The sequence below is a fragment of the Candidatus Allofournierella merdipullorum genome (genome assembly GCF_048426865.1).
Lineage (GTDB): Bacteria > Bacillota > Clostridia > Oscillospirales > Ruminococcaceae > Allofournierella_A > Allofournierella_A merdipullorum.
The window spans coordinates 1-47,706 of record NZ_DBFNWJ010000003.1 but is presented as its reverse complement, the minus strand read 5'-3'; the positions used below and the strand labels follow the sequence as shown (position 1 = coordinate 47,706).

Annotated in this window: 51 protein-coding genes; 21 read left to right on the top strand and 30 right to left on the bottom strand. The window is 60.8% G+C overall.

Annotated features, from left to right (window positions below; translation table 11 throughout):
- Positions 1-101: 101 nt before the first annotated feature.
- Entirely contained in the window at positions 102-827 is a 726-nt protein-coding gene (locus ACMNAY_RS00720; RefSeq protein WP_418718010.1) for a 6-phosphogluconolactonase, read from the bottom strand.
- Between the two features lie 7 nt (positions 828-834).
- Complete coding sequence (locus ACMNAY_RS00715; RefSeq protein WP_418718009.1) at positions 835-1,920, bottom strand: Gfo/Idh/MocA family protein; 1,086 nt, start codon at positions 1,918-1,920, stop codon at positions 835-837.
- A 261-nt stretch (positions 1,921-2,181) separates the two neighbouring features.
- On the opposite strand from ACMNAY_RS00715, the gene ACMNAY_RS00710 reads away from it, so the two are divergent.
- Complete coding sequence (locus ACMNAY_RS00710; RefSeq protein WP_418718008.1) at positions 2,182-3,018, top strand: glycosyltransferase family 8 protein; 837 nt, start codon at positions 2,182-2,184, stop codon at positions 3,016-3,018.
- A 68-nt stretch (positions 3,019-3,086) separates the two neighbouring features.
- Here ACMNAY_RS00710 and ACMNAY_RS00705 read toward each other — a convergent pair whose 3' ends face one another.
- A complete protein-coding gene (locus tag ACMNAY_RS00705) occupies positions 3,087-5,834 on the bottom strand; it encodes an InlB B-repeat-containing protein (RefSeq protein ID WP_418718007.1) in 2,748 nt (915 codons plus the stop codon).
- Between the two features lie 271 nt (positions 5,835-6,105).
- Here ACMNAY_RS00705 and ACMNAY_RS00700 point away from each other — a divergent pair, with 271 nt between their 5' ends.
- Entirely contained in the window at positions 6,106-7,926 is a 1,821-nt protein-coding gene (locus ACMNAY_RS00700; RefSeq protein ID WP_418718006.1) for a DUF975 family protein, read from the top strand.
- A 78-nt stretch (positions 7,927-8,004) separates the two neighbouring features.
- Here the strand turns inward: ACMNAY_RS00700 and ACMNAY_RS00695 are convergent, their stop codons facing one another.
- Positions 8,005-9,162, bottom strand: a complete 1,158-nt coding sequence (locus tag ACMNAY_RS00695; RefSeq protein ID WP_418718005.1) for an iron-containing alcohol dehydrogenase — start codon at positions 9,160-9,162, stop codon at positions 8,005-8,007.
- Between the two features lie 185 nt (positions 9,163-9,347).
- Between ACMNAY_RS00695 and ACMNAY_RS00690 the strand changes: the two genes are divergently transcribed.
- On the top strand, positions 9,348-10,106 hold the full coding sequence (locus ACMNAY_RS00690; RefSeq protein ID WP_418718004.1) for a DeoR/GlpR family DNA-binding transcription regulator: 759 nt from the start codon (positions 9,348-9,350) through the stop codon (positions 10,104-10,106).
- Between the two features lie 41 nt (positions 10,107-10,147).
- Here ACMNAY_RS00690 and ACMNAY_RS00685 read toward each other — a convergent pair whose 3' ends face one another.
- The 3 genes from ACMNAY_RS00685 to ACMNAY_RS00675 all read right to left on the bottom strand — a co-directional run bounded on the left by ACMNAY_RS00685 (position 10,148) and on the right by ACMNAY_RS00675 (position 13,679).
- The gene (locus tag ACMNAY_RS00685) at positions 10,148-11,500 is read right to left on the bottom strand and encodes an MATE family efflux transporter (protein WP_418718003.1); all 1,353 of its coding nucleotides are present in this window, start codon (positions 11,498-11,500) and stop codon (positions 10,148-10,150) included.
- A 190-nt stretch (positions 11,501-11,690) separates the two neighbouring features.
- Positions 11,691-12,395: a DUF6320 domain-containing protein gene (locus ACMNAY_RS00680; protein ID WP_418718002.1), complete on the bottom strand. Its 705-nt coding sequence runs from the start codon at positions 12,393-12,395 to the stop codon at positions 11,691-11,693.
- A gap of 6 nt (positions 12,396-12,401) precedes the next feature.
- Positions 12,402-13,679, bottom strand: coding sequence for a hypothetical protein (locus ACMNAY_RS00675; protein WP_418718001.1), 1,278 nt, complete (start codon positions 13,677-13,679; stop codon positions 12,402-12,404).
- Between the two features lie 145 nt (positions 13,680-13,824).
- On the opposite strand from ACMNAY_RS00675, the gene ACMNAY_RS00670 reads away from it, so the two are divergent.
- Complete coding sequence (locus ACMNAY_RS00670) at positions 13,825-14,796, top strand: alpha/beta hydrolase (protein WP_394977335.1); 972 nt, start codon at positions 13,825-13,827, stop codon at positions 14,794-14,796.
- Positions 14,797-14,860: 64 nt separating this feature from the next.
- Here ACMNAY_RS00670 and ACMNAY_RS00665 read toward each other — a convergent pair whose 3' ends face one another.
- Positions 14,861-15,232, bottom strand: coding sequence for a PH domain-containing protein (locus ACMNAY_RS00665; RefSeq protein WP_418718000.1), 372 nt, complete (start codon positions 15,230-15,232; stop codon positions 14,861-14,863).
- A 281-nt stretch (positions 15,233-15,513) separates the two neighbouring features.
- Between ACMNAY_RS00665 and ACMNAY_RS00660 the strand changes: the two genes are divergently transcribed.
- Both ACMNAY_RS00660 and ACMNAY_RS00655 read left to right on the top strand, forming a co-directional pair.
- Positions 15,514-17,286: an oleate hydratase gene (locus ACMNAY_RS00660; RefSeq protein WP_418717999.1), complete on the top strand. Its 1,773-nt coding sequence runs from the start codon at positions 15,514-15,516 to the stop codon at positions 17,284-17,286.
- A 25-nt stretch (positions 17,287-17,311) separates the two neighbouring features.
- On the top strand, positions 17,312-17,911 hold the full coding sequence (locus ACMNAY_RS00655; protein ID WP_394977329.1) for an HdeD family acid-resistance protein: 600 nt from the start codon (positions 17,312-17,314) through the stop codon (positions 17,909-17,911).
- 40 nt (positions 17,912-17,951) lie between these two features.
- On the opposite strand, the gene ACMNAY_RS00650 is transcribed toward ACMNAY_RS00655, so the two are convergent.
- Positions 17,952-18,662, bottom strand: coding sequence for a Crp/Fnr family transcriptional regulator (locus tag ACMNAY_RS00650; RefSeq protein WP_394977327.1), 711 nt, complete (start codon positions 18,660-18,662; stop codon positions 17,952-17,954).
- 326 nt (positions 18,663-18,988) lie between these two features.
- On the opposite strand from ACMNAY_RS00650, the gene ACMNAY_RS00645 reads away from it, so the two are divergent.
- From ACMNAY_RS00645 to ACMNAY_RS00615, 7 genes are all read left to right on the top strand, one after another.
- The gene (locus ACMNAY_RS00645) at positions 18,989-19,408 is read left to right on the top strand and encodes a DUF308 domain-containing protein (RefSeq protein ID WP_418717998.1); all 420 of its coding nucleotides are present in this window, start codon (positions 18,989-18,991) and stop codon (positions 19,406-19,408) included.
- A gap of 43 nt (positions 19,409-19,451) precedes the next feature.
- Positions 19,452-19,985, top strand: coding sequence for a putative ABC transporter permease (locus tag ACMNAY_RS00640; protein WP_418717997.1), 534 nt, complete (start codon positions 19,452-19,454; stop codon positions 19,983-19,985).
- Positions 19,986-20,516: 531 nt separating this feature from the next.
- Positions 20,517-21,227 carry a GGDEF domain-containing protein gene (locus tag ACMNAY_RS00635; protein WP_418717996.1) on the top strand — a complete coding sequence of 237 codons (711 nt, stop codon included), beginning with the start codon at positions 20,517-20,519 and terminating at the stop codon, positions 21,225-21,227.
- A gap of 22 nt (positions 21,228-21,249) precedes the next feature.
- Positions 21,250-22,053 (top strand): hypothetical protein, encoded by an 804-nt coding sequence (locus ACMNAY_RS00630; protein WP_418717995.1) that lies wholly within the window; start codon positions 21,250-21,252, stop codon positions 22,051-22,053.
- Positions 22,050-23,825 carry an ATP-binding protein gene (locus tag ACMNAY_RS00625; protein ID WP_418717994.1) on the top strand — a complete coding sequence of 592 codons (1,776 nt, stop codon included), beginning with the start codon at positions 22,050-22,052 and terminating at the stop codon, positions 23,823-23,825. Before ACMNAY_RS00630 ends, ACMNAY_RS00625 begins: the two co-directional genes overlap by 4 nt.
- Positions 23,822-24,904, top strand: a complete 1,083-nt coding sequence (locus tag ACMNAY_RS00620) for an HD-GYP domain-containing protein (RefSeq protein WP_418717993.1) — start codon at positions 23,822-23,824, stop codon at positions 24,902-24,904. Before ACMNAY_RS00625 ends, ACMNAY_RS00620 begins: the two co-directional genes overlap by 4 nt.
- A complete protein-coding gene (locus tag ACMNAY_RS00615) occupies positions 24,904-25,260 on the top strand; it encodes an Hpt domain-containing protein (RefSeq protein WP_394977316.1) in 357 nt (118 codons plus the stop codon). The genes ACMNAY_RS00620 and ACMNAY_RS00615 overlap by 1 nt, the downstream gene beginning before the upstream one ends.
- A 74-nt stretch (positions 25,261-25,334) precedes the next feature.
- On the opposite strand, the gene ACMNAY_RS00610 is transcribed toward ACMNAY_RS00615, so the two are convergent.
- The 12 genes from ACMNAY_RS00610 to ACMNAY_RS00555 form a co-directional block, all read right to left on the bottom strand.
- Positions 25,335-28,463 carry an EAL domain-containing protein gene (locus ACMNAY_RS00610; protein ID WP_418717992.1) on the bottom strand — a complete coding sequence of 1,043 codons (3,129 nt, stop codon included), beginning with the start codon at positions 28,461-28,463 and terminating at the stop codon, positions 25,335-25,337.
- A gap of 211 nt (positions 28,464-28,674) precedes the next feature.
- Positions 28,675-29,520, bottom strand: coding sequence for a hypothetical protein (locus tag ACMNAY_RS00605; protein WP_418717991.1), 846 nt, complete (start codon positions 29,518-29,520; stop codon positions 28,675-28,677).
- Positions 29,521-29,581: 61 nt separating this feature from the next.
- Positions 29,582-31,108 (bottom strand): hypothetical protein, encoded by a 1,527-nt coding sequence (locus ACMNAY_RS00600; protein WP_418717990.1) that lies wholly within the window; start codon positions 31,106-31,108, stop codon positions 29,582-29,584.
- Between the two features lie 62 nt (positions 31,109-31,170).
- Positions 31,171-31,404, bottom strand: a complete 234-nt coding sequence (locus tag ACMNAY_RS00595) for a hypothetical protein (RefSeq protein ID WP_418717989.1) — start codon at positions 31,402-31,404, stop codon at positions 31,171-31,173.
- Positions 31,405-31,440: 36 nt separating this feature from the next.
- The gene (locus ACMNAY_RS00590; RefSeq protein WP_418717988.1) at positions 31,441-32,079 is read right to left on the bottom strand and encodes a Vat family streptogramin A O-acetyltransferase; all 639 of its coding nucleotides are present in this window, start codon (positions 32,077-32,079) and stop codon (positions 31,441-31,443) included.
- An 11-nt stretch (positions 32,080-32,090) separates the two neighbouring features.
- Entirely contained in the window at positions 32,091-32,537 is a 447-nt protein-coding gene (locus tag ACMNAY_RS00585) for a flavodoxin family protein (protein ID WP_418717987.1), read from the bottom strand.
- The gene (locus ACMNAY_RS00580; RefSeq protein ID WP_418717986.1) at positions 32,534-33,250 is read right to left on the bottom strand and encodes an SDR family oxidoreductase; all 717 of its coding nucleotides are present in this window, start codon (positions 33,248-33,250) and stop codon (positions 32,534-32,536) included. Before ACMNAY_RS00580 ends, ACMNAY_RS00585 begins: the two co-directional genes overlap by 4 nt.
- A 13-nt stretch (positions 33,251-33,263) precedes the next feature.
- On the bottom strand, positions 33,264-33,578 hold the full coding sequence (locus ACMNAY_RS00575) for a TIGR04076 family protein (RefSeq protein ID WP_418717985.1): 315 nt from the start codon (positions 33,576-33,578) through the stop codon (positions 33,264-33,266).
- Positions 33,575-33,985, bottom strand: a complete 411-nt coding sequence (locus tag ACMNAY_RS00570; protein ID WP_418717984.1) for a peptide deformylase — start codon at positions 33,983-33,985, stop codon at positions 33,575-33,577. The genes ACMNAY_RS00575 and ACMNAY_RS00570 overlap by 4 nt, the downstream gene beginning before the upstream one ends.
- A 49-nt stretch (positions 33,986-34,034) precedes the next feature.
- The gene (locus ACMNAY_RS00565) at positions 34,035-34,640 is read right to left on the bottom strand and encodes a DUF1349 domain-containing protein (RefSeq protein WP_418717983.1); all 606 of its coding nucleotides are present in this window, start codon (positions 34,638-34,640) and stop codon (positions 34,035-34,037) included.
- Between the two features lie 53 nt (positions 34,641-34,693).
- Positions 34,694-35,368: an alpha/beta hydrolase gene (locus tag ACMNAY_RS00560; RefSeq protein ID WP_418717982.1), complete on the bottom strand. Its 675-nt coding sequence runs from the start codon at positions 35,366-35,368 to the stop codon at positions 34,694-34,696.
- A 3-nt stretch (positions 35,369-35,371) separates the two neighbouring features.
- On the bottom strand, positions 35,372-35,824 hold the full coding sequence (locus ACMNAY_RS00555) for a YaiI/YqxD family protein (protein WP_418717981.1): 453 nt from the start codon (positions 35,822-35,824) through the stop codon (positions 35,372-35,374).
- Positions 35,825-35,993: 169 nt separating this feature from the next.
- Between ACMNAY_RS00555 and ACMNAY_RS00550 the strand changes: the two genes are divergently transcribed.
- A complete protein-coding gene (locus ACMNAY_RS00550) occupies positions 35,994-36,770 on the top strand; it encodes a helix-turn-helix domain-containing protein (RefSeq protein ID WP_418717980.1) in 777 nt (258 codons plus the stop codon).
- Between the two features lie 83 nt (positions 36,771-36,853).
- Positions 36,854-37,612, top strand: coding sequence for a MerR family transcriptional regulator (locus tag ACMNAY_RS00545; RefSeq protein ID WP_418717979.1), 759 nt, complete (start codon positions 36,854-36,856; stop codon positions 37,610-37,612).
- A 32-nt stretch (positions 37,613-37,644) separates the two neighbouring features.
- Here ACMNAY_RS00545 and ACMNAY_RS00540 read toward each other — a convergent pair whose 3' ends face one another.
- The 6 genes from ACMNAY_RS00540 to ACMNAY_RS00515 are packed head-to-tail and all read right to left on the bottom strand — an operon-like array spanning position 37,645 to position 40,979.
- Positions 37,645-38,043 carry an SRPBCC family protein gene (locus ACMNAY_RS00540; RefSeq protein ID WP_418717978.1) on the bottom strand — a complete coding sequence of 133 codons (399 nt, stop codon included), beginning with the start codon at positions 38,041-38,043 and terminating at the stop codon, positions 37,645-37,647.
- A gap of 4 nt (positions 38,044-38,047) precedes the next feature.
- A complete protein-coding gene (locus tag ACMNAY_RS00535; RefSeq protein ID WP_418717977.1) occupies positions 38,048-38,599 on the bottom strand; it encodes a DUF3795 domain-containing protein in 552 nt (183 codons plus the stop codon).
- Positions 38,596-39,114 (bottom strand): GNAT family N-acetyltransferase, encoded by a 519-nt coding sequence (locus tag ACMNAY_RS00530; RefSeq protein WP_394977285.1) that lies wholly within the window; start codon positions 39,112-39,114, stop codon positions 38,596-38,598. The genes ACMNAY_RS00535 and ACMNAY_RS00530 overlap by 4 nt, the downstream gene beginning before the upstream one ends.
- Positions 39,114-39,740, bottom strand: coding sequence for a GyrI-like domain-containing protein (locus ACMNAY_RS00525; RefSeq protein WP_418717976.1), 627 nt, complete (start codon positions 39,738-39,740; stop codon positions 39,114-39,116). Before ACMNAY_RS00525 ends, ACMNAY_RS00530 begins: the two co-directional genes overlap by 1 nt.
- 2 nt (positions 39,741-39,742) lie before the next feature.
- Positions 39,743-40,066: a TfoX/Sxy family protein gene (locus ACMNAY_RS00520; protein ID WP_394977281.1), complete on the bottom strand. Its 324-nt coding sequence runs from the start codon at positions 40,064-40,066 to the stop codon at positions 39,743-39,745.
- A 1-nt stretch (position 40,067) separates the two neighbouring features.
- On the bottom strand, positions 40,068-40,979 hold the full coding sequence (locus ACMNAY_RS00515) for a helix-turn-helix transcriptional regulator (RefSeq protein WP_418717975.1): 912 nt from the start codon (positions 40,977-40,979) through the stop codon (positions 40,068-40,070).
- A 250-nt stretch (positions 40,980-41,229) separates the two neighbouring features.
- On the opposite strand from ACMNAY_RS00515, the gene ACMNAY_RS00510 reads away from it, so the two are divergent.
- The gene (locus ACMNAY_RS00510; protein WP_418717974.1) at positions 41,230-41,994 is read left to right on the top strand and encodes a class I SAM-dependent methyltransferase; all 765 of its coding nucleotides are present in this window, start codon (positions 41,230-41,232) and stop codon (positions 41,992-41,994) included.
- 64 nt (positions 41,995-42,058) lie between these two features.
- Here the strand turns inward: ACMNAY_RS00510 and ACMNAY_RS00505 are convergent, their stop codons facing one another.
- Together ACMNAY_RS00505 and ACMNAY_RS00500 are read right to left on the bottom strand one after the other, a co-directional pair.
- Positions 42,059-42,568 (bottom strand): DUF6933 domain-containing protein, encoded by a 510-nt coding sequence (locus ACMNAY_RS00505; protein WP_418717973.1) that lies wholly within the window; start codon positions 42,566-42,568, stop codon positions 42,059-42,061.
- A complete protein-coding gene (locus tag ACMNAY_RS00500) occupies positions 42,565-43,023 on the bottom strand; it encodes a metallophosphoesterase family protein (RefSeq protein WP_418717972.1) in 459 nt (152 codons plus the stop codon). Before ACMNAY_RS00500 ends, ACMNAY_RS00505 begins: the two co-directional genes overlap by 4 nt.
- Positions 43,024-43,200: 177 nt before the next feature.
- Here ACMNAY_RS00500 and ACMNAY_RS00495 point away from each other — a divergent pair, with 177 nt between their 5' ends.
- The 5 genes from ACMNAY_RS00495 (at position 43,201) to ACMNAY_RS00475 (ending at position 46,163) form a co-directional block, all read left to right on the top strand.
- Positions 43,201-43,593: a (deoxy)nucleoside triphosphate pyrophosphohydrolase gene (locus ACMNAY_RS00495; RefSeq protein ID WP_394969586.1), complete on the top strand. Its 393-nt coding sequence runs from the start codon at positions 43,201-43,203 to the stop codon at positions 43,591-43,593.
- Positions 43,594-43,734: 141 nt separating this feature from the next.
- Positions 43,735-44,505, top strand: a complete 771-nt coding sequence (locus ACMNAY_RS00490) for a TraX family protein (RefSeq protein ID WP_418718011.1) — start codon at positions 43,735-43,737, stop codon at positions 44,503-44,505.
- A 17-nt stretch (positions 44,506-44,522) separates the two neighbouring features.
- Positions 44,523-44,819 carry a hypothetical protein gene (locus ACMNAY_RS00485; protein ID WP_418717971.1) on the top strand — a complete coding sequence of 99 codons (297 nt, stop codon included), beginning with the start codon at positions 44,523-44,525 and terminating at the stop codon, positions 44,817-44,819.
- A 13-nt stretch (positions 44,820-44,832) separates the two neighbouring features.
- Positions 44,833-45,135: a hypothetical protein gene (locus tag ACMNAY_RS00480; protein WP_418717970.1), complete on the top strand. Its 303-nt coding sequence runs from the start codon at positions 44,833-44,835 to the stop codon at positions 45,133-45,135.
- Positions 45,132-46,163 (top strand): hypothetical protein, encoded by a 1,032-nt coding sequence (locus ACMNAY_RS00475; RefSeq protein ID WP_418717969.1) that lies wholly within the window; start codon positions 45,132-45,134, stop codon positions 46,161-46,163. Before ACMNAY_RS00480 ends, ACMNAY_RS00475 begins: the two co-directional genes overlap by 4 nt.
- 171 nt (positions 46,164-46,334) lie before the next feature.
- Here the strand turns inward: ACMNAY_RS00475 and ACMNAY_RS00470 are convergent, their stop codons facing one another.
- Entirely contained in the window at positions 46,335-46,790 is a 456-nt protein-coding gene (locus ACMNAY_RS00470) for a hypothetical protein (RefSeq protein ID WP_418717968.1), read from the bottom strand.
- Positions 46,791-47,706 lie beyond the last annotated feature (916 nt).

Sequence of the window (47,706 nt, the reverse complement as noted above, 5' to 3'; positions counted from 1 at the left end):
GCCTCCGACCACCGCGCACCAACAAGCAGAACGGCGCCGCCCGACGGCGGCGCCGTTCTGCCGGAGAACAGCCGGGAAGGGAGATGCCCGGCGTGAGGATATCAGTGCTCAGCGCCCTGCGCCCCGGCAGCCGCTGCGTCCAGCAGCAGCTCGGCCTCGGGCAGGGTATGCAAAGCGGTGGCGGGCAGGTCGGTGGTGGGGCCCAGTTCCAGCAGACGGGCCACCACCGGCGCCTTGGCCGCGCCGAACACGGTGAGCTGTACCCGGCGCGCCCGCAGGAAATCCGCCACGCCCAGGGTGATGCCCTGGCGCAGAGGCGGCATGTCGGCGGAAAAATACTTCGGGGCCACCGTTTTTGTGGTCTCGGACAGCTCCGCCACATGAGCGGTGCGCTCGAAGGAGTCGCCCGGCTCGTTCAGCGCCAGGTGCCCGTTCATGCCCATGCCCAGCAGCAGGTAGTCGATGCCGCCCCAGTCCTCGATCTGCCGCTCCACGGCGGCGCACTCGGCGTCCAGATCTGTGGCGAGGGCGTTGAACAGGCGGATGTTCTCCCGCCGCACGCCCGCTTTGGAAAAGAAGTTCCGTTCCAGAAAGGACGCGCAGCTGCCCTCCACCTCGGGGCCGACGCCCACCCATTCGTCCAGGCCGACGAACCGGGCGCGGGAGAAGTCCAGCCCCCGGCGCAAGAAGGCCTCGAACACCGGAAGGGAGGTGTGCCCCGCCGCAAGGCAGAGCACCGCGTTGGGCTTTTCGGCCAGCAGCGCGGCCACCGTGTCGGCGGCGTGGCCGGCGGCAAGTTCCGCCGTGTCAAAAACCAGTTTCTTCATTTCGGACTTATTCCCCCAGCAGCAGTTCGATGGGGTACTTCAGGCCCTTGGGCTCAAAGGGCAGGTTCACCTTCGCGCCGCTCTTGGCGGAAGCGTAGGCGGCGTAGATGATCTCCAGCACGGCGCGGCCGTCCTCACCGGTGACGCAGGGGGTCTCGTCCTCCCGCACGCAGCGGATGAAGTGGCTCAACTCCTGGGGATAGCCCTGGTTGAAGGCCTCCTCAAAGATGGTGAAGGTCCAGCCCAGGGAGCTGCCGGCCTTCTCGCTGGCGTAGTCGTAGCCGTCGGTGCTGTAGGTCAGCGCGGAGTTGCCCCGGAACAGGTCGGCGTAGGAAACGCCCTTGGTGCCGTAGACCTCGATGCGGTCGTCCATACCGCCGTGCTTGGCCCAGCTGTCCTCGGCGATGCAGGTCACGCCGTTCTCAAACTCCACCAGGGTGACGGTGTTGTCGTCGCAGTCGGTGGTGGCCTTGTGCAGCACAGTCTTCATGTCGGCGTAAACGCTCTTGACGGGATTGTTCTTGTTCATCCAGCGGAACCAGGCCAGAGCGTGGCAGCCCATGTCCATCATCACGCCGCCGCCGGCGGTCTCTTTTTGGTAGAACCAGCGGCTGTGGGGGCCGCTGTGCTTTTCGGCCTGCTTGAGCATGTACACATCGCCCACGGCGCCCGCCTCCACCAGCGCGCGCACCCGCTCGTACTTGGGCGCGAAGCACAGCTCCTCGGCGTACATCAGCTTCAGATTGCGGCTGCGGCAGGCCTCGATCATCTCGTCCGCCTGCTCCAGCGTCAGGGCAAGGGGCTTTTCGATGATGACGTGCTTGTTCGCGCCGGCGGCCTTCATGCAGGCCTCATGGTGCAGGTAGTTGGGCAGGCAGATGTCCACCACGTCCACCTGCTCGGCGGCCAGCAGCTCGTCGATGTCGCCGTAGGCGGCAGGAATGCCGTGGGCGGCGGCAAAGGCTTCGGCGTGGGCCTTGTCGCGGCCATAGACCGCCACGACTTCTGCGTCGTGGACAAAGCGGGCGTAGCTCTCAGCGTGGATATTGGCGATGAAGCCGGTGCCCAGCAGGGCGACTTTTGTCTTGCTCATGGAAAAGACCCTCCTTTTTTATCTCAGCGGGAAAGTAAACATTCCCAATCCAGATTGTAACATAAATTGCAAAAACGAGCAATAATAAACTTATATAAACAAAATTGTGCAAAATGACGGCAAATGCGTGCGAGACAAGGCGGGAAGCGGCATTGCGGATTCGGGGCCGGCATAGAGTGATGAATGGATGGTGGAAACGGCGGTCAAAATGGAGTACTATAAGAAAAAAGCGAAAAGCCGCCCACAGGAGGACCGAGCTGAATGAACGAGATGAACATTCTTGTGACTCTGAACGAGAAGTACCTGCCGCCGCTGCAGGTGCTTTTGACCTCGCTTCGCACCGCCCACCCGGACGAGCCGCTGACGGTGTGGCTGCTGCACAGCGGCATCGCCCCCGGCACGCTGGAAACGGTGGAGCGCCAGTGCGGGCGGCTGGGGGTGACCCTGCGCTGCCTGACGGTGGACCGGGCGGTGTTCGACTCGGCCCCCGTGACCCGGCAGTATCCCCAGGAGATGTATTACCGGCTGCTGGCGGGGTGCTTTTTGCCGGCGGAACTGGACCGTGTGCTTTACATCGACCCGGACATCCTGGTGCTCAACTCCCTGCGCCCCCTGTGGGAAACGCCGATGGAAGGCAGGCTGTTCGCCGCCGCTTCCCACACCGGCAAGACCGGCCTGATGAACAACATCAACCAGGTGCGGCTGGGCACCGACTGCAAGTACTTCAACTCCGGCGTGCTGCTCATCGACCTGAACGCCGCCCGGGCGCAGGTGCGTCCGCAGGACATCTTCCGCTACGCCGAGGAGAAGGGCAAGGCGCTGCTGCTGCCGGATCAGGACATCCTCAACGCCCTCTACGGTGACAGGACTCTGGAGCTGGACGACACCCTCTGGAACTACGACGCCCGCAACTACAACACCTATCTTCTGCGCAGCGGCGGCGTGTGCGACATGGACTGGGTGATGCGCAACACCGGCATCCTGCACTTTTGCGGCAAATCCAAACCCTGGCAGCCCGGCTACCTGCGGCGGTTCGGCATTTTGTATAAGCATTACATGCAGATGACCAGGCGCACAGGATTTTATCTGGGCAACTGAACGGTGAAAAAAGGCAGACCCTCTTCCGCGAAGCCCGGAAGAGGGTCTGTTTGCTTTTGTGATTATGTTCAGGGCCGGCGGCGTGCGCGCACCACCAGCACCACGGCGGCGATCACCGCGGCTGTGCCCAGCACAAGCAGGGGCAGAGCAAAGCCGGGCAGCGCGCCGCTTGCGGCGGGCTCGTCAGCATCGACGGAAGGAGTCCCGGCGGGGGTGCTCTCCGGCACAGGGCTGGCGGAAGGCGCGGCCGACGGGGAAGGCGCCGGCGTGGCAGTTGGCGCGGGCGTAGCGGCGGGTTTCAACGGGACGGGGGTAGCCGCGCTGCCCGGAGCCGCAGTGGGCGCGGGGGTCACGACAGGCGTGGGGACCGGGGTGGGCAGGGGGCTGGGAGTGGCAGGTGGTTCCTGCACCGTCAGCTGTACCGCCTGTTCCGCCGGCTTGTAGCGGCGGGTGTCCGATGGGGTGAATACCACCGTGAAACTGCCGCCGGACTGGGGCCGGGCATCCGGCTCCTTCCAGGCGAAAGTGCCGGGCACGTCAGCCTTGCCGCCGGTGAGGGCGCTGGCGCTCAATGCCTGCCCCTTGGTGAGGGGAGCGGCGGTGGGCCAGACAGTCACGGAGGGCGCTTTGGGGATGGGGTCCACCTGCTCCAGCTGCACTTTGCCGCCCACCAGCAGGGCGGCGGGCATTCCGGAGGCCTCGGCGGTCTCGTCCAGGAGCTTGAGGTTCTGCTCGGTGTAGTCCCACTGGATGAGACGGGCATACTCCGCTTCCAGCTCTTTCAGAGCCTCTTGCTTTTCCCGGGCGAGACGGGCCTTCTCCGAAATGGAGCTCACCGCCGCCGGGTCGCAGAAGAAGCGGGCGTCGGCATCCAGCTCGCTCAGGCTCTGCTCCAGCGCGGCAAGTTCATCCACGGTACCGGAGGTGGCCAAGCTCATGGGCTTGCCGTACCAGTCCTCGGCCTGCCCCATCCAGCCCAGGGCGCGCTCCATGGCCTGCAGCCGGGTCAGCTGGCTTTCCAGCAGGGCGCGGGCCTCGTTTGCGGCGGCCAGGGCGCTGGCCGGGTCGGAAAGCTGGCTGTGAGCGGCCAGCGCGTTTGCGGCGGAGCCGCGCAGCGCGTCGCCCACATCCGCCTGGCGGTCAACCCGGTCTGCCATGCTCACCGGGGCGTTCAGCTTGCCGAGGATGGAGGCGAACTGAGCGGCCCAGTGCTGGGCCAGCTCCTCGGCCCGGGCGGTGCGGGTGGGCACGATGCTCATGGCCTGGGCCGCTTCGTTCAGAGTCTGCTGAAGAGACTCCACCTGCTCGGCGGTGGCTGTGTCGATGGCGGTTTTGGCGGTGTTGTAGGCATTTTCGATGAGGGCCCAGTCCTCGTTATAGTAATCGGCGGAAGAGTAGCTGCCTTTCAGAGTGTCCAGCGCGGCCTGGAAGCTGTCCTTGATGGCGGAAAGGGGTTTCCACACAGGGTAGAAGGTCACGCTGCCTCCGTTCTCGGCGGTGAGGTTGCGCACCGACTGGCCGGCGAAATACTCCGGCTGGTCCGCGCTGTCGCTCTGCGCCCAGCCCAGGAACACACCTTCCGTGTTGGTGAAAGCGTTGTTTGGCAGGGTCACGCTTTTATCGTAGGTGGCGGTGATGTCCTCCATGGAGCCTTCGCCGCTGCCCGCATCGAAATGGATGGTGTAGGTGTTGGGCAGCCACTGGGCGTAGAGATACACCGCGGTGAGGCTGCTGTTTTTGCCCGCCAGATTTTCCACGACGGCGCCGTCCAGGTAGGTAACGCCGCCCACACCGTCGCTGTAGGTGTGCCAGGAAGCAAAGGTGTAGCCGGTGCGGGTGAAGGCGTTGGGGGTCAGGGCAAAGGAGGTGCCGTAGACGGCGGGCTGGGGTTCCATGCTCCCCTGGCCACCGTTGGGACGGTAATACACGGTGTAGGGATTGGGCACCCAACGGGCGAATAGAGTCTGGCCGTTGGCGGGCAGAACATCCTCCGGGCTCACAGGGCGGGTGAAGGAGGGATCAAGATACCACTCCACATTGTCGTAGCCGGTGAGGGGGTTCTGCTCATAAAAGACCTCGGCTTCCACCGTCATGCCCGGAACATCGGGCAGCACAAGGCTCGTCAGATGATTGTTGGCGGCCACAAAGCCGTTGCCCGCCAGCGCGGGGTTGCTGCTCATGTCCAGGGTGGTGAGCTTGTTGTAGTCGATGTGCAGAAACTCCAGCTTTTTGAGCATGGTGCAGTCAAAACTGGTGAGGCTGTTGTCGAAGGTCTCAATGAACACCAGTTCCGGATTGCGGCTCACGTCCAGCTGTTCCAGGGAATTGTGGCGGCAGTAAAGCTGCACCAGCTTCGGGTTGCCGGAAAGGTCCAGGCGGGTGAGCCTGTTGCGCTCGCAGTTCAGGTCCACCAGTTCCGGGCAGCCGGTGACGTCCAGGTGTTCCAGAACGTTGGTGGCGCAGTACAGCGAACGCAGCCGGGTGTTCTGCCGCAGGTCCAGGCTGGCGAGCCTGTTGTTGTTCACGTTCAGCTGCTCCAGCGCGGCGAAATGACCGATGCCGGTCAAGTCCCCGATGCCCAGATCGGAGAGGTCCAGCGCGGTGATCTGCGCCAGCTCCACGCTGGTGAGCACGCCGTCGGCGCCCATACCGTTCAGGTTGCCTTCATCCAGCAGCCAGTTACGAAAGATTTTGTCGGGGAAATTCGTTTCATTGATGTCCACGTCCTGCCCGAGGGCAAAGACGCCCGCCGGCAAGGCCAGCGCCGCCAGCGCCAGGGCCAGCGTGACGCAGAGGTTCTTCAGCAAAGTTCGCATGGGGAGTCTCCTTTTTATGTTCTGGCGCGAGGCATCCGCGCCGGGCTGCATATGAGAATGATTCCTGCCAAGAAGCTTATTGTTCCATACTTTCCGCCGCTGTCCATACCTTTTTGAAAAAAGGAAAGGTCTTTTGCTGGGTGGGCTGCCGGTTTTTGCCTGAAGCGGGCCCGGCGGGGGAACGCTTGCCTTTTGGCGCGGCATTTCATATACTGTCTATACGACTCTGAAGGGGAGGAGAGCGGGCGCCTTCCGGCCCCGCGTTGCGGCAATGAGAGAGAGAAAGAGAATAAAAAGCCAGGCAAAGGTCTGCCTGAAAAAGCACTGGGCCATCTTTGCGGCGGCCTGCCTCATCGCGGCCTTTCTGGGGGCGGAGTTCTCCACCTCGCTGGGCTTTTCGTCGGTGCAGAGCCTGGGCGCGGCGGTGCCCGGCTCCGGCTTCAAGACCCAGGTGACCGAAAACTCCTGGGAGGGCATCCTTGCCACCATCGCGGAACATGACCTGCAGGCGGGCCGGGATGCGGCCGCGCAGGCCCAGCAGGCCGCGGTGGACGCCGCGGAGGAGGGAGACCCGGCCTTTGGCCGCACCCGGGGCGTGCTGTCGGAGCTGGTGAACCAGATCTCCTCCGGTTCCATCGTGGTGACGGCGGTGGCGGCGGCCGCCTCCATCACCGGCTCAAAGAACGGCGGCATCGCTCTGCTGGTGGTGCTGTTCGCCGCGGGCCTGGCGGTCTACTGGTTCTTTGTGCAGAACCTGTTCCCGGTGGCAATGCGCCGGGTCTTTCTGGAAGGAATGCTCTACGACCGGGTCACGCCCCAGCGGTTTTTGTTCCTGCTGCGGGTGCGGCGCTGGCGGCGGGCCGCTTGGGTCATGTTCGTCAAATACGGCGCCTATCTGTTGTGGAGCCTCACGGTGGTGGGCGCGGTGGTGAAGCATTATTCCTACTTCCTGGTGCCCTACATCGTGGCGGAGAACCCCGACCTGACCGCCCGCCAGGCCATCACCCTGTCCCGGCGGATGATGCGGGGGCACAAGTGGGAGTGTTTTGTGTTCGAGCTGACCTTCCTGGGATGGGACCTGCTGGGCGCGCTCACTCTGGGCCTGTTCGATGTGCTGTTCACCAACCCTTACAAGGTGGCCTGTTTCACCCGCTACTACGCGCAGCTGCGGGCCGAGGCACTGCAAAACGACCTGCCGGACGCCCGGCTCCTGCGGGATACATATCTGTATAAAAAGGCCCCGGCCGACGCCATCGCGAAGAAATACTCCGACGTCATCCGGGTGATGAACACCCCCGACCGGGAACCGGCCCGGCTCACAGGCTGGCGGGGCTTTTTGGCGGACGACTTCGGCATACTGCTTTTTGCCCGGGAGCAGGAGCGGGCCGCCGAGGCGCAGCGGGCGGACGAGGTGCGCCTGCATGCACTGATGGACGACGTGGAGGGCACGGCATACCCGGTGCGCCTGTATCCCCTGCCGGAGGAGGAGCGGCAGAAGCTGGTGGAGTCGCTGAACTACATGCGCCGCTACTCGGTGTGGTCGCTGGCGGCCGTCTTTTTGAGCCTCTCGGTCTTTGGCTGGCTGTGGGAGGTGGGGCTGCATCTGGTGTCCACCGGCCAGTTGGTGAACCGGGGCGTGCTCCACGGGCCCTGGCTTCCCATCTACGGCACCGGCGCGGTGCTGATGCTCACGGTGTTCTACCGGCTGCGCCGCCGCCCGGCGCTGAGTTTCTTTGCCACCATCCTGCTCTGCGGTGTGCTGGAATACGGCACCTCCCTTGTGCTGGAGCTGGCCACCGGCGGCACCAAATGGTGGGACTACAGCGGCTACTTCTTGAACCTGAACGGCCGCATCTGCGCCGAAGGCCTGTTGGTGTTCGGCGTGGGCGGCCTCGCGGTGGTGTATGTGCTGGCGCCCCTGCTGGACGAAGCCCTCGCCCGGGTGAACCGGAAAAAGATGATGGCGGTCTGCTCCGTGGCGGCGGTGGTTTTCCTCTGCGACGCGGTCTGGTCCCAGTTCGAGCCGAACACCGGCCGGGGCGTCACCGACATCGAACCGCCCGCCCCTGTGTCCCGCAGCGCGGCGGACTGACGGATACAAAATCAGCCGCGCCGGGCGACCATTCGGACGCCCGGCGCGGCTTCGTTCGTTTTCAGAGGGATCGTGTTGTTACATCGCCTTGCGGAACATGTCGATGATGTCCTGCTTGGTGCCCTTGCGGGGGTTGGAGAAGGCGTTGCCGTCCTTCAGGGCGTTGGTGGCCATCAGGTCGAAGTCCTCTTCCTTCACGCCCATCTGCGCCAGGCCGCTGGGAATACCCACATCCTCGGCCAGCTCGCGCATGGCGTCCACCGCCAGATGGGCGGCTTCCATCACCGACAGGCCGTCCACGTTCTTGCCCATGAACACGGCGATGTCCCGGAACTTCTCGGGGTTGGAGATGAGGTTGTACTCCTCCACGGTGGGCAGCAGCATGGCGTTGGCAACGCCGTGAGCCATGTCGTACTGGCCGCCCAGCTGATGAGCCATGGCGTGCACATAGCCCAGGTTGCCGTTGTTGAAGGCAAGACCCGCCAGGTAGGAGGCGTAGGCCATGTTCTCGCGGGCCTTCACGTTGGCGCCGTTGGCCACCGCCTGGCGCAGGTTCTCGGCGATGAGCTTGATGGACTGGATGGCCGCCGCGTCGGTGACGGGGTTGGCGTCCACGGAAACATAGGCTTCGATGGCGTGGGTCAGAGCGTCCATGCCGGTGGCGGCGGTGAGGCCGCGGGGCACGCTGAGCATCATCATCGGGTCGTTGAAGGAGACCAGCGGCACGTTGCGCCAGCTCACGATGACGAACTTCAGCTTGGTGGCGCGGTCGGTCAGAACGCAGTGACGGGTCACTTCGCTGGCGGTGCCGGCGGTGGTGTTCACCGCGATCACCGGGGGCAGGGGATTGTCCAGAGTCTCAATGCCGGCGTATTCGCGCAGGGGCTTGTCATGGGTGGCGGCAATGCCGATGCCCTTGCCGCAGTCGTGGGCAGAGCCGCCGCCCACAGTGATGATGGAGTCGCAGCCGTTGTCCTGGTAGACCTTCAGGCCGTCGTAGCAGTTCTCGATCTTCGGGTTGGGCTCCACGCCGGTGAACACGACGCTCTCGATGCCCGCCTCCTGCAGCACGGCGAGGCTCTGTGCCACGGGGCCGTTCTCCACTTTGGCCAGGAACTCATCGGTGACGACCAGGGGCTTCTTCATGTTCAGCAGCTGGCATCTGTGGGCCAGCTCTTTCACGCAGCCGGGGCCCATGAAGTTCACGGAAGGACTGAGATAATCATAATACCGCATACTTGCACCTCCAAAAATAATGACCAAGAACGAGCAAACGAGCACAAATGAGCACGTTTCGCCATTATTTTAGCGGCAAATGAGCAGATTGTCAAGAGATAAACGATCTTTTCTGCTCAAATTATTCTGGCGTGAGCGCGGGGTTTGTGCTACTATAGAAAGGACACGGCAGGGAGGGCAAGCGCATGTTTGAAGAAGAGCGTCAGATACGCATCATGAATGAATTGACCGAGCAGCGCACCATGCTGGTGGGGGACCTGGCCGCCATTCTGGGGGTGTCGCCCTCCACCGTCCGGCGGGACTTGACCGGCATGGAGAAAAAGGGCCTGGTCAAACGCACCCACGGCGGGGCGATGATCGTGGAAGAGACCGACACCAACCTCAGCTATGTGGTGCGCAGTTCCCACAACGAAAAGCTCAAGGCGTGCATCGCCCGGTGCGCGGCCCAGCAGGTAAAGGACGGCGAGGTCATTTTGCTGAACTCCAGCTCCATCACCTCGATGATGCCCCGCTATTTGACCGCAAAGAACATCACCGTCATCACCAACTCCCTGTGCATTGCCCAGGAACTGCAGGGAAGAGGCTCCTGCGTGCTCATTTTGTTGGGCGGCATGTATCTGAAAAACGCCCAGACCATCGAGGGCCCCACCACGGTGAGCCAGCTGATGACCATGAAATACGACAAGGTGTTCATCGGCGCGAACGGGGTGGACCTGGAGTTCGGGCTGAGCACCGCCAGCGAGCTGGAGGCCGCCACCAAGATCGCCGCCATCGGCCAGGCAAAGGAGAGCTTTTGCCTGTGCGAGCACACCAAATTCGAGAAAACGGCGCTTTATAAATTGTGTCCGCTGGAAAAGATCCATTGCATCATCACCGACGACGGGCTCAGCGACGCGCTGCGCTCTGCGTATGCAGCGCACACCCGGCTGCTCATTGCACGCTGAAAAAAGCCGTGGGAACTGTGAACCAGTTCCCACGGCTTTTTTTATTCGGCGGCCTTGTCCCGGCGGTGCAGCACCGTCAGATAGCCGACGCAAAGCGCCAGGCTGACCAGCGCGGTGGCCGGAATGGCCAGACTGATGGTGAGCATACCCGCGCCCGGCAGCAGGCTGAGCAGATAGGACAAAGGAATGCGCACGAGGAAAGCGGTGCACAGCCCCTGGGCCATCACAAAGGCGGTGTGTTCCCGGCCGTTGAAGTAGCCCAGCATGCAGAAGGTCAGGGCGTTGATGAGGTTCTCGCCGGAGCTGCCCCGCAGATACTGGGCGGCGGCTTCGATCACCGCCGTGTCGCTGCTGAACAGGCTGGCCAGCAGCCCGCCGCCCCAGAAGGTGAGGGCGAACATGGCCGCGCCGAAGCACAGCGAGACCCTCATGGCGGAGAACAGGGCGGCGCGGGCGCGCGCCGGCTGGTCCGCGCCCATGTTCTGGGCGGTAAAGGTGGACAGGGCGGACATGAACGACACCGGCGTGATGGACAGGAAAATGAACAGCTTTTCCGCAATGCCCACTCCGGCGGAGGCCACCAGCCCCAGCGAGTTTACGATGCTGATGATGATGAGAAAGGAGAGGGTGGTCAGAAAATCCTGCATGGCGATGGGCGCGCCCAGCCGCAGGATGCCTCCCACCGCCTTCCGGCCCTTGTTCCACTGGGCCCGCACCGAGAAGGGAAGGGGATGGCGGCTCATGTACAGAAGAGAGAACACCACGCTGGAGGCCTGGGCCATCACCGTGGCCAGCGCCGCACCGGAGGCGTTCATCCCCAGCACGCCCACAAAGACAATGTCCAGCACCACATTCACAAGGCAGGCGATGAGCACGAACAAAAAGGGCGAGCGGGAATTGCCCAAGCCCCGGAAGATGCCGCTGATGCCGTTGTAGGCGGTGATGAACAGGATGCCCGCGGAGCAGATGCGCACGTACCGCATCGTTTCGGGCACCGCCTCGGGGGGCACGTTCATCCAGGCGGTGATGGCCGGCGTCAGGGCCAGCATGCCCGCCGTCAGCACCACCGTGACCAGGGCGAACAGCCGCACCTGGCCGGCCACCACCCGGCCGGCGGCCTCCCGGTCGCCGGCGCCCACCGCCTTGCCCACCAGCACGGTGACGCCCATGGTCAGGCCGGTCACCAGCACGGTGAGCGCCTGCATGATCTGGCTGCCCACCGCCACCGCCGACACACTGGCAGTGCCGGCAAAGCGGCCCACCACCATCAGATCCACGCCGCCGTAAAAGGCCTGGAGCAGCTGCGAAAGCACCAGCGGAAGGGCAAAATGCAGCAGCGGCGCCAGAATGGGCCCGGCCAGAAAACCGTTCTTCGTCAAAGCGTTGTTGTTCATGGGTTCCTCCTGCTCACAAAAAAATCGCCAGCAAGCATACACTTGTTGGCGATAATGTATCAAACGAAGCCCCTATTGGAGCGAAACGATTATACCATCTTTTTTTTCGGATGCGCAAGCCCCGGCGGATGCGGTTGTGCAGCCAACCGACTTTTGCCCTCCGTCCAAGGTATACTGTGAACAGGGAGGTTCAGGTGTGGAAGCGCCGGCCCAGTTCCTCCCGCAGGCGGGGCCGCAGCCGCACAATGAGCAGGAACACCGCCGCTACAAGACCCGCCGCCGCGGCAATGACCGACCAGCCCGGCTGCCATGCGCCGAAGGCAAAGAGATCGATGAGCGCTTCCAGCGCCAGCAGCCAGAGGATGAGCAGCAAAAAGAACACACCTGCCGTGGTCAGGCCCGAGCGGCGCCGGGCGATCATGCCGCCCAGAGCCGCGCCCAGGAGGGCGGTGATGCCCAGAATGGGCATCGCCAGCCGCCCGAACCAGCCCCAGCCGTCGGTGAGTGCGGCGATGAGCGCCAGCATCCCCGCCGCGGCCGCCAGGTCCGCCAGCAGGAAAAGAAGCACGGACCGGCCCCGGGCCAGCAGCGGCAGCGCCGCCCAGACCCAGAGCACCGCCGCCGCCCCGGCCACATACACGGACCAGGGCACGGCGGGGAAGAAAACGAGCCAGTTGATGAGGCAGCAGCACACCGCCGCCGAGGCCAGCATGCCGGTGAGCAGCAGCCCAAGGCTGCGTCGGTCCACCGGTTCCACCTCACGGCGGGCAAGGGGGAAAGCGGGCTCCGCCGTCTCGTCCACCGGGCAGCGGGGATTGATCACCGGCGTGCCGCACAGAGGGCAGGCACGGGCGGCGGCGTCCAGCTCCACCCTGCAGTTCACGCAATATGACATGGTCCGTCAGTCCTTTCTGTTGGAGAGTATCTTCACCGGCACGCCCTCGCGCACCAGCCAGCGGAAGAAATCCTGCTCCAGATCTGCTTCCTTCATGGTGCCGGAAAAGCTGAGCGCCAGCGTGTTGCCCATGCTGATGGCCGCGCAGTTGGTGTGGCCGGAGTAGGACTGCCCCAGCACCATCTCCACCCGGCGGATGTGGGCTTCCATCTCCGGCGGCACCCGGAACACCCCGGGATTGGTGAAGGTGGTGGAATAGGGCTTTTCGCCCAGCATCCGGAATCCCGCCGCCATGCCCCAGTTTTTCAGCGGGCGGGGGATGAGCCGCAGCAGCGGCGAGCGCTGCAGGCTCACATTCTGGGTGATGTAGGCCGCCATCTCCTGCCTCGTAACGTGCAGCCGCATATAATGGTGCACCTGCGAAGCAATTTCCGCAAAGGTGTAGTCCCCCAGCTCCGGGTCGATGAAGGGCCGGGCGGTGAGGATGAAGTTGCGCAGGGTGCGGCTGGGGAACCAGGGCCGCAGATTCACCGGCACCACCAGCGCCACCGGCTTTTCCCGCCGCCTGCCCTCGCTGCGCTGGCGCACCATCAATGCCTGGATCAGCCCGGCGGCCAGAAACTCGGTGATGGAAACACCGTACCGCTTGGCGGCGGCGTGCACCTTGTCCACCGGGATGAGGCCCATGATGACGTTCAGCGTGTAAAAAGGCTCCGGCGTGCCGGTGTAGCTGTAGGCCGGGCCGGCCTTGAGGCTGCGCCGGGCCCGGGAGGTGGCGTAACGGGGGTAGGCGTCCTCCCATTCCTCCGCATCGGGGGGCTGGGCCGGGTCCAGCACTTCCTCCGTGCAGGGCACCTCCACACCGCCCAGCCGCAGATACTCCGCCACCAGCGTCTTCAGCAGCACCAGCGCCCCCGCGCCGTCCGCCAGGGCGTGGAACAGCTCGATGGAGATGCGCGGCCCGTAATAGAACACCCGCATCAGCCGGTCTTTGGACGAAAAACGGATGGGCTGGCAGGGATTGGCGATGTCCGGCTCCACCGCCGGCACAAAGGAGGGGTCGGAATCAAAATAATACCAGAACACGCCCCGGCGGATGCGCACCTGAAACCCGGGGAAACGGGGCATCACCCGCTGGACCGCCCGCTGCAGACGCTGGGGGTCCACCGGGGCGTCCATCACCGCCGAAAAGCGGTACACCGCCGAGTAGTCGTCCCGCTGGATGGCCGAGTAGACCATGCCCGCGTTGTCCAGCCGGTACCAGTTTTGCGCGGCCTGTGCCATCTGCATCCCGCCCCTTTCACGTTGCTTTCAGTTGTATTGTAGCACCGACGCCCCCTTGGGGCAATGACTCCGCGCGATTTTATGCTATACTTATGGTATCAGCCACCGTCCGCTTGCCGCGGGCCCGCCGAAAGAGAGAAAACCTATGGAAAACAACAACAATACCCGGGGCGGACTGCACATCCCCATGCCCCATTATTCCGAACCCAGCCCCGCCGAACAGGCGGTGACCAACGCCATGATGAAAGCCCTGCGCACCGTGCGCTCGGCCTCGTCGCCCGCCCCCGCCGACTGGGAGGAGCTGGACCGCCAGCGCCGTGGCCAGAAGGTCCTGGGCCAGCTGGCGGCTCCGCTGCTGGGCCTGAGCTGGGAACCCTTCCAGCTGGGCGATATGCCCGCCGCCTGGGTGCGGCCGGAGCGGGGCCACGACCCCCGCAAGGTGGTGCTCTACTGCCACGGCGGCGGCTACACCAGCGGCAATCTGGGCTATTCCCGGCCTCTTGCTTCCAAGGTGGCGGCCCGCACCGGCTATGAGGTGCTCTGCTTCGAGTACCGCCTGGCTCCGGAGCACCCCGCCCCCGCCGCCCGCGAGGACGCGCTCAGAGCCTGGGACTACCTGATGCTGCAGGGCTACGGCGCCCGGGACGTGGTGCTCATGGGCGACTCCGCCGGGGGCAATCTGGCCCTGGCGCTGACCCTGATGCTGCGGGATTCCCGCCGCCAGCTGCCCCGCCGCCTGGTGCTCTTTTCGCCCTGGACGGACATGACCTTCAGCGGCGAATCCTTCACCGCACGGGCCCAGAGCGACCCCACCCTCACCCCCGACTACATGCTGGCCACCCGGGACGCCTACGCCCCCGGCATGGACTGGACCGACCCGCTGCTCTCGCCCCTCTTCGGCGACTTTACCGGCTTTCCGCCGGTGATGATCCAGGCGGGCTCCAACGAGATACTGTTCGACGACTCCGCCCGGTTGCACCAGCGGCTGCTGGAGCAGGGCGTGCCCTGCCGGATGGAGTGCTGGGAGGACATGTGGCACGTGTTCCAGATGTTCCCCATTAAACAGGCCGACCGGGCGGTGGAGCATGTGGCGCAGTTCCTGCTGGAACTGTTCTGAACGCAAAACGAAAAGGACCGGCATCCCGCAAGGGATGCCGGTCCTTTTTTTGCGCCGCGTCACGTCAGCGTCGCCTCCCCGATGAGCCGGCCAGGCCGGCGACATCCGCCCCGGCGATCAGCTCAAAGGTGACGAGCCCGAGGCCCGCGAACCACAGCTGCATTTCACTGTCCAGATCCAGCACGCCGGCGGATTCCGCCGAAAAGGCCTGGATGCGGCTGTAGGGCAGGCTGACGAAGGTCTTCTTTTTGCGGGTAAAGCCCTGGGTGTTCACGGCGATCACCCGCCGGTCGGTAAAGACCACGCCGTCCCGCAGGCCCTGAAAAGGCTGCAGGATGGCCTCGCCCTCACACAGCAGGGGCGTCACCTGTTCGGTGAGGCGGCTGTCGGTCACAGGGCGCAGTTTGAGAAAAAGCATATTTTCGAGATCGGTCATAATGATCCTCCTTAAGATCGGCTGTTTTGAGCAGGATACCTGCTGTAAACAGCATACAGCGTTTTGGCGCCAAAGGCGGTTGTTCTTCCAACGGACGGACGGCAGAAAAAGTTTTTTTGCTTTCGTTGTATGGCCAACCGTTTTTGGCAAGGGAAAAAGGTATGCTTGGAACAGGTCAGGGACGGCGACTGCCGCCGGGCCGGACACGGAGGCCGCAATGCTTCCGCCTCAAAACAACACCATACAGACGGCCGGCAGACCCGGCCGCACAGGAGGTACAAATGTACTACACGAATGGAAATTATGAAGCTTTTGCCCGCCCCCGCAAACCGGCCGGCGCGGCGGATAAACAGGCCTGGATCGTAGGCGGCGGGCTGGCCGGCCTGGCCGCCGCGGCGTTCCTGGTCCGGGACGCGGGAATGGACGGCAGCCGCATCCGCATTCTGGAAGACAGCAAGCTGTCCGGCGGCGCCTGCGACGGCCTGCTGCGCCCGGAAGGATTTGTCATCCGCGGCGGCCGTGAGATGGAGGACCACTACGAGTGCCTGTGGGACCTGTTCCGCTCGGTGCCCTCGCTGGAGGTGCCCGACGCCAGCGTGCTGGACGAGTTCTACCGGCTGAACCGGGACGACCCCAACTTCTCCATGAACCGCGCCACGCTGGGCCGGGGCGACAGCGCCGACACCAAAAACCGCTTTGAGCTGAGCGACGCGGCGGCGCTGGAACTGATGAGCCTGTTTTTCACGCCGGACGAGGCGCTGTACAACAAGACCATCGACGAGGTGCTCAGCGACGAGTTTTACAAGTCCAACTTCTGGCTCTACTGGCAGACCATGTTCGCTTTCGAGACCTGGCATTCGGCGCTGGAAATGAAGCTGTATCTCCAGCGGTTTTTGCACCACATCGGCGGCCTGCCCGATCTCTCCGCCCTCAAATTCACCAAATACAACCAGTATGAATCCCTCATTCTGCCGCTGGTGAAGTTCCTGGAGGAACAGGGCGTGACGTTCGAATACGGCGTGCGGGTGGAGAACGTGCTCTTCCATTTCCTGCCCGGCAAAAAGACGGCCCATCAGCTGGTGCTGCTGCGGGACGGCAAGCGGGAGACCGTGGACCTGACCGAGAACGACCTGGTGCTCGTCACCAACGGCTCCTGCACTGAGGGAAGCGTCCTGGGCGCAAACGACCGGGCGCCGGTGCTGAACATCGCCCCGGGCGACGGAGCCAGCTGGCAGCTGTGGAAAAACATCGCCGTGCAGAGCCCCGCCTTTGGCCGGCCGGAGAAATTCTGCTCCGATATCGAGGCCACCAAGTGGGAGTCCGCCACCGTCACCCTGCTGGACGACCGCATCGTGCCCTACGTCAAGCGTGTCTGCGGCCGCGACCCCTATGCGGGCAAAGTCGTCACCGGAGGCATCGTCACCGTGAAAGACTCGGCCTGGCTGATGAGCTGGACCTTCAATCGCCAGCCCCACTTCAAGGCCCAGCCCGAGGGGCAGCTGGTGGGCTGGATCTACGGCCTCTATCCGGACGAACCCGGCGACTATGTGGGCAAGCCCATGGCGGAATGCACCGGCGCCGAGATCTGCATGGAGTGGCTGTATCACCTGGGCGTGCCGGAGAGCGAGATCGAACTTCTGGCCACCGAAGCGGCGTCCACCGTGCCCTGCATGATGCCTTACGTCACCGCCTTCTTTATGCCCCGCGAGGCGGGCGACCGCCCCGACGTGGTGCCCGAGGGCTGCGTCAACTTCGCCTTCCTGGGCCAGTTCGCCCAGACCCCGCGAGACACCGTTTTCACCACCGAATACTCCGTGCGCACGGCGATGGAAGCCGTCTACACGCTGATGGAAGTGGAGCGGGGCGTGCCGGAGGTGTACGGCTCCGCATACGACGTGCGCTGCCTTCTGAACGCCGCCCACTATCTGCTGGACGGGCGCAGGCTCACCGAGATGAAGCTGCCGCTGCCCTATAAGATGGCGCTGCTGGCAGGCCTGGAAAAGGTGCGTGGCACCACGCTGGAGGAACTGCTCCTTCAGTACGAACTGGTCTGAAACAGGCCCCAAGGAGGAAATCATTATGAACAACACGACTCACACCGCCTCCCTGCAGGCGGACGGCGCCGCCCGGACGAACGGCCGCGGCGCCCTTGCCCGGGGGCTCGCCGCGGGCATTCCCCTCATCGCCATCGGCCTGCTGGCCGTCTTTTCGCCCCTGGCGGCGGGCTTGTCGCTGGCGTATTTCATCACGGCGGGGCTGGGGCTCTACGGAGCGGCGCAGATCGTCGTTTGGGCAAAGACCCCGCGGGAGCGCCGCAGCACCGACCTGCTGGTGAATGGCGTGCTGACCGCCGGCCTGAGCCTGCTGGCCCTCTGGGCGTCCTTCCAGACGCAGTTCGGCTTCGTGGGCATCGTCACCGCCCTGTCCGCTGCCGCCGCTTTCCTCACCCTGCTGCACGGCGTCAGCCAGTTCTTCGCCTTCTCCCGGCTCCGCAGTGAAGGGGCGGAAGGCGCGGGCTGGGTGCTGGCCGCCGGCGTCCTCAACGCCCTGCTGGCCATCATCATTCTGAGCAACCCGCTGATGAGCTGGTTTGCCATCAGCACCGTCTGGGGCATCTACCTGGGCGCGCTGGGGGTGGCGCTGACCGCCGAAGCCGTTGCGGAGAGCCGCCGGGCATAAATAAAAAAGCAGCCGCACCCGAAAAGGTGCGGCTGCTTTTTTATTCCTTATCGTTGGGGTCCGGCTCGTCGTCGGTGATGGGCATTTCCACCAGAAGCTCAAAGCGGCTTTTTTCAAATTTCAAAAGGCCCTCGTCCCGCATCTTGCACAGCTCGTTGGACATGGCGCTGCGGTCCACGAACAGAAAATCCGCCAGGTCCTGCCGGTTGAGAGGGATCACAAAGGTGCGGCTGCCCGCCTTGTGGTACTGGGCCGAGAGGTAGTCCTGCAGGCGTTCCCGGGTGGGGCGCCGGATGCTGTCCTCCAGCTTGCGGGTGAGGTATTGCCCCTTTTTGGCTACCGCCAGCGTCAGATTCTGTAAAAAGCGGATCTGGGTGGGGGCGGTCAGAACGTTTTTGCGTAGCAGCCGGTCCACACTGAGGAACAGGATCTCCGTCTGGGCGGTGGCGGTCACCGTCACGTGCAGCCGGTAGCGCCCCACGGCGGACAGCTCGCCCAGCGTGTCGCCCGCGCCCAGCACGTCCATCAGGTTGCTGTTTCCGCTGCTGTCGATGTGGAACAGGTGAACGCTGCCGGACAAAATGACCCCGATCTCGGGGAACTCGTCGCCGTCCCGGGCCACAACGGTGCGTTTGGCATACTTCATCACCCGGGGCGACATCGTATCGATGACGCTTAGCACTTCTTCGTCGGTCAGGTTGCGGAACAGCATATTTGCCCGCAGCACCGCCATGTCCAGCTCCCGTTCCATCGCTGCGCCTCCTTGGGCCTTTTTCTCTGTTTATTATAGAACTTCCGCCCTTTTGTGGCAAGAAAAAACCGTCCGTTGTCTAACAAACATACTTGCGCCTCCGCCCATGGTACGATGGGATCAGCAAAAGAAATTTTGCCCAACAACTCAAATTTCAACAAACCCGTCAAGGAGGCATTTTAATGTTTGAATTTTTCTGGACCCGCTCCGCATCCCTCTGGCTCGCGGCACTGTACATCGCAATGGGCGTTCTGCTCTTTGTTTTCCCCGCCGCCAGCAGCACACTCTTCGTCTGAACGCTGGCCGCCGGAGCCGCTGCCTACGGCGTGAGTCACCTCGTCCGCTATCTGCAGGACCGCAAAGCGGGCAAGGGCAACCCGGGCGACCTGTTTCTCACCCTTCTGCCCGCCGCCTTCTCCGCCTTCGCCCTCATCTGGCCCCAGACCATCCTCGCGGTGCTCCCGCTCGTTCTGGGCTCCCTGCTCCTGATGGACGGCGTCGGCAAGCTGCCCCTGGCCATCACCGGCCTGCGGGAGCAGTTCCCCGGCATGATCCCCCTGACCCTCTCGGCCATCGTGCCCATCGTGCTTGGCGCGATCCTGGTCTTTAACCCCTTCGCGGCGGTACGCATCGCGGTGATGGTGTTCGGCGGGGCGCTGGTGGCAGACGGAGCGAGCGACCTTGCCACCGTCATTCTGGAAAAGCGGGCCGGCGCATCCGCCGTCGGCAGCGGCCCGGCCCTTTGAGGCCGGGCCCATCCCCCGCGCTCGTTAAGAAAGAAGGGATCAAATGACCTGGTTTGGCTACACCCCGGCGCAGTGGACGCTGTTTTTCTTCCTGTATTCGTTCCTCGGCTGGATCTGGGAGTCCGGCTATGTCTCTCTTCGGGAAAAGCGCTGGATGAACCGGGGATTCCTGAACGGGCCGCTCCTTCCCATCTACGGCTTCGGCGCCGTTTTCATCCTGCTGTTCACACTGCCGGTGGCCGCAAACCCTCTTCTGGTCTTTCTGATGGGTATGGCCGGAGCCACCCTGATGGAATATGTCACCGGCTCTTTTCTGGAAAACACCTTCCATGTGCGCTACTGGGACTACAGCATGTATCGCTGGAATCTTCATGGCCACATCTGCCTGACCGCCTCCCTTTTCTGGGGCCTGTTCTCGCTGGCGCAGGTGCGCCTCATCCACCCGTTCTTCAGCGGCTGGGTAACGGCGCTTCCCGCCCCGGTGGCGGGGGCGGCCGCGCTGGCGCTGGCACTGCCCGCGGCGGCGGACGCACTGGCCTCTGTGCGGGGCGCTGCCCGCCGGCGCGCCGCCCTTTGACCCCGTTTGCAGGCGAGCCGGGATTTGCCCGTGACCTTTACAAATAAGGCTTTGAAAGTTAATACTAATATTATATCGCATATAAATGATTTGTCTGCGAAAACGCCCCGGCGCCGATGGGACGCTTGCCGGGCAAAATCATTCTTCAAGGGGGGGATCGTGTGCCTGCCTTTTTCGACTACACCGCATCCTCTGTTGACCTGCCGGCGGTCCTGATCGCCAATGGGCTGGGCGCGTGTCTGATGGTGATGCTGCTGACCGGGCAGCGCCGCCACCGCCCGGCCCAGCTGGCGGACGGGAGGATCTTCGCCTGGATCTGCCGCTGCCTGCTCCTGTGTCTGCTGGAGTCGGGCGGTTTTTTGCTGGACGGCCGCAGTTTTCCCGGCGCGCGGGCCGCGGCCCTCGTCTGCAATGCACTGCTGTTCATGCTGGGCGCGCTGCCGGCCTATCTCTGGGTGTGCTGCCTCAACAGACGCATCAGTCGGCGCTGGCGTTTGCTGGCGGCGCGGCCCGCTGGCCTGGCTGCCCTATGTGGTCACGCTGGCCTACCTCGCCGGCGGAACGGTGCTCATCAAGCTGCGCCAGCGGCGCACCGGCCGCTATGTTTACATGCCGGTGAGCGCGTTCCTGCTGCCGGTCTATCTGGGCGTTGCGCTGCAGCTGGTCTTTTACGGCCTGTCCTTTATCTGGGTGGCGGCGGCGCTGGGGCTCACCAGCCTGTACATCAGCCTGCAGAGCGAGCTGACCTTCCGGGACCCGCTGACCAACCTCTACAACCGCAGTTTTCTGCTGCACTACCTCAGCAGCCAGAAAAAGAAGGTCCCGCTGGCGGGCATCCTGTTGGACGTAAACAGCTTCAAGGCCATCAACGACACCTTGGGCCATCAGGAGGGCGACCGCATCCTGCAGGCCGTGGCCCGCATGCTGCAGGAGGCTGCCACCGACAAGACGGTGGCGGCTGTGCGCTACGGCGGCGACGAGTTCGTGGTGCTGCTCATGGACGATGACCCCGCGCAGACCCAGCTGTTCTGCCAGCGGCTGGACCGCTGCTTGGGGCAGCACAACCAAACCGCGGGCGCCGCCAACCCCATCTCCCTTGCCGCGGGCATGGCCCGCATCGAGCTGGGCACGGGCGACACGGAACTGTTCTTCCAGGAGATGGATCGGAAGATGTACGAGGACAAAGCGGCTTTCTATCAGCGGACGCAGAAAGACGACGCCCGCGCCGGCGAGCGGCGCTAACATCGCACAGGGGGCGAAAGGAATGAAAATGCGCAGGGAACACCGCTGGGCAAATCTTGTGCTCAGCGGGTCGCTGCTGGTGTTTGTTGCGGCGCTGCTGGCGGTCACCATCGCACTGGTGCGCGGCAAGCTTTTGCAAAACGCCCAGGACTTCGGCATGGCGCTGGTGCAGAGCTACGCCATCGAAGAGGCGATGAACATCGAAAACCTGGAGACCAGCGTGCAGATCGCCAGCCAGTATGTGGACGAGATCGTGACGGACGGCGGCGACCCGGCGCAGGTGCAGGAATGGCTCGCGGGCTATTTCCGCAAGCTGGCCGATACCATCGGCGAAGGGCTCATCGACATCTATGCGGTGGTGGACGGCAGCATCGTGGCCGCCAACCCCTGGGAGGGGGACGCGGACTTTGATTTCCGCCAGTCCGACTGGTACACCGAGGCCATCCGCGCCGATGGGGAGCTGGTGTGCGGCGAGGTGTACACCGACGCCATCACAGGCGAAAAGATCTTCACCATTTCCGTTGCGCTGGAGGGCGAGGGGAATGTGCTGGCCATGGACGTGTGCATCCAGGACCCCCGGATGCACAACACCCTGCACACTCTGCCGGAGAATTTCTCCTATTATCTGTGCGACCGAAGCGGCGGCGTGCTTTATGTCAGCACCAACTGGAACAAGACCGCCGAGCAGCTTCAAAGATATGCCGACTATATGCTGGCCGGCATCGAGGACGGTTCCCTCATCGGCTACGACAGCTTTTTCAACGACCCCAGCGGCGTGCCCCGCAGCCTGTATACTACCATCGGATGGAAAACGGCAGGACGGTGATCATCACAACGCCGGTGAGCGATATTCTCATGGGCGACGCAAACGCGCTGATCGTGGGGGTGGGCATCACTGCGCTGGGCCTGTTTCTGCTGCTGGCTTTCTTCACCGTGCAGGACTTCCTCCACAGCCGCAGCATGCGCATCGCCAACCGCACCGCCCAGCTGCTGGGCGATTCGTTCTATGCCATCTACTGGGTGGACATGAAAAACGAGACCTACGAGGCCTTTAAGCTCCCCGAATCCATAAAGGATGTGCTGCCCCCGCGGGGCGACTACTCCCTGCTGATGGAGACCATGAGCGAGGTGGTGCGGCCCAGCACCTTCCAGGCGGTGGAGACCAGCTTCTCCATCGAGAATATGCGCCAGCGGGTGCATCAGGGCATTGCCGACTACGGCGGCGACTTCCAGCGGCAGTTTGGCGGCGAGTACCGCTGGGTGAACATCCGCTCGATCTACAACGAAAAACTGGCTCCGGACGAGGTCATCCTCTGCTTCCGGGACGTGGACGACGAGAAAAAGCGCGGCCAGCAGCACACCGCCGTGCTTCAGGCTGCGCTGGACGCCGCCCGCAAAAGCGCCAAGGACCGCTCGGAGTTCTTCAGCCGTATGTCTCACGATATGCGCACTCCCCTCAACGCCATCCTCGGTTGCTGCAACCTGGCGAAGCGCAGTCTGGGCGAGAACGACGCCGACCAGACCCGGGACTACCTGGGCAAAATATCCTTCGCCGGCAACCAGCTGCTGGATTTGGTCAACGACATTCTGGATCTCTCCCGCATGGAGGCGGGCAAAGGCAGCCTGGACCAGAAACCCATGGACCTGCATCGCCTGCTCACCGACACCGCCGACCTTTTCCGGGACCAGCTGCGGGAGGCGGGCAAGACCTTCGAGGTGTCCATCCAGTTCGAGGAAAACGAGGTCCTGGGCGACGAAAAGAAGATCGGCCAGGTGCTGAACAACCTTCTGTCCAACGCGGCAAAGTACACCGACCCCGGCGACACCGTCCGCCTGGAGGCCCGGCAGTTCCGATTCCGGGGCAACAGCAAGTACCAGCTGGTGGTGGAGGACACCGGCATCGGCATGTCCGAGGAGTTCCAGAAACATCTGTTCGACCCCTACTCCCGTGAGACCGCCTTCTCCGCTCATCCGGTGCTGGGCAGCGGACTGGGCATGTCCATCGTCAAGATCCTTGTGCAGCAGATGAGCGGCGAGATCTCGGTGGAAAGCAAGCTGGGCGAGGGCACCCGCTTCACCGTGACGCTGCCCTTCACCCCTGTCGGCGGCGCGGCCGCCGAAGAGACGCGCGAAAACGCTGCGTTCTGCTGGCAGGGCCGGTGCGTGCTGGTGGCGGAGGACAACGAGATCAACCGGGAGATCGCCGTCGCCCTGCTGGAGCAGATGGGTGCCCGGGTCATCACCGCCGACAACGGCGCTCATGCGGTGCAGGCCTTCCTGGCTCAGCCGGAGGACTCCATCGACGCCATTCTGATGGACATGCAGATGCCGGAGATGGACGGCTGCGAGGCGGCCCGTGCCATCCGCGGTCTGCCCCGGGCGGACGCTGCCGATGTGCCCATCATCGCCGTCACCGCCAACGTCTTTTCCGAGGACATCGACCGCACCACGCGGGCGGGCATGAACGGCCACATCCCGAAACCTGTGGACGCCGCCACCCTCGACAGGGTCATGCAGCAGCTGATCTCGGAGCGGGAGCGGAGAAAGAAGCCCGCCCGGATTTCCAAGGATAAAACCGGCAAGGAGATGGAAACGTGAGCCCTGCAGAAAAAAACGCGCTCCTCATCGTGGACGACGAAGAGCTGAACCGTGCCATTCTGGCAAATATTTTTCAAACGGACTACGACATCCTCGAAGCGGAGGACGGCCTGCAGGCGCTGGAGCTGATCGAGGGGGCGGACCGCCCCTTGAGCGCCATCCTGCTGGACGTGGTGATGCCCCGGATGGACGGCATCCAGCTGCTTCGCACCTTGAGCGAGCGCGGGCTCACGGCGGTGGTGCCGGTGTTCCTCATCACCGCCGACCCCGGCAATGACACCATGCAGAAGGCCTATGATCTGGGCGTCATGGACGTGATCGCAAAGCCTGTGGTGCCCTTTGTGGTGCGCCGGCGGGTGCAGTCTGTGGTGGAGCTGTTTGCCGCACGGCAGCTGCTGGGCGCGGAGGTGGAACGCCAGCGGGACCAGCTTTTGTATCAGGCCGAGCAGCTGGCCGAAATGAGCATGGGCATGGTGGAGGCGCTCTCCACCGCCATCGAGTTCCGCAGCGACGAGTCGGGCGAGCATGTCCGCCGCATCCACGACATCACCTGTCTGCTGTTGGGCGAAACGCCGCTGGGCGAGGGCCTTTCGGACAGTGAGATACGCCTCATCGGCATGGGCGCCGTCACCCACGATGTGGGAAAAATCTCCATTCCGGACGCCATTCTGAACAAGAAAGGCCGCCTCACCCCCGATGAGTACGACCTGATGAAGACCCACACCACCCAGGGCGCGCACCTTCTGTCCCGCATCCCGCAGATGCGGGAGCACTCCGCCTACCGCTATGCCTACGACATCGCCCTGCACCACCACGAGCGGTGGGACGGCCGGGGCTATCCGGAGGGCCTCAAGGGGGACGAGATCCCCATCTGGACCCAGGTGGTCTCGATGGCGGACGTCTACGACGCGCTGGTCAGCGAGCGCTGCTACAAAAAGCCCATCTCCTTCGACCGGGCCACCGAAATGATCCTGAACGGGGAGTGCGGCGTGTTCAACCCCCGCATGCTGGAGTACTTCCGCCAGGCGGAACCCCGGCTGCGGCAGCTGTATAAGAAAAAAGAGGAGGCGAGCCGCTGATGGATGAAATGACCCGCCGCTGCCTGGCCGAAGCCGGCGTGGACACCGAGGACGCCCTGCGCCGTTTTTTGGGCAACGAGGCGCTGCTGCTGAAATTTCTGGCCCGCTTTGGCCAGGACGAAAACTTCCCGCGCCTGTGCGATGCCATGGCCCGGGGCGATGAAAAGGCGGCCTTTGAGGCGGCCCACACCCTGAAAGGCGTGTGCGGAAACCTGAGCCTGCAGGAGCTCAGCCGCCAGGTCAGCGACCTGGTGGAGAGCCTTCGGGCGGGCCGCATCGACGCCGCGGCGGCGCAGCTGCCCGCGGTGGAACGGGAATATCACCGGGCAAAGACGGCGCTGGAAGCTCTTTCGTGAGCGGACGGCCCCTTTGACGGACAAACGAAAAGCGCGAAGCTCTGTTTGCACAGGCTTCGCGCTTTTTTCAAGGCTCATTCCGCAGCCTTGTTACCCGACTGGTAGAGTCTGTACTGGTTCTTGCCGTGCCGCTTTGCCTCATAGAGGGCCGCGTCCGCGTGGGCCAGCAGCGTGTCGTAGTCGTTGCCGTCCTCCGGGCAGAGGGCCGCGCCGATGCTGCCCATGACCTCATAGCGGATCTCCCCTTTGTGATAGGGGTTGTGGAACATGGCGCAAAGCTGGTCCAACCGGCTTTCCAGCGCCTCGCGGCTCATGTTGGAAACAAACACCACGAACTCGTCGCCGCCGTAACGGGCCACCACGTCGGAGTGGCGGAACACGCTCAGGATGCGCCGTGCGGTGCTGCGCAGGATGTCGTCTCCGGCAAGGTGGCCCAGCGCGTCGTTGAGCTTCTTGAAGTCGTCCACGTCGATGAAGATGAGCGCCCCGCTGCAGTCCGAACTGCTGTTCAGCCGCTCCCGCACTGCCTTTTCAAAATAAATCCGGTTGTACAGCCCGGTCAGACCGTCCCGGTTCGCCCGTTCTTTCCAGCGGTCCAGCTCGTTGCGCCAGGGTCTGGTGTTCACCAGAACGCCCTGGACCACCGGCCCGTCCGGCGTGTCCTCCCGGTGCACATGAAGCTCCATCCAGTCGTAGCCGCTGCTGGACACACTCACCCGGAACGCCCCTTCCAGCCAGGGCTTTTCGCCCCGGACGCAGCGTTCCAGCATCTCCAGAAAGTCTTCCACATCGTTCTCGTTGAGGATGCCCGATGTGCGCAGAAAAGAGACGCCGTCGGAAAATTCGGCGACGCCCTCCATGGCGGAGGCAAAGGGAGCGGAGAAGGTGATGCTGCCGGCGTCCGGCCGGTAGCGGAAGGTGACGATGCTCCCGGCGCGGCCTTCGTCTGCCCGGGGCTTTGTCTCTTTTTGCTCCGGCGGCAGATCCGCGGAGCCGGCGCGGCAGAGCCGCCCGTTTTCCCAGGCCGCCTGTTCAAACTCTTCCGCGGTCATGGGGCGGAAGAACACGAATCCCTGCACCATGTCGCAGGCCGAATGCCGCAGATATTCCACCTGCCCGGCGTTTTCCACGCCTTCGGCCACCGTGGCAATGTGCAGTTTGCCCGCCATCTTGAGGATGGACTCCACCACGCGGCGGCCGCGGCTGGAGTCGTTACCTTCCAGAAAGAAGCTGCGGTCCAGCTTGATGGTGTCCACGTTCAGCTGGTTGAGCAGCCCCAGCGAGGAATAGCCGGACCCGAAATCGTCCATGGAACAGCCGAAGCCGGCCTCGTGCATTCGGTCGATCAGACGGCACACGCCCTCGGGGTCATCCAGCAGGATGGTCTCGGTCAGCTCGAATTCGATCAGGCCGCAGTCCACGCCGTATTTGTCGCGGACGCGCTGGCAGCGCTCCAGAAAATCCGGAATGTCCAGATTCTGCCTCGAAAGATTCACCGAGATGGGGCACAGCTCCCGGCCTTCTTCCCGCCAGCGGGCCAGATCTTTGCAGACCTGCTCAAAGATGAACTGGTCGATCCGGGGAATGAGACGGTATTTTTCAAACACCGGCACGAACACCGCCGGCGAAAGCAGCCCGCGAGAAGGGTGCTGCCAGCGGATGAGCGCCTCCGCGCCGCAGACAAGGCGGTCTTCCAGACGCACCTTGGGCTGATAATACACTTTGAAGTCCCCGGCGCGCAGGGAGAGCTCCAGCCGGTCCACCAGCTCTTTTTCTTCCAGCTGCACCCGCTGCCACTCGGCATTGTAGAAGGTGCAGCCGCCGTGCAGCTTGCCGCCGTTTTTGCGGGCGGTGCTGCTGCGCTCTTCAATGGAGGGCACGTCTTTGTCGTCAGGCTGGATGATGTAAGCGCCGAACCGAAGTTCCAGATAATAGGGGTTCTCCTGACCGGCGTTGAAGGCGTTCACCTTTTCAAAAATATCCAGCATCCGCCGCTCGATCTCCGCCCGGTCCTGACCGGCCAAAAGCAGATAGAACAAGTCCGCGGAAGCGTGGGTGAGAAGTTCGCCGGGCTTCAGGCTTTCGCGCAGGGTTTTGTAAATGTGGCGCAGCGTGAGGTTGCCCGCTTTCGGCCCGTAGATGCTGTTGATGAGCTTGAATCCCTGCACGTCGATGGAGATCAGGGTGTAATCGTTGCTTTTTTCCAGCAGCCGCGCCGTCTCGTTGCGGAAACGGGCGTCGCTCATGCCGCCGGTCAGCGGGTCCACAAAGACCATATCCTCCAGACTGGCCTGATAGCTGCGGCGCATCAGGAGGACGGTGAGCATCACGCAGCCGAAGATGACGACGATGGCCACCGCCAGCCACAGATTCCCTTGCACCAGGGGCACGATGTCGTTTTGAAGCAGGTCGGCGGGGATGATGGTGAGCACATACCAATCGTTGACGGAAAGGGGAATGTAGCCCACCATGGCGGCCTGCGTTCCGTCTTCCACGGTAACGGCGCCCGCGCGGCCGAACTGCATGTCCGAGATCGTTTGCTGGAACCGCTTTTTTCCGGCGCACTCGCCGTTCAGCCAGTCGTCCAGCAGGGCGTCGGCAGCACCGCCCTCGCTGGCGGCCAGCAACACCCCGTCCCGGGTGACTACCCGGGTGGAGCCTTCGCCACCGAAGCTCTGGATGGAGAGCATACTGGTGAGCAGGTCCACGTTCTTCGTGCCCAGCATGACCGGGTCGTCGGCGGTCGCACCTGCCGCATAATAGACGCCCATGTCCGGCGATTGAGACATGATCAGCTGGGCCTTGCCCGGCTCCACCATGTCGCCGCCTGCCAGCGAGCCGCTGTGGGCGCGGATCCACTCTTCGGCGGCCTCCACATTCTCCGCCAGATACAGCTGATCAAAACCGGACACTGACGCCTTGCGGGCAACGAACTCCGGCAGCGCATCGGGGGAGAGCAGAACGGCGCTGTCCCGGATGAGGGTCAGGCTTTCAATGGACTGGGCGATCCGGCCGTCCACCAGTGTGGCTACCTGATCGGACACGTCCAGCAGCCAGTTCCGCGTGCGCTCTTCGGTGACCTTGCGCAGCGCCAGACCATTGCTTAAAAACAGTGCCCCGGTGATCACCAGCGCCGCGCCAAGGGACAGCAGCGCCACGAACACATCGCCATGCCGCCGAAGAATGGTGTGGCCGTTTTTCATCTCTGCCCCTCCCCGCGCGTTCGCCGCCAAAAGGCCGGAACACGGCGATTTCTGTAACAATTCCTATTTTATCACACTCGTCTTTCCAAAACAACTGAGCACGGTGAAGTGGCAAGCCCTCGGATGCGGACACAAAAAAGCCCGCGAAGCCTCTGGCTTCGCGGGCTTCAAAACAGCCGTTGCGGCCGGTACTGATCGGAAAAGAAAATCTTCAGCCTTCCGCTTCCGAAAACCAGCGGCGGGCAAAGGCGGCGGCCGCCTCCTCCTGCCTGGGGAGCAGACAAAAGCAAAGGCTTTCCCCGTCGGCCGGAGTCTGGAGATAAAGACCGCTGCTTTTTCCGCGCAGCTGGGGTTTGACCCACAGGGCGCAGCGGGAAGAGGCAGGCAGATAAAGAACGGAAGTGCCGTAAAAATCGGTGGTGATGCACACCGGCCCGGCGTCTGTCATGGCGCAGAAGCACTCGGGGTCTGGCCGGCGCTGAAGGATGTAAAGAAAGTTGCGGTTTTTGCCCCGCAGGAAGAGCTGATCCAGGATGCGTTTGCCAAAGCGATACGCCAGAAGAGAGGTGTAGTACATGGCGTAGCTTTCCTGCCGGAGCCGGTCAAAAGCGGGAGTGTCCGGATGCCGCAGGGGCGGGCGCCGGTCGGCGGGTTGGCCCAGCAGCAGGCTGAGAACAGGGTAGAGCTGATCTTCCTTGGTCTTGTTGTAGGAAAAACCGGTCCGGCTGCCGTCCTTGAGCCAGACGGTCACGGTGCATTTGATCAGCTGAACGGAATAGCCGACCTGCGCCACATCGCCGGGGCGAATGGACCATACATCCAGTTTGCCGTCGGCCATGCGCTGAAGGCAGACCTCACCACCGAACCATGCGGTGACATACTCCGGCGCGCCGGAGTACTGGTGGACGCGGGGAATGAGGGTGATGTTTCCCGGCGGCATCCCGGCGGCGTTCCAGCCGGCCAGAGCGGGCTGAAACGGGTGCGGAACCTCGCTCCAATCGTACATCCGCTTTGGCCAGGAAGCGAGGGTCGGCCGGCGGTCTTCTCCAAGATTCATAGCAAGGCTCCTTTAAAACAGAGACACCATACGATCGAGGAATGACATTTATCATGGTAAACTATAAGCGGACAGGGGGCTTTTGAACGCTCAATTGCTCATAGTCCTCTGCGGTGCATCGACGCAGGATCATTTTTGTTTTTTCAATGGGGAAAGGAACGGAATCCGGAGGGAAATAGTTCACTTCCGTGATTTCCGCAATGGACAGGTGGTCGTCTTTCCCGGCGGGGACAACTACCTCATCCCCCTCCTCCAGAGAATCATCTTCGGTACGGTAATAGTAGGTCTTGCCGCCAGGGGTGAAAGCAACTTTACAATAAATCGGGTCGGTCCGACGGGGCAGCGATTGACCATAAAGGGAGGAATCGAAGATCCCGAAACTTATACACTGCTTCAGCCGCACGGCGATTTTTCCCATAAAAGAAGCAAAACACGTCGGCAACTCGCGCTTTTCGTAAAAACCTTCGCTTGTTTGCTGAGAGCCGTCTTCATATATAGCAGTCAAACGGTACTCGGAAACATAAAAGGGCGGTTCCGCAAAATCGGAATGCAGGGATGCCGGACGGCAGAAAAGCCCGCTCATGCTGTATTGATCCAGCAGTCGGCTTACCCCATCGGGGAATTCGCTCTGAAAAGAGAGACGGATGTCGCCGCGGTTAAAACTATACTCTATGGATTCGGAAGCGGCATCGATGATCAGATGTTCATTCTGCTTGGCTTGGCATGACTCTGGGACACCTTCTTCCACAGGCTGAAATGTGTGGGTGAGAATCACACGCCGAAGCGCATTCTCTGGACGTGCGCCTTCATCGAAAGCATTCAGACTGCGTATCCCCACCAGTGTGCGGATCATTTGAGATAACTGTGAATTTTCTCCGTTTTCTCCTCTCCACATGGAGCCCGAGAATAGGAAAGATTTTCCGGCAGTGTTTGTAAGCTTCAGAGCCCAATCTCCCGCATCAAAGACATAATCATCTTCGCGAGGAACAGAAAAGTGAGCAGCGAGTTCCTGCAAGATCGTTTGGGACGCTGTCGGTTCGATCATAAACTCCCGTTGACAAGTACTGCGCGTTCCCTGAGCATTCCACATTGGCGCATTGTAGCAAAAAGACACCTTGCCAGCCTGCTCGATGACAAGCGTTTGAATCAATTCCTCCCAAGGCTCCGGGAGACAAGGAAGGATAGCCCTGTGAGAGATTAATGTCATTTCTTGCGGTGTTCCGCAGAAGGGTACAGTGTTTTCACTGCTCAAATAAGCGGCACAGTCCAGAAGTGCAAGGAACCACTGGCGACTACGTTCCTGTTCATCACCTGAGAGAGGAGGATTCTGTTCTTGTATCTGTTTGCAGCACAGATAGAGAGCATCCAGTAGCAGTCCTGGCGTACCGCTGTCCCGCAAAGCCTCTTGGAGAGAATCGTCCACCTTAGGGATAGTTTCGTAATCGGACAGGAATATTTCAGCGCTGGTATCATCCAACGGATCATATTCGCGGATGTATTTTCCAGCCAACGCTAAAAAGTCAGCACTGCGGTCAGAAAAGGCGGTGTACCATTTGACCGAAAAAAGATGTTGTTTTCGGGGAAACATGTTGGTCACCTCGATCGTCAGACAGTTATATAAACATCTCTTTGAGGAGCCGGCACAGCAGCTTACTCCTCCGGCAGATAGACTCCGAACACACCGTTTGAAAACTCTCCGCCGGCAAAGCGGCGAGGGATGCCGTCGATCTCCACCTCATAAACATGAAACACCTTCTCCACGCCGTGGCGGGGGTCGGTGACAGTGGCAGTCTCCTTGCAGTCCCGCCAGGGATATTTGAAAATGTTCACGCCGAAGGCTTTGCACTCCCCGGTGGGCCCGGCGGTCTCGAACTTCCAGCCCATTGTTCTCTCCTTTCGGATGTCTGCACACGCTTTTTGTTAAAAAGAGATTTGACGGATAAGCGTCAGGTCACCGGAGCAAAGAGTGTCCAGGTTTCGGAAAATTTTCTCCGGCTCCCAGTCCCACCACTGAAGCTTCAGCAGATAGTCCGTCAGTTCGGCGTCAAAGCGGGCACGAACCACGCGGCAGGGATTTCCGGCGGCAACGGTGTAGGGCGGGACGTCGCCTGCCACCACGGAATTTGCCCCGATGATGGCGCCGTCACCGATGTGCGCCCCGGGCAGAATGGTGACGTTTTGGCCGATCCACACGTCGTTGCCCACCACAGTGTCGCCCTTAAGAGGCAGGTCGCCCAGCGCCGGGGTGCATTTTTCCCACCCGTGGCCGAAGATGTTGAACGGGTAGGTCGTGACCGAGGCCATGCGGTGATTGGCTCCGTTCATTACGAACTCCACGCCTTTGGCAATGGCACAGAATTTGCCGATGATGAGTTTGTCGCCGATGAACTCGTAGTGGTGAGTCACATGCGACTCGAAGTCCTCGCCGCCGGTGGCCGCGTCATCATAATAGGTGTATTCGCCCACCAGAATGTTGGGGCGGGTGATGACATTTTTGATATAGCAGATGCTGGGGATGTTCTCGTTGGGATGAACAGCATCCGGATTCGGTCCAAACATATCAACACTCCTTATTTTGCCTGAAGTCCCAGGAAGAACGCCCGCGCCTTTTCCAGGTCCCGCTCGTTGGGGTGGCCTTTGGCGATGCCGCCCACCAGCTTGAACGGCCCGAAGGTGTCGTAGCCCTTGCAGCCGAACTCGCCCAGCACCGGGCAGCCTTTTTCCCCGGCGATTTGGGCTAGCGCTTTTGCGCCGGTGCCCTTTGCGCCGCCGTAGGTGTAAACGAAAAACACCGGTTTGCCCGCCGGCAGATACTGCCGGGCGAAGGCTGCCACCGACTTGTGCATTTCAAAACCGTAGATGCCGGAAGCAAAGCCGATGCAGTCGTATTCTTCCAGCCGCACCGCCTGCCGGGTGCGCACGTCGACGAGGTCGGCGCCGCCCGCCTGGGCCATAGCCTCCACCACCTTGCGGGTGTTACCGTGGTGGCAGGAAAGATAGCAAATTGCCGTTTTCATTCTTCGTTTCCTCCCTGCAGCGTCCAGCCAAAGTCATTGTGATAGATCATCTGGCGGGTCATGCCGCCGTCGATGCAGATGTTTTCGCCGGTGATGAACCCCGCCTTGTCCGAGCAGAGAAACAGCACCATGTTGGCGATGTCCAGCGGGGTGCCCACCCGCCCGGCGGGCTGCTGGGCGGCGTCCGGGCCGGTCCATACCGCGCCGCCGGTCTCGATCCAGCCGGGGGAGATGCTGTTCACCCGCACCTTGCCCGCAAGGCTGATGGCCAGCGCGTGGGTCAGCGCCGAGATACCGCCTTTGGAGGCCGTGTAACTTTCGGTCTGGGGCTGGCTCATCCGGTCCCGGGAGGAGGAGATGTTCACCACCGCCGCCCCAGGCGCAAAGTGGGGCGCGAACAGCTTGGTGAGATAGAAGGGGGCGGTCACACCCACCCGCAAAGCATAGTTGAACTCCTCATAGCTGCACTCATCGATGCCCTTCATCAGGGGCAGAGCGTTGTTGATGAGATAGTCCACATGGCCGTGGTCCGCCAGCACTTTGCGGGCAAACTCCTCCAGCACCGCCTGGTCGGCCAGATCGCCCACGAAATAATCGTTCGGCAGCAGGTCGATGACGCACACCTTGGCCCCGGCTTTGCGGAACTCCTGGGCAATGGCCTTGCCGATGCCCTTCGCGCCGCCTGTCACGACGGCTACTTTGTTTTCAAACATGATGTTTCCTCCTTTAGTCCGCGTCCTCTTCCAGCGCCTCCACCAGAAAACTCACCGGACGGAACCCGTCGTTGCAGGAGAGCATGGCGGAGCGGGGGTTTTTCATCCAGCCGTCGTAGAAGTTCTCTGCGCCGTGGCTCAGAGCCAGCACGAAGGGGGACAGGGTGTCCCAGGCGCTGGGGCAAAAGCCCTCCGGCTTCTCCCAGCCATTGGCGATGAACACCTGGCCTTCCCGCAAATCACAGGCGCGCTCAATGGGGTTTTCGTAGCGCGCCATCAGGTCCGCATAGCGGGTGATGCGCATGACGGTGATCTTGCACTTTTTCATATGATGATGCCCTCGCAGTGGTCGATTTCGTGCTGGATGATCTGGGCGGGCCAGCCGGTCCAGGTCTTGAACCGCTCCCGGAACTGCTCGTCCTGGTATTTCACCTTGATGGTTTGCCAACGCTTTGCCTTGCGGGTGCCGGTGAGGGACAGGCAGCCTTCCTCGGCCTCGTAAGGACCGCTTTTCTTGACGATCTCCGGGTTGAACAGCACCCGGTAGGTGCCCTCGTCGTCAAAGACGATGATGCGCTTGGCAACACCGATCATGTTTGCCGCCATGCCTACACAGCCGTCCGCATGGGCTTCCAGGGTTTCCAGAAGGTCCGCCGCTACCGGCAGGTCCTCGGGTGTGGCAGGCTCGGACTTTCGCGCCAGAAACAGCACGTCTCTGCATATCTCTCGAATCATATCAGTTCTCCTTATGGCTTTGAATGGCGGCCGCGTCAGGAAAGACCGCTCAGTCCGGCTGCTGGCCGTCGTGGGCCTGCCACCGGCATTCGGTCATCTGCATCTGCGAGAACACCGCGGTGAAAGAGGACTCCTCCGGTGAGCAGGCGTAAAGGCCGAACCGGATGGCCCCGCCGCCTTTGCGCAGGTGGCAAACGCGCATCTGGCTGAAGCTGACGCCATCCCGGGAACATTCCAGCCGATAGTCGTCCTCGCGGCGGCTGAGGCGGTACCACATGGTGCGGATGTTGCCGTCGATGGCGGTGGTGGCCCAGTCGGAATAGCCCTCGTTGGTCACCACGCTGCCTAGATGCTGAAACTTGCCGTCCTCGTATTCCACCGAAGCCTTGATCCAGTTTTCGCTGTCCAGATACAGAACGACTCCGCACTGGTCAAAACGGTGACAGGCGGCGGAAAAGTCGGTTTTCACCACGAAACTAAAATAAGGCTCCGACGTTTCCATCTGCAGCACAGGGGCGTTGTCGTTGCGGAAATGGTAATAGGTGCGCTGCCACAGGTCGGTGTGAGGCTTGGTGGTGATCTCAATTTCGTCTGCCGCAATGCGGTACTGCTCCGGCGGCCTGGTCCAGACCAGCTTGTCAACGTCAAAGTCCATGGCGAGCGTCCTCCTTATATGCTCTTATTGTATCACAATCGTGCAGAGCAGCGCTATTCAATGGACAACCATTGAATGCCCGCCGCAGTCCTCTCCGCCGGATGCTCGTGGTGCCCGCCGGGGTTCAGCCGGAACGTCGTGCAAATGCCCTTGTCGCGGTAAAGCTCGCAAATCGCCTCGGTGCTTTCCTGCACCGTTTGCAGCACCGGATTCTTCGTTTTGCTTTCTCTGTCGCCCACGGAAACGTAAACGCGGTCCGGCCGGCGTTTGGGTTCATGGGAGAATACATACTCCCGGAATCCCGGGAACCAGAGCGAGCCGGACACACTGGCCGCGCGGGAAAATACATCTGTCTTGTAAAGGGCATACAGGGCGAACGGCCCCGCCAGAGAATAACCCGCGATCCCTCGCCAGCGGGGAGCGCCGGCCAATTCCCGCTCCGCCCTGGGCAGGATCTCCCCGGCCAGGAGCCGGAGATATTCGTCAGCGCCGCCGGTAAATGCCCCGGCGTTTTTGAACACCGCGGGGCAGTCCCAGGGGGCCATATCGCGGTTCCAATCAAGGCCGCTGATGGCCACCAGCGAGAGCGGCGGGCAGCCGCAGGAAGCCAGGGCGTCAAAAACCTTTTGCCCTTCGTCACCGAAGGTGTTCAGATAGACCACCGGCGCGTCCGGTACGCCGGCGGGAAAAACTGTCACGGTCTTGCCGCCTGCAACAAATGTGCGCATCGTTCATCCCTCACTTTTCCGGCAGCCGCACAGCAACCCTTCCAACGCCGCTGCAAACGCCTCATCCTGTTCTTTCGTGCGTTTGGCAGGCCCCTTCGGGTGCTTGCCGGCGCGAAGGAGCTTTTTGTTTTGCCAGCGGCGCTCCAACAGGGCGTCGATGTTGCCGGCGGTGTATTCCAGTCCGTTCTGGTTCAGCACCCGGGCCCGGCGGGCCAGACACATGCTGGCAAGGCCGTAGTCCTGCGTGACTACGATGTCTCCGGCGCGTACCCGGTTGACCAGGGCGAAATCCACACTGTCGGCGCCTTTGTCGAACACCAGCGTTTCGGCTCCGTCCCGTTCAATGCGGTGAGCCGTGTCGCAGAGAATGAGCACCGGCACGTTATGGCGTTTGCAGATGCGGATGGTCAGGCCCACCACCGGGCAGCCGTCCGCGTCGATCAGTACTGTGGGCATGAACGCTTCTCCTTTTTTCGCATCCTTATATGTCTTATTGTAGTATGAAATCCCGGACGCAACAAGCAGCAGCTGTAAAAAGCTGCCGCCGAGCCGGGCTCAACCAGCGGTTGGGTGCAGGAACGGCGGCGCGGCGTTATAATAGAGAGGCAAAAGGGAGGGCTGAGCGATGAACAACGAAGCCACCGGCGCGCTGATACGCGAACTGCGCAAAGAAAAGGGACTGACCCAGAAGAAACTGGCCCAACGGCTGCATGTGACCGATCGAGCGGTCTCCAAATGGGAGCGGGGATTGTGTGCCCCGGACATTGCCCTGCTGGAGCCTTTGGCGCAGGCGTTGGACGCCACGGTGCTGGAACTCATCTCCGGAGCCAGGGCAAAGCAAAAGACGCGCCCGGAAAATGTGGACAGCGCCGTGCAGGAAGTGCTCCGGTATTCGGAACAGGAGATCACCCGCAAGGGGAAAACCATACGCAAACGAAGTCTGCTGGCGGCGGTAGGCGTTTGCTTGGCCCTGCTGCTTGCCCTGCCCGTCTTGAACGGAACGCTGGGCGGCGACGGGTTCGCCTGGCGGTGCATCCCCGCGTGGCTGTGCGCCCGCAATGCAGCCCGGGCGCTGGAAGATTACGACAAAGAGGGCATAGAGCGCTATATCGGCAACGCCGGCGGCATTTATGAAGCGCTGGAAGAACTCAGGGAGCAGGGCGTGGTCATCCGAAACGCCGAGGCGAGTTTCAGCCGCACACGGCTGGACGATATGTTCCTCTTCACCGAGCTGGAACTGACGGTGCAGCAGGAGAGCATCACCTATCTGCTCACCTGCCAGGGCACCTGGCGCAACGGGAAGGTGGAGTGGATGCAAATTTACGTTCCCAGCGTGGGCTACGACGGCCCGGAGTGGCTGCCGCAGCTGAGCGAGGCGCTGGCCACCTATGACCCGGGCTGAATGCCTGGACGATTTTTTTATTTTCCCTCTTGACTCTGCCGTACCGTCAACTGGTACACTGATAGCAGGAAGGAGGGAGCAGCATGGAATATTCCATCCATGAGCTGTCGCGCCTGTCGGGAGTGTCCACCCGCACCCTGCGCTGGTACGACGAGATCGGCCTGCTGAAGCCCGGCCGGGTGGCCGAGAGCGGCTACCGCTACTACGGCCCGGCCCAGGTGGACCGGCTGCAGGACATTCTGTTTTACCGGGCCCTCGGGGTGGAGCTGGCCCGCATCCGGGAATGTCTGGACGCGCCCTCCTTCGACCGGCTGGCCGCCCTGCGGCAGCATCTGGCTGCCTTGCAGGCCCAAAAGGCACGGCTGGAAGACCTGATACAGTCGGTGGAAGAGACCATCGGCTGCGAAGAAAGGAAGGAGCCTATGGAGGACGAGAAGAAATTTGCCGCCCTGAAAGCGAAGCTGGTGGCGGAGAACGAGGCCGCCCACGGCAAAGAGGCCCGGGCCAAATACGGCGACGGAGCGGTGGATGCCGCCAACGCCAACGTGATGGGCCTGACGCAGGAGCAGTACGACGCGTGGAATGCACTGGACGATGAACTGCGTCAGAGACTGGAAGCCGCGGTGAAAGCGGCCCTTGCACCCGACAGCGAAGAGGGCAGGAAACTCTATGACCTGCACCGCCGCTGGCTGGCGGTGACGGTGAACGACCTGACGCCCCAAAAGCACCGGGGCATCACCCAGCTGTATGTGCTGGACGAGCGGTTCACCGCCTACTACGACCGGGCAGTGCCCGGCTGCGCCCAATTTTTGCGGGACGCGGTGGAGCACTGGGCAAAATAAAAAAGCGCCCCCGGCAAGTGCCGGGGCGCTTTTTATTTGCTCGAAAGTGCACGGCGCAGATCTTCCAGATACAGCGCTTGCTGCCGCTTCAGATACCCGGGCACGAAGGGGCGCATCCACCAGCGCTTTGCGGTGACGGTCTCGGTGCAGGCCAGACGGGAACCATTCGCTGTTTCTTCAAAATGCCCTTCCCAGGCACCGGACATGTTGCCGTTCTCCATGGTGAAGGCCCAAAAGCGGGGCGCTTCGCGGGCCGTGACCGTGAAGCAGGTGGCATAGCCGTTCCGGGTGTGCTCCACAAAGCGGCTTTCGTCCAGAATTTCTACCCGGGCAAGATCGCTGCGCCAGCCGGTGTGCTCCAGGTCGGTCACGGTGCGCCACAGCGTTTCCACCGGGCAGGAGAACTCCGCCGCCACTTGTGACGTTGCCATTCGCTCACCCCTTTCCCTTGTTCAGCTTCAGACTGATGCCCGCCCGGTCCGCTTCCGCCTGTAGCAGCGCGGCGGCGGCCAGCGCCTTTTCTTTGACCGGTGCGGCGGCCAGATCGCTTTGGGAAGCCAGCGCCTCCATCACCCGGCGCAGGGCCTCCGGTTCCAGCAGATAGGCGGCCGCGCAGTAAAGGGACTTGCGACGGCCGTCGTTCCAACCCGCCAGCAGCTGGTCCAGAACGGCGCGCTTTTGACGCAGCCGGTCCAGCCAGGCGTCCGGCCCCATCTCCCCGGCGCGGGCCAGGTCCGCGGCCCGGCGGCTGTGGGGCACAAAGGAATCCGCCGCGTCAAACTCGTCGTAGCGGGCGCAGGGGTAGGCAGCACATTCGTTGCAAAATTCCGGCCCGCCCTGCTCCAGCGAACACCGGGCAATGGCGCAGCTCTGGTTGCCGGCCCCGCCGCCGCAGCCCGGGCAGTAGCCGCCCACCTGCATGGGGCACAGCAGGCAGGCAAGGCCGCAGAGGGAGAAATCAAGTTCCGTTCGAACAAAACCTTTCATTGCCATACCTCCTCGGTCTCATCCGCGCCCTTTTTCAGGGAACGCAGCATCAAAAATTCAGTGCCGTGTTCATCCAAGAGAGCAAAACCTTCCCGCAGATACAAATGCAGTGCGGGATTGTCCTTTTGAACCGACAGGGACACCTGCGAATATCCGGACTCTTGAAGGCAAGCCAACAGAGTTTCTAAAAGACAGGTGCCAATACCCTGCCCGCGATGTTCCGGCAATACCGAAATGGCCAGAGAAGGCGTATGGTCATCGATGTGGCCGTAATCCTCCATGATCCGGCTCCATGCGGCGCCGACAAGCTTGGTTCCCGCTTCGGCAACCACACAACAGTCTCCGGCCCGTGCGCCGAACCCGTCTATGTAGACCCGCAGCTGGGGCAGATCCAGAACAGACCGGCGCGGCGGCTCCACACCTTCGGGCAGATAGATGGCCTGGTAGAGAAATTCTCGCAAAAGTTCGGTTTCATCCGGCCGCATCTTGCGAATCTTCGCACAAATCTCCCGCATCAGCGTATCTCCTTGACCGGCTGCCGAATGACCGTTTTCAACTTTTCCGGCTTGCAGCGGCGCACGTCGCTCAGGTATATCTCGTGGTGGAACCTGCTCTCGTTGAAGTCCGGCAGATACCCCTGGGCACGGGCGTATTCATCCATCGCCGCCACGGTCGCGGGCTCGTCATCGTAGGGGCCCAGGTGCATGCACTGAACACAAAGTCCCTCTTCCCAGGAAAAGAACTCCACCTTTGAAAAATCCTGCTTCTTCTTTTCGGTGGCCTCGCGGATGGCCCAATGAAACACTTCTTCCGTCACGAATTCCGGCAGGCGGATGAGGCTGATCCACTGGAAATCGGCCTTGCGGGCGTAGTCCACGCCGTGCACGCCCTCCTGCCACCACAGGCCCTCCAGCGGCGGCACCACATAGTCGAAGTAGCCCTCCGGCCGGTGCTTGCTCATCTTGATGGTATAGGCCACGGCGTAAAGCAGGCCCAGAGCTTCTTTGTAGGCGCCGCCCTCCTGGTTGGGGTCGCCCTGCCCTCGCACCGCCAGAAAATTCATGGCGGGCACCGTGACGATGCCCGGCGTTTTGGGCGGAAGATAGAATTCTTTGGATTCTTTTTTGTAGTCGAAGGGCATGGTCATTTCCTCCTTTTCTTCCGGGGGCGGGTGTTCAGCGCCCCGCAGGTGATGCGCACGAGCGCCGTCATCAGTTCCCGGTCCTCCACGTCCTCCACCAGGAAGGAGTCTCTGGCTCCCTCGTAGGGTGGGGCTTTGGGCAGGTCCGGGAAGGCAGCCTGGCCCTCGGGGGTGATTTTTACGAAGAACTGGTCGTCGCAGATGACGGCGAAAAACACCCCGTCGCAATAGAGGCCGTATTCGCCGAACATCTTGCGGCTGCGGATGGCTCCGGCATCCCGCAGCTGGTCGGCCACAAAATCCACAAAATCCGAATGGGACGCCATATCAATTCCTCCCGTCATAGCGCTCGGCCAGCGACCGGGTCAGGTCGCGCAGTTTTTGGCGCAGCTCCTGCGGCTCCACCAGTTCCGCGCCCTCGCCGAAGGTGAGCACCCAGCCGAGGGCGCTGTCCGCGTCGGGAAAGCCGCCGGTAAAACGCAGGCGGCCGTCCGGCTCTTCTGCAAGACCGTCTGCGCCGTATTCCTCCACCAGCCGCCAGCGCCATGCCGGGTCAAAGAGAACGGTCACCTGGTATTTCACCGGAAAGACCCGCTCCGGGGCAAGGTCCGGCAGGGGCGCGGGGCGAGGATCAAAGGGCTCGCCCGTGGAGAGTTCAGTCATGCGGTTCAGTTTGAACAGGCGATAGTCCTCCCGGGTGCGGCATCGTCCCCACAGATACCAGGCCGACCAGTGAAACACCAGATAGCACGGCTCCACCGTGCGCCGGGACTCTCCCTTGGGAGAGAAATAGCAAAACCGAACGGCGCGGTGCCGGCGGATGGCGTCCTGTATCAGCTCGATCTTGGGGGCGAGGCTGTCCTTGTACCAGGAGGACAGGTCGATGAGCAGCTCGGCACTGCCGGGCACCAGTGTGCCCGCCCCGGCGGACAGCTTTTCCATCAGCTGGGCATAGCGGCGGGTGCCGCTGACGCTGTCCAGACTGCGAAGCCCCGCCAGAATGGCCTGCATCTCCGGGGCGGTGAGCATGGTACGGTCCACCCGGTAACCCTCCAGAATGGAGATGCCTCCGCCCGACCCTTGGGTGGTGACGATGGGAATGCCTGCCCGGCAGAGAGCCTCCACGTCCCGCTGGATGGTGCGGCGGGACACCTCGAACCGCTCTGCCAACTCCGGCGCAGTGACCTTTTCCTGCTGCAGCAGGATGGACAAAATGCCGATGAGCCGGTCCAGTTTCATGCGCCTCGCCGCCTTTCTCTGTGTTTGCCTGTATTATACCACAGAAACCGGACAGCTGTCTGTCATGTTTGCCATGTGACTTTTGTCGTGGTATCATACATTCAGAAAGGCGGTGAAGTCCAAATGACGCTCCTTCGAGGTAATTTCTCGGTGCAGCGATCCGTCTGATAGCAGACTGCATCGAGTAAATAACTGTTATCAGCGAACTGCACCAAATCGTACAGAAAAATACGAAAAGGAGCGGTTTTGAATGAACAGAACGGAGCTGTATCGTCAATGGCTGCAGGAAGAGCGTGCGGCGCAGATGAAAGGCTGGGATTTTTCCCATCTGCGCGGGCGCTATGAGGAGGAGCAGGACCTGCCTTGGGACTATGAGCAGGTGGTTCGAGCATTCCTGCGGCCGGACAAAGAGCTTCTTGATATGGACACCGGCGGCGGGGAGTTCCTGCTGTCTCTGGGGCACCCCTATAATAAAACCAGCGCCGCCGAGGGCTGGCCGCCTAACGCGGAACTCTGCCGCCGGCGGCTCTCCCCGTTGGGGATACAGTTTCAGCAGGCGGATGGCGGGGGCTTGTTGCCCTTTACCGATGGGGCTTTCGATTTGATTTTGAACCGTCACGGAAGCTATGATCCGGCGGAGATCAGCCGCCTGCTGCGGCCCGGCGGAACGTTCATCACCGAACAGGTGGGGGCGAAAAACGACCGGGAACTGGTTCAGCTGCTGCTGGGGGAGTTGCCGCTGCCCTTTCCCCGGCAGACCCTTGCCTGCGCCGCAGGAGAGGTACAAAGCGCCGGCCTGCGGGTCGTGCGCGGGGAGGAAGCTTTTCGCCCTATCCGCTTTTGGGACGTGGGGGCGCTTGTGTGGTTTGCCCGCGTGCTGCCCTGGGAATTCCCGGGCTTTTCGGTGGAAACCTGCCGGGAGCAGCTGTATCACGCGCAGCAGATTTTGGAGCGGAACGGCGTGATCGAGGGAACGATCCACCGGTATCTTCTGGTGGCGCAAAAGTATAAATAAAGCGCGGGCCGGGTCTTCGCGTGTGCGAAGCCCCGGCTCGTTTGTTTTGCCCGGTGAATGGCGTTTATTTGAGGAAAAGTGATACCCCAATTCGCCCCGCCGCAGGGGCCAGCCCGTCAAAGCCCACACACCGGCTGGGGCGGGCGTTCACCGCCCAGTCCAGCATGGGCTGCGCGGCGCTGGCAGCGTCCAGACAGGTGTCCAGCGAGAGAACATCCTCCCAGGCGCGGTTGAGAAAGGCGACTTCACGCCGCCCGTGGGTGCAGGTGAGCTGCGCGTCGCCGGCGGCTTGCAGATAAATGTTGATTTGTTCGGAAGTAAACCCGGCGGCAGTCAAGCTGTCCACAAGGCCGGTGCGGAACAATCCGGGCAGATCGGCCCAGAGCAAACCCGGCACATCGAAGCGCACAAAGGTGTAACGGCTGTGGCAATGCACCGCCAAAAGGCATTTGCGGCCCCGCAGTTCGATGACGTGCAGGTCCCAGCAGAAACGCCGGTCAGCTTCGCTGCCGTAGGGCGGCGGCTTTTGATGCAGAAACCGCTGCAACGGAAAAGTCAGGCCCAGTTCTATCACGGCACCTCGTGGGGAATGACGATCTTCCCCACCCGGATGGCTCCGTCGGAGACCACGGCCCGCATCAGGGTGATCTCCTGGTGGAACCGCCGCGGCCCGCAGCTGCCGGGATTAAGCCACAGCACCTCCCCGCGCTGTTCCTCGCTGTATTTGTGGGAATGGCCAAACACCACCACGTCCGTGCTGCCCAGGCCGGCGGGAACGTCCTTTTTGTTGTGGACCATGTAAAACCGCGTTCCTCCCAGCGTTACGGTCAGGTCGTGGGGGATGGCTTCGGCCCATTCTTTGTCGTTGTTGCCCCGCACCACATACAGCGGTGCAAAGGAAGCAAGTTTATCCACCACCTCCTGGGAGTTGATGTCCCCGGCGTGAAGGATAGCGTCGGCGGATTTCAGAAGTTCCAGCACCGCCGGCCGCAGCAGACCGTGGGTGTCGGAAAGAATGATAAGGTTCATGGGCATCTCCTTGTACGGGTCATGGGTATGATATTGGTATTATACATTTTTTTGACCGTCCAGACCAGTGTGATGCGGGCTTGGAAGGGGAATGCAGGTGAAGATCGTCGGCTGTGTCTTGCCGAAAACAGCCGGCCCTTCTATAATGAAACTTATAGAAAAGGGGAGATGAAGCGAATGACAGAAGTGGTGGCTGCCCTGATTTGGGATAACGACAAATTCATGGCCTGCCAGCGCCCGGCCCACAAAGCCAGAGGATTGCTGTGGGAGTTTGTGGGCGGAAAGGTGGAACCGGGCGAGACAAAACAGCAGGCTCTCATCCGCGAGTGCCGGGAGGAACTGGCCGTTACGCTGGAGGTGGGAGACGAGTTTATGGACGTGACCCATGAATACCCGGATCTGACGGTACACCTGACTCTCTTTCATGCTGCGATTCGGGAGGGCGTACCCCAAAAGCTGGAGCACAACGACATCCGCTGGATCACAGTGGACGAAATCGACCGGTATGAATTCTGCCCGGCGGATGAAGTGATTTTGGAAAGGTTGAAACAAGTCTATTTGCATAAATAAAAACATAAAGGCGAATCTCTCGTTTGTAAAAAAGCCGATGCCAGCAGAATCGGGCATCAGGACGTCGGGAAAACAAGGATCAACTTGCTTTCGGATCGCCGTGTTCATATGATGACGAGTGAGAGAGGGATAAAAGGATTGATGAATTTGGAAAAGAGAAAAATCGGAATCACTTCTTTCGGGCTGCATGTTTTTGCTATGACGTTCATGCTGTTAGACCATTTATGGGCGACGATGATGACCGGCCAGGAATGGATGACCAACGTTGGAAGATTGGCTTTCCCGATTTTTGCTTTTATGATCGTGGAAGGATATTTTCGCACCCGCAACATAAAAAAATGTATGGGCAGATTACTTGCCTTCGCTTTCATCTCTGAAATACCGTTTAACCTTATGACAGGAGGCAGATGGCTAAATCCGTATCATCAAAATGTGTTATGGACGTTCCTGATTGCAATAGTATGTATGCTTGGCATTGATAAAGTAAAAACAAGCAACAGGAATATAGCGGTAAAAACTGTATTGGTCATTCTGATCACGTTTTTGGGCTGGGCCATAGGGATGGTTACCTTTGTTGACTATTATGGCTTTGGAGTGCTGACCGTTCTGACGTTCTATATTTTTCATCAAAGAAGCTGGTGGAATTATTTAGGCCAGGCGCTTGTTTTGTACTTTATAAATGTGGAATTATTAGGGGGATATTATTTTGAAGTAACTATATTTGGAGTTACATTGGAAGTTGTCCAGCAAGGTCTCGCCCTGCTATCTTTACCGATTATTTGGCTGTACAATGGAGAGCTGGGATATCATAAAAAATGGTGGCAATATTTTTGCTATTCTTTTTATCCCTTACACATGATGGTGCTGTATCTTGTTTTTATTGCCGTGTTTCGTTTCGGGCTTCATATGTAGCGGAAGGCATTCAGGGCGTGGCCAATGTACTGACCGGCGCAGTATCTCCTTCTGGACGGCTGGTGGATACTTGGGCAGCTTGCAGCTATTCTTCTCCGGCTATGCAGAATCTGGAGTTAAACCAGTGGACAAACTACACGGATGTGTTGGCCCAGAGCGGAAGTCCCATGGAGAGCGCGCAGGATTATTCCTACTTGTGGACAGACGCCTTCCTGATCTACCAGGAAGGAATCTATGTCGGATATAAATATTCTGTTGCGGAATGCGATTTTCACGAAACCCTTGACTGCACGCAGCGTGCAGTTCTACGGTGAGGAGGAAATGAAGATGCAACAGACGCTGCGCCAAATGTGCGCTGAACTGAAGATTCCCCGGCGGGCTGTGCAAGGCTATGAGTCTGTCGAAAAAATCAGAATACCAAAGGACAGCGTTGTGGCGAAATGGAGAGTTAATCTTGCCTCTACAGGAACTGAACTGGGTGGGAAGGTTGCGGGTGCCACCAGATCGATTGCCGGCACCATCAATAAACAGAAGCACAAATTGTTTCCCTACTCGAAAGATGCAAAAGCCGAAGAGCAGACGGAAGAAAAAGACGCGCAAAACGGGAAATTGGAAACCGCAGGGGAGTGATCAAGAAGATGCCATTGCCAGTCGTCTTTATTGGAATCGCCGCCGCAACAGGAGCCGCCGGAGCAGGTGCTGCGGTAAAGGCAGGTGTAGATCATAACACCACGAAGAAGATCAATAGCAATAGAGAAGAGAGGATCGTGCACGCAGCAGTGCACTTGGAAGAGCTTCGACGCCAGTGCGGAGAAGCGCTGGAAAACTTGGGGAGAGAAAAGGTACAGGTCCTGTCAGGCAGCCTTCTCCCTTTTGTGGATGCGTTCGCGAAACTCAAAAATGTTGATTTCACAGAGTCACCTGGTCTGCAGGAGCTAAGCAAGCTGCACATCGACAGAGCTTCTTTTGAAAAAGCAGGTGCATCGGAACATTTTGGCGTTTCACTGGCGGGCGGCTCACTGGCCGGCCTGACGGGTGGCGCTTTGGCGGCGTTTGGAGCATATAGTGCGGCCTCTACGTTTGCTGTGGCTTCCACCGGCACAGCAATCAGCTCTCTCAGTGGTGCGGCTGCAACGAATGCAACGCTCGCCTTTTTCGGAGGTGGCTCTCTTGCCACAGGAGGCCTTGGCATGGCTGGCAGTACAGCGGTTCTGGGAGGATTGGTGGCAGGGCCGGCACTGCTGGTCATGGGGGTTATCGTGAGTGCGAAAGCCGGAAAAGGTCTGGAAGAAGCAAAACAGTACGCAGAACAAGCAGATGTGCTTTGTCAGCAATTTAAAAATGGTGCCGCACAGTGCATGGCGATCCGCAGAAGAACTTGGATGTTTCATAACCTTTTAGCAAGGCTGGACGCCCTCTTCCTGCCCTTGATTTTTGATTTGGAGCAGATCATTGAAGCGGAAGGAACTGACTATGCGCTTTACACGGAAAACAGCAAGAAAGCCGTTGCGATGGCTGCCTCTGCCGCAATGTCTATAAAAACGGTGCTGGATACGCCTGTGCTCGAGGAAGACGGAAGCTTGGCGGACAGCGCGGAAACGAAGCTGCCTCGTTTTCTGGAAGACGTAAGGGAAAAAGAAAAACTGCTCGACAACTGAATCAAAAAGAAAAGGTCGCTGTACTCGAATACAGCGACCTTTTTAGTAAGCCCGAATAGACGCAATTCAGCGACTTTCCGAATCGGAGACGATAGAGAGGTATTTAAAGAAGGTCCGAGATATGAAATAAAACGACTGCTATAGAGGCTTGATTTCAATAAAATAGTTCAACTATTCTTTTGACTTTATTACGTCAACCATTTGAGAAAAAAGTTTAAGCGCTTTTTCTAAGCTCTCTTTATTCATGTCGTTGGGGATATCAATAGAAAAGTGCGTTGACTTCCCTTTAAAAGCCAAGTAAAATTTGACCTCCAAATTGTCGGGGTCTATATTTGAACGATTTTTCTTATCCTCTAGGCGAGACTTTAAATGCCGGATTATAGGAGGTATGGCTTTTTTGAGCAAATCATAAAGAAGAGAAGCAGTTAGAGGTAAAACGAGGTTTTCTCCTAACCAAATAAATATTTCAGGAGGAGCATAGCCGCCTATCTCTTTGGGAACAGTTTGAATGTTTACATCATTCGTAGATAATTCTTCAAGCTCTTTGGGAGTCGGTTCGATTCCTCGCAGAGCTGTGCAATCCAGAGTAATCCCGTCTGGATAAACACAAAAATCGCACATGTGCATAAATGCACTCTCCTTCACTTTTTAATTTGAGTATAACATCTGCATGTTGCGATTTCCACAGGGAATAGGGTGGAAAAATGAAGAGAATAAAGAAAGAACCCATAGAGTCAGGAAAATGCTCCGAGGGTCCTTCTTTGTGGTGCGCCCGACTGGATTCGAACCAGCGGCCTTCCGGGTCGGAGTTCCCAGACACACAACGCCAAACCGCGATTTCAAGCCGTTTTTCGTCGGTTGTGCACAAAGTTCAAAACCATATAAAAAGCCCGCGAAGCCTTTTCAGCACAGGCTCCGCGGGCTTTTGCATGCGTGGTGGTCAAATGGTGGTCACACTTCGCAAAGCCGAGAGTGTTCTATGGTAGGCCTGTCTAGGAGAAAGTCGACGGATAACGTTAGCTCCTGGTCCAAAGTCTACGGAAGAAAATCAGAATGTGCTAACGTCGAAGTCGCCCATTTCATTTGGACCATGCTCAGAGACTGGCATTAACAACCCAGCAACGTATATGTACCCAGCATCGGCAAGAAAAAAGCCAAGGCCTAATCAGGTGGAATACGCCAAGGATATGCACAAGAATGGGGACGAACATAATGTTGTGGATAACGCCAAAAAAGCGATACCTAAACAAAGCATAGCCGCTGGAGCATGAAACACTTCTAGAGACAATTTGCAGTAATATTCAATTCTATAATGAATATTTGAAGATGAAATCTTAAAACTGGATAAAATGGACAAAATAGCACCGCTTTGGTAGAATTAATATTATCGATATACGTTGCATTTGATAAAAATTTTTCTCTATAACAAGCGATAACAAAGTGGTGACATCGAGGATAAAACTAAACTAGGTTATGATTCGCTTACGGAACTTCCAGCGAAGCAATTGCCCAAAACAAAAAGCTGCCTGCATTGGTATCTGGA

Excerpts from the sequence above, each read along its gene's own strand:
- ACMNAY_RS00720 (WP_418718010.1), bottom strand. The coding sequence starts at position 827 with ATGAAGAAACTGGTTTTTGACACGGCGGAACTTGCCGCCGGCCACGCC.
- ACMNAY_RS00715 (WP_418718009.1), bottom strand. The coding sequence starts at position 1,920 with ATGAGCAAGACAAAAGTCGCCCTGCTGGGCACCGGCTTCATCGCCAAT.
- ACMNAY_RS00710 (WP_418718008.1), top strand. The coding sequence starts at position 2,182 with ATGAACGAGATGAACATTCTTGTGACTCTGAACGAGAAGTACCTGCCG.
- ACMNAY_RS00705 (WP_418718007.1), bottom strand. The coding sequence starts at position 5,834 with ATGCGAACTTTGCTGAAGAACCTCTGCGTCACGCTGGCCCTGGCGCTG.
- ACMNAY_RS00700 (WP_418718006.1), top strand. The coding sequence starts at position 6,106 with ATGAGAGAGAGAAAGAGAATAAAAAGCCAGGCAAAGGTCTGCCTGAAA.
- ACMNAY_RS00695 (WP_418718005.1), bottom strand. The coding sequence starts at position 9,162 with ATGCGGTATTATGATTATCTCAGTCCTTCCGTGAACTTCATGGGCCCC.
- ACMNAY_RS00690 (WP_418718004.1), top strand. The coding sequence starts at position 9,348 with ATGTTTGAAGAAGAGCGTCAGATACGCATCATGAATGAATTGACCGAG.
- ACMNAY_RS00685 (WP_418718003.1), bottom strand. The coding sequence starts at position 11,500 with ATGAACAACAACGCTTTGACGAAGAACGGTTTTCTGGCCGGGCCCATT.
- ACMNAY_RS00680 (WP_418718002.1), bottom strand. The coding sequence starts at position 12,395 with ATGTCATATTGCGTGAACTGCAGGGTGGAGCTGGACGCCGCCGCCCGT.
- ACMNAY_RS00675 (WP_418718001.1), bottom strand. The coding sequence starts at position 13,679 with ATGGCACAGGCCGCGCAAAACTGGTACCGGCTGGACAACGCGGGCATG.
- ACMNAY_RS00670 (WP_394977335.1), top strand. The coding sequence starts at position 13,825 with ATGGAAAACAACAACAATACCCGGGGCGGACTGCACATCCCCATGCCC.
- ACMNAY_RS00665 (WP_418718000.1), bottom strand. The coding sequence starts at position 15,232 with ATGACCGATCTCGAAAATATGCTTTTTCTCAAACTGCGCCCTGTGACC.
- ACMNAY_RS00660 (WP_418717999.1), top strand. The coding sequence starts at position 15,514 with ATGTACTACACGAATGGAAATTATGAAGCTTTTGCCCGCCCCCGCAAA.
- ACMNAY_RS00655 (WP_394977329.1), top strand. The coding sequence starts at position 17,312 with ATGAACAACACGACTCACACCGCCTCCCTGCAGGCGGACGGCGCCGCC.
- ACMNAY_RS00650 (WP_394977327.1), bottom strand. The coding sequence starts at position 18,662 with ATGGAACGGGAGCTGGACATGGCGGTGCTGCGGGCAAATATGCTGTTC.
- ACMNAY_RS00640 (WP_418717997.1), top strand. The coding sequence starts at position 19,452 with ATGACCTGGTTTGGCTACACCCCGGCGCAGTGGACGCTGTTTTTCTTC.
- ACMNAY_RS00630 (WP_418717995.1), top strand. The coding sequence starts at position 21,250 with ATGAAAATGCGCAGGGAACACCGCTGGGCAAATCTTGTGCTCAGCGGG.
- ACMNAY_RS00615 (WP_394977316.1), top strand. The coding sequence starts at position 24,904 with ATGGATGAAATGACCCGCCGCTGCCTGGCCGAAGCCGGCGTGGACACC.
- ACMNAY_RS00610 (WP_418717992.1), bottom strand. The coding sequence starts at position 28,463 with ATGAAAAACGGCCACACCATTCTTCGGCGGCATGGCGATGTGTTCGTG.
- ACMNAY_RS00605 (WP_418717991.1), bottom strand. The coding sequence starts at position 29,520 with ATGAATCTTGGAGAAGACCGCCGGCCGACCCTCGCTTCCTGGCCAAAG.
- ACMNAY_RS00600 (WP_418717990.1), bottom strand. The coding sequence starts at position 31,108 with ATGTTTCCCCGAAAACAACATCTTTTTTCGGTCAAATGGTACACCGCC.
- ACMNAY_RS00595 (WP_418717989.1), bottom strand. The coding sequence starts at position 31,404 with ATGGGCTGGAAGTTCGAGACCGCCGGGCCCACCGGGGAGTGCAAAGCC.
- ACMNAY_RS00590 (WP_418717988.1), bottom strand. The coding sequence starts at position 32,079 with ATGTTTGGACCGAATCCGGATGCTGTTCATCCCAACGAGAACATCCCC.
- ACMNAY_RS00585 (WP_418717987.1), bottom strand. The coding sequence starts at position 32,537 with ATGAAAACGGCAATTTGCTATCTTTCCTGCCACCACGGTAACACCCGC.
- ACMNAY_RS00580 (WP_418717986.1), bottom strand. The coding sequence starts at position 33,250 with ATGTTTGAAAACAAAGTAGCCGTCGTGACAGGCGGCGCGAAGGGCATC.
- ACMNAY_RS00575 (WP_418717985.1), bottom strand. The coding sequence starts at position 33,578 with ATGAAAAAGTGCAAGATCACCGTCATGCGCATCACCCGCTATGCGGAC.
- ACMNAY_RS00570 (WP_418717984.1), bottom strand. The coding sequence starts at position 33,985 with ATGATTCGAGAGATATGCAGAGACGTGCTGTTTCTGGCGCGAAAGTCC.
- ACMNAY_RS00565 (WP_418717983.1), bottom strand. The coding sequence starts at position 34,640 with ATGGACTTTGACGTTGACAAGCTGGTCTGGACCAGGCCGCCGGAGCAG.
- ACMNAY_RS00560 (WP_418717982.1), bottom strand. The coding sequence starts at position 35,368 with ATGCGCACATTTGTTGCAGGCGGCAAGACCGTGACAGTTTTTCCCGCC.
- ACMNAY_RS00555 (WP_418717981.1), bottom strand. The coding sequence starts at position 35,824 with ATGCCCACAGTACTGATCGACGCGGACGGCTGCCCGGTGGTGGGCCTG.
- ACMNAY_RS00550 (WP_418717980.1), top strand. The coding sequence starts at position 35,994 with ATGAACAACGAAGCCACCGGCGCGCTGATACGCGAACTGCGCAAAGAA.
- ACMNAY_RS00545 (WP_418717979.1), top strand. The coding sequence starts at position 36,854 with ATGGAATATTCCATCCATGAGCTGTCGCGCCTGTCGGGAGTGTCCACC.
- ACMNAY_RS00540 (WP_418717978.1), bottom strand. The coding sequence starts at position 38,043 with ATGGCAACGTCACAAGTGGCGGCGGAGTTCTCCTGCCCGGTGGAAACG.
- ACMNAY_RS00535 (WP_418717977.1), bottom strand. The coding sequence starts at position 38,599 with ATGAAAGGTTTTGTTCGAACGGAACTTGATTTCTCCCTCTGCGGCCTT.
- ACMNAY_RS00530 (WP_394977285.1), bottom strand. The coding sequence starts at position 39,114 with ATGCGGGAGATTTGTGCGAAGATTCGCAAGATGCGGCCGGATGAAACC.
- ACMNAY_RS00525 (WP_418717976.1), bottom strand. The coding sequence starts at position 39,740 with ATGCCCTTCGACTACAAAAAAGAATCCAAAGAATTCTATCTTCCGCCC.
- ACMNAY_RS00520 (WP_394977281.1), bottom strand. The coding sequence starts at position 40,066 with ATGGCGTCCCATTCGGATTTTGTGGATTTTGTGGCCGACCAGCTGCGG.
- ACMNAY_RS00515 (WP_418717975.1), bottom strand. The coding sequence starts at position 40,979 with ATGAAACTGGACCGGCTCATCGGCATTTTGTCCATCCTGCTGCAGCAG.
- ACMNAY_RS00510 (WP_418717974.1), top strand. The coding sequence starts at position 41,230 with ATGAACAGAACGGAGCTGTATCGTCAATGGCTGCAGGAAGAGCGTGCG.
- ACMNAY_RS00500 (WP_418717972.1), bottom strand. The coding sequence starts at position 43,023 with ATGAACCTTATCATTCTTTCCGACACCCACGGTCTGCTGCGGCCGGCG.
- ACMNAY_RS00495 (WP_394969586.1), top strand. The coding sequence starts at position 43,201 with ATGACAGAAGTGGTGGCTGCCCTGATTTGGGATAACGACAAATTCATG.
- ACMNAY_RS00490 (WP_418718011.1), top strand. The coding sequence starts at position 43,735 with ATGAATTTGGAAAAGAGAAAAATCGGAATCACTTCTTTCGGGCTGCAT.
- ACMNAY_RS00480 (WP_418717970.1), top strand. The coding sequence starts at position 44,833 with ATGCAACAGACGCTGCGCCAAATGTGCGCTGAACTGAAGATTCCCCGG.
- ACMNAY_RS00470 (WP_418717968.1), bottom strand. The coding sequence starts at position 46,790 with ATGCACATGTGCGATTTTTGTGTTTATCCAGACGGGATTACTCTGGAT.